The following is a 55,343-nucleotide window of genomic DNA, read 5'->3' as shown; positions in this document are numbered from 1 at the left end:
CCGAAAGCCCGGCGGCCCCAGCCGCTGGCAACAGCGCGATCAGAGCGATTGGCAGAAGGACGCCGAACGCGTAGAGTGCGGTCGCGGGCGCACGGATCTGCGAGGCGAACGCGTTCATCTGTTCGCGAGTGCCTTCGAGTACGACATCGAGCGCGCAGTCGAGTAATCGCTCACGGTCGTCCGCCGACGCAGACCCTGCGGCGTGTATCAGGGCAAACGACCGGCGGACCGACGGAAACAGGTCGCCCCACTCCTCGCCGAACGTCGAAAGCCCGGAGTTCGCGGTGTGGCGGGCCTGCCTGACGTGCCGGGAGAGATTTTGTGCGAGCGCACTCTCGCCCGTCGACGCGGTGAACGTCGCGGCACGCTCCGGGGCTGGCGACAGACGCATTCGAAGGACCGTTCGCGCGACCAGATCCGGTGCGGCCCCGAGCGCGTTCGTCCGGCGAGCGGTCGCCCAGAGCTTCGGAAGGGCGCTGACGCCGTATGCGACACCCGATCCGAGTGCGAGTGCGGCCAACGCTCCCGCGAGCCGAAACTGGCGCAAAAAAAGTAGCGCGATACAGAGACCGAGTACCCCGACCAGCAACCCGGCACCGTATCCCGCTCTGCGGACACGCGATGGCGTCAGATTCCAGCCGAGTACGGACAGCGCAGTCCCCAGGCCCTCGTCAGACTCGACGGGGCGGGGATAGAGATGCGCGAGCGCGAGATAGACTCGTTCGACCGCGTTCCGGTCATTTTCCTCGCGGTTGGATGGCACGCGATCGATTCGGTCGGACCATCCCCCTGCTGGATCAGTTCGGTCAGTCTCGTTCATCGTCGCTCGTGGGCATCCGTCACATCTCTGCCGCTGGTTCTGTCCTGTGCTGCGAGGTTGGAGAGCAACCGCTCACGTCGGTCGAGTCTGTCGCGGACATCTGCGTACGTCTCTGCCGGATCGGCGAGGCTATTGACCAACGCACTCTCGCCTCGCTCGATCTGTCCAGTCGGAACCAGTCCGTCCGCTGTCCGCTCGAACAGCGCCTCGAAGGCCGCAGGTTCGCCGCCCCGAACCGATTCGAGGCAGCGAACCTGTCGCCGTCCGTCCTTTCCTTGTTCGAGCGTGACGAGCAGATCGGTCACGCCAAAGGAAGACGGAGCGACGCCGAGGTCGTTCACGACGCGCTCGTAGACGTCCTCGCCCCCGTCACCGTGGATCGTTCCGAGTACGGCCTCGCTGTGTGCCCCGACCCGCATCGCTTCGTACAGCACGCTTGCTTCCTCGCCGCGGACTTCCCCGACCACGAGCGCGCCGTCACCGAGTCGAAGCGCCGTCCTGAGCGTCTCTGCGGGTGAGAGTTCCTCGCTGTCAGTACTTGCTTGGAGCGACTGCACGTCGCGTCCAGTTGTCTGAAGCGCGGCGACGGGCAACTCCGGCGTGTCCTCGATGACGACTGTTCTGACGGCGGGTGGCAACTCCCAGAGCAACGCCGAGAGCATCGTCGTCTTGCCCGCCCCGCGCGGACCGGCAAGCAGCACGGAACGGCCGCGCTCGACTGCGACCGACAGCACTGCTGCCGCTCGTGCCGAAATCGTGTCGTTTTCCACGAGCGCTGGCACCGTCCAGACGGTTCGGTCGTGTGCGCGAAACGCGAAGGCAGTGCCGTCGCTTGTCGGGTCAGTCACTGCCGCGACGCGGACGCGCCTGTCAGAAATCTGGGTCTGTGAATCTAACGTCGGATCCGCCCGCGAGAGTGCCCGTCCGCTCTCACGGCGAAAGCGAGAGGAAAGCGCCGCGACGCCCCGGTCGGTCAGCCTGACGTTCGTCGCGAGCGACTGGCCATCGACTGTCACTCTGAGCGGGTTCGCGGCCGCAGGCGCAGTCACGAACGCGTCCGACAGGTTCGGGTCGGCGAACAGATCCGCGAGTAACCCGTAGCCGTGTGCGTGTTTTTCGAGAACGGTGCTGACGCGCTCGACGCGCAACTCGTTCTCGTCTGGGATCTGGCCACCGTCACGTCGGTCGCTGACGACATCCCGAACCGCCCGAGCGGGCGCACGCGAACCGCCCTCGTAGGTGCCTCGTGCCAGCCGTTCGTAAGCATCCCCCAGTACGTCGAGTTCGACGGCTGAGAGGTCACTCTCCAGTGGGGTGAGATGATACTGCTCCCGCCCCGAGGAACGTTCGTATCGGCGGACCGTCGCTCCCGTATCGAGGTCACGAACGGACGCGAGCGTGGCATCCGGGGGCGGTGCCCGTTCGACGCGCCAGCGACTGACAATCGGGCCGACAAACGGCGCAAGAAGCGTCTCGACTTCGGACGCTTCCGCAGTACTCTCTGCGAGACCCGTCTCTGCGGCAATCTCTGACACTGCGTCCGCTCGTCCCGTCGCCTCCCGCGCCGCGGCGATCGGATTTCGTTTCGTTCGCTCACACAGGCGCGCGTCGTGAAACGACACCGCCTCGGCGAATCGACCGGCCGCGAGGAGTTTCGCGGCGGCCGCATCTTCGTATGCGCGAACGAGTCCGTCAGTCTTCGTTCGAATCGCCTGAGCGTCCCGGCCCATGAGTGCAGTGATGACCGTCTCACGACACTCCGGAACCGATTCGATGCGGCCATCTCCGGGACACTCCCGGGCGTCGACGACCAGCGTGTCGTCCTCGAACTCGGGCGTGCAGGCACAGCCGTTCGACTCGCGCTCGTCGAAGACTGATCCGACAACAGTCCGAACGCGCTCAGGTAGTTCGACCATGGGGCGTCTGGTCGCGGTATCTGACTTAAACGTCAGCACGCTTGACCCTGATCGAGCCGTCTGGCTGCATCTGCAAGACGAGGCGATGACGGCCCCCATCGTGCAGTTGTAGGGAACCGGCGACTGGCCGCAGGTCGACGGCCGACAGGTGTCGCGTCTGTTCACTGCCGCCGCTGACTCGCCACCGAACGGTCCCGGTATCGACAACTGTGAGTCGGTCGATGTCCGCGCTCGCCCAGCCTTTCGTGGGAAGTCTGAGTATCATCGTCGTCCGAGCGCCGCTCGTTCCCGCTGGCGGCGGGTCGTTTCGCTCCTGCAGCGTCTTCGCTACCGTTTCGAGCGTCTCGAACTCGCTCGCGATGCGCTGATCGCTGTACTGAACGCGTGCAGTCTCGACGGCCGGGACGGCGATTGCAAACAGCGCGACGGCGAGCGACACTGCGAGGACCACCCGAAGCATTACAGCAACTGTCGGATGCGTTCGAGCGGTCCGGACCCCCCGTTCGTGGCGCTCGGTTCCGGCTGGAGGGGGTCGTCCGACTCGGAAGTGGCTCCGAACGGATCGTGCCCGCCCGTGTTACCGGTGTCTGTGCTGTTCGCCCCGGTACTGGTCGCTCCGGCGTGGACTCTCTCACTGTTTGTTCGTGGCCGACCACATTCTCCACATCGTCGTTCGTGCGTGTCACGTGCCCCGTTGCTCGCGAGATGTATCGACGCTTGCTCTCGTCGCCCGCTGTTGGGTTGCAATCGTTCATCAGAGCTGTCATCCCTGTCGGTCGATGCGTCCCGCGTCTCCGCTGACCGATTGCGGCTGCAGTCGGTTTCTCGCCGGTCGCGTTCGTCTGGATCTCGGTCATTCAGGCGCTCTTCGAGCGATTCGACCTTCGAGAGTGCCGCATCCGCCCTGTCTTCGACATCGCAGTTGACCGAGCGGATGTTGCCAACGTAGCCCCGTAGCGCCTGCGTTGCCCCGTCGAGTTCGTCGACGCGGCGTTCGATTTCTGCGATCTGTGTCTCGATAGCGTCGAGTCGCGCCGTGACCTCTCCGGCCTCGGCGAGTGCAGAGAGATCGCCGTCGCCGTCAGTCACCGCCCGCTCCAGTGCGTCGACACGGTCTTCGAGCGCGTCGTCCATAGCGCGGGATGGTCGCGCCTTCACACTTGAACCCTCGCCGACGAGAGACAGACTGTGGCGTCCGGCGAGACGTAGTGCTTATCTGCCGGGTCGGCAAAGAGTACGCCGATGAGAGTTATCGGTCTCGTCGGCCTTCCCGGGAGCGGAAAGAGCGAGGCGGCCGCCGTCGCGCGCGAACTCGACATTCCCGTCGTCACGATGGGCGATGTGATCCGCGCGGAGTGTCGCGACCGCGGTCTGGATCCGGCGAGCGAACACGGAGCGGTCGCGAAAGCGCTTCGCGAGGAGAACGGCCCCGCCGCAATCGCCGAGCGGTCGCTTCCAGTCATCGAGCAACAGCTTGAGGATAGCGAGACAGTCGTCGTCGACGGCATCCGCTCGGAGGTCGAAGTGACGCAGTTCGAGGCGGCGTTTGGCGATGACTTTCGACTGGTGAGCATCGAAGCGCCCTTCGAGACGCGGGCGGAGCGACTCGACCTGCGCGGCCGTGATGTAGACGCGTCCGAGGGGGGCGAATCGCTCGAAGACCGAGACGAACGCGAACTCGACTTCGGGATGGGAAAGGCGATCGAACAGGCGGACCTGACGGTCGAAAATACCGATTCGCTCGAGTCCTTTCGAGAGCAGATCCGCGAGATACTGCTCGAATCTGAGGCCGAAAACGCATGATCTACAGCATCGACGTCGAGATTACGACCCCAGTTCGAGACACGGAAGTCACCGACAGAGTCGAAGATGCAGTTCACAACATCTTCCCTGACGCTGACCTCGAGTTGCGCCACGGGGAGTTGCGTGGGACAGTTCACGACCTCGAACAGTTCTCGGAACTGCTCCACCGTCGCGAAATTCTCGACACTGCCCGCGGCGTGTTTTTCGACAACAGGCGCGGGAACGGCTTTTCGTTTCAGCTGAAAAAGCAGGCTGCCTTCCAGGGCGTCGTCAACTTCGTCGCTGACGAACCGGGTGAACTCGGTGCGATCAGCGTCCGCGTTCGCGTCGAAGAGCCAGACGTCGAGGCGTTCATCGATCACATCGCGCCGCCGACCGAAGACGGGAAGCCCGTCGACCCAGACTCCCGCTAATCGGTGTCAGTCAATCGCCCGTACCCCAACGTACTTGCCCAATCACGTGATCGATCCCACCGATGAGTGAGTCCGTTCCGGACGATTCAGACCGGATTTCCGAACGGGTCCGGGCGATCGAACCACAGGGGATCCGCGAGATGTTCGAACTCGCGACCGAGCAGGACGGCGACCTCGTCCACCTGGAGTTTGGTGAACCCGACTTCGACACGCCGGACCACATCGTCGACGCCGCACACGCTGCCGCGAGTGAGGGCATGACGAACTACACCTCGAACGCTGGGGTTCTGGAACTCAGGCGAGCTATCGCGGACCATCTCGCTCGTGATGGTGGCCCCAGACCAGATCCCGAGTCCGAAGTCGTCGTCACGAACGGGGGCGTCGAGGCGATCCATCTCGCGATCCACTCGGTTGCAGATCCCGGTGACGAGGTGGTCGTTCCCACACCGACGTGGCCCAATCCAATCTCACAGGCGCGACTCGCCAGCGCCGTCCCCGTCGAGGTGCCGATGCCCGCCGAGGATGGGTTCGTTCCCGATGCCGACCGGATCATCGATGCGATTGGTCCGAACACCGCAGCCGTGCTGCTGACCTCCCCCTCGAATCCGACCGGGCGCGTCGTTCCACCTGCGGTCGTCGAGCGAGTCGCCGAAACCGCGGCCGACTACGATGCTTTTGTCATCGCTGACGAGGTGTATCGGAGTCTCACCTACGAGGAGACGCCGCCGCGAGCGGCGGCCGTGACCGACCGCGAGGAGTGGGTACTCACAGTTGGATCCGTCTCGAAAGCCTACGCAATGACGGGCTGGCGCGTCGGCTGGCTCGCCGGACCGCCGGACGTGCTCGCGCAGGTGACGAAAATCCACGAGAGTACGACGTCCTGTGTGAATACACCCGCCCAGTACGCTGCCATCGCCGCGCTCACTGGACCGCAGGATCCACACGAGGAGATGCTCGACGCCTTCAGCGCGCGCCGTGCATTCGTCTTCGACCGTCTCGGTTCGTTGCCAGTCGTCTCTGCGACCCGACCGGAGGGGGCGTTCTACGCGTTCGTCGACGTGAGCGACCTCCCCGGGTCGAGCGCCGATATCGCCAAGCGTCTGCTCACCGAGTACGGCGTCGTGACTGCTCCCGGATCGGCCTTCGGTGCTGGCGGCGAGGGGTTCCTTCGGCTCAGTTTCGCAAACAGCATGGATCGACTCGAACTCGGGCTGGACCGACTCGAATCGATGGTCAGAACCGAATCAGTGTGAAAATTAGTCACCGAACGGGTTGCCGCCGCCACCCATCCCGCCGGGGCCACCCGGCCCGCCGCCCTGTTGCATCTGCTTCATCATCCGCTCCATGTCGCCCTCGCCCATGCCCTGGAACTGCTTGAGCGTCTGGGCCATCATCTTGTGCTGTTCGAGAAGTTCGCGGATGCGCTCCTCGGGTTTGCCGGACCCGCGCGCGATACGTTTCGTTCGGCTCGCACCGACGACACGTGGGTTTTCGAGTTCCTCCTCAGTCATCGAGTCCATGATCACCTCGAAGTCGCGCATGCGCTCCTCGGTCATGTCCATCGCGTCGTCCGGGAGTTGGTCCATCATGCCACCGCCCATCCCGGGAATCATGTCCATCACCTGATCGAGTGGGCCCATCCGGTTCATCGCCTCCATCTGCTTGCGCAGGTCGTGGAGGGTGAACTGCCCCTCCATGATGTCTTCAGGCTCCCAGTCGTCGTCGTCCTCCTCGCGGGCCTCCGCCATCGCCCGCTCGACGCGCTCGGCGAGTTGCTCGATGTCACCCATGCCGAGCAGTCGGGAGACGAAACTCGACGGCTCGAAGCGCTCGATGTCCTTGACTGTCTCACCGGTGCCGAGGAAGGCGATAGTCGAGTTCGTCTCGTTGACCGCAGCGAGCGCGCCGCCACCTTTCGCCGTCCCGTCGAGTTTCGTGATGGCGACGCCGTCGATACCGATCGCTTCCTCGAACTCCTGGGCCTGGTCTTTCGCGCTCTGGCCCATCGCCGCGTCGAGCACCAGGAGGTTGCGGTCGGGATTCACCGCGCTTGCAATCCGTTCGATCTGCTCGATGAGTTCCTCGTTGAGACCGTCCCGTCCCGCGGTGTCCACGATGCGGACGTCTGCGTCCGCCGTCGCTTCGAGGCCATCGGTCGCTATCTGTACCGGGTCGTCTTCGTCGGGGTCGCCGTAGAAGTCGACCTCGGCGTTCTCGGCCATCTGCTTGGACTGGTCGTACGCACCGGGTCGGTCGGTGTCAGTCTGGATGATCGCAGGGCGGAGCCCCTTCTTCGAGAACCACCACGCCATCTTTGCCGCGGTGGTGGTCTTCCCCGACCCGTAGAGACCGGCGAGCATGATCGTCTGCTCTTCGAGGGGCAACTCGGTCGACTCGCCGACCAGATCGACCAGCTCCTCGTAGACGATGCGCAGCACCCAGTCTCGCGGGGACGTGCCAGCGGGCGGTTCCTCGTCCAGCGCGCGGGATTTGATGCTGTCTGAGAGGTCCTGAACGAGCGCAATATCGACGTCGGCTTGGATGAGCGACCGCTGAATCTCCTTGACGACGTCGTCGACGTCCTCCTCGGAGATGCGGGACTTCCCGCGGAGGTTGTCGAGCGTACTCCGGAGGGAGCTACCGAGATCGTCGAGTACCATTTGCCGCTAGTACGAGACCGGAGGGGGTAAAGCCTTGTTCTCGACAGCGGAGAAAGTGAAGCGCAATCGTGCGACGAGCGGTCAGTAAAACGCAACCGCGGGCGAGCAGTCAGTGGTCCGCGTCGTGTGGGTTCTTGACCGTGCCGTAGTTCTCGGCGTGGTCGGCGTAGTCGATGAATCGCGGTGCATCGGGGTCGAATGGGCGCTCGAGTGACTCGAAGGCCTTCTTTTTGTCCCAGCCCTGAAGCTTGCCGACCGCAGATTTGTCCTCCAGGTCGTGGTAGTCGAGATGTTCCTTCGTGAGGTCCCACATCTCAAGCCCCGTCTCGCTCCGGATGATGACCGACGAGTACTCGTCGGAGGATCCGACAGAGCCGACCGTGATGTCCGCACACATCCCGGTGAAGTCTGCACACTCGTCACAGCCTTTGAGCGCCGCGTCGTGGAAGTTCTCGATGTCCTCGGTGAGGATGCGGTTCCCCTCGAGGTCGTCGACCATCAGTTTGCCGTGGAGCACGTCCATCTTGCCGACGTTGTCGATGTCGATGTCGCGCTCTTCGGTGAGTTTCTCACCGACGAGGGACTTGTAGTTGAAGTTCTTCGTACACATCAGGGCGATGGTGTAGTCGATGGCGCGGACGCCTTCCTCCTGGGAGCCGTACTCCCACTCGAAGTCCTGTAGTGCGCGAATACCCTCTATCTCACAGGGCGTGCCGACGAGGGCGAGCGAGATGTCCTCCCAGGGCTTGTCCGGGAGTTTGTCCTCCCACTTGCTAAAGTCGAGATGACCGAGCGACATCGTCTGGTTGTAGATGGTGCCGGTGTTCTCGACGAGTTCCTCCTCCGTAGTTGCGAGAAAGCCCTCCGCCTTCCAAGCGTCCTCGTCGCTTTCGGTCGCGATGAGCGCACCGTCGATCTCGCCCGCTTCGAGAAGCGTGGTGAGGACGGCAGTCACTGCACCGCCGTCCTGAGAGTTTTCGCGCCAGTCCTCGGTGACGCGGGCAGAGTACTCGGTGATCGGGTCGCCCGCGCCCTTGGCGTTGTCCTCGCCGCCCGTGATCTTCCACTGGCGCTCGTAGCGCAGGCCACCGCGGGGGCAGAAGTCCCAGCACAGCGAACAGCCAGTACACATCTTGACCAGTTCGGGCAGGTCGTCGTCGCCGATACCGATCGAATCGGAGGGACACGCGGCCACACAGGTGCCACACTGGATACACCGGCCCTCGTCGATGACGGCCTCGTCGAGTTCCATGAACCACGTCTTGTCCTCGGGCGTCTCGATGTCGTTCATCTCAGAGCGGATGCTGTATCCGGGCGTATCCAGTTTCGCGTCGCCGGGCAGATTGACCCGGTTGTCCGGTCGGTCGGGGCTGCCGTGGTCCTCGCCGGGGAGCGTCTGACTGACGCCCTCTGCCGGTTTGGTGAACTCGATGTCGCCGAGTTCGCCGTCTTCGGTGACGTTCGTCGGCGTTCCACCCGCACTCGACGCGCCTGCGCCGTCCGCCATCGCGCGCGGTTCGCTCTCGTCACGTCGGTCAGACTCACAGCCACACGATCCGGACTGACAGCGTTCGCCGGACGCTTCGGTATCCGTGGGGATCGTCTCGTGCTGGCTCTGGGTTCGGTTCGTCCCCGAAACCGGCGGCACGCTCGGTTTCGAGTCGCCGCCGTCGGGGACGCCCGGGAGCGTCTTTGTCGCTTTGCCCCCTGATTGAGTGGCTTCCGACTCCGAGCGAACCGGCTGCTCACCGACGCCCGGATCTGCGAGCGCATCGAGCGCGCCGTCCTCGACCAGATCTGGCTCCTCAGTCGCCATGGGCAACACCTCCGGAGACGTTTGCGTCTGCTCGCTGCATCACGGTTCGCAGGCGGTCGTTGCCGACGCGGCGACACCACTCGTAGAATCGCTCGCCTTCGTGGCGTTCGTCGGTGTAGGCGTCGAATAGCTGTTCGAGCGCCGGAATGACGGCGTCTGCCGGAACGGCGTTTTCGACCCAGTCGATGAACTCGTTGTCGGTGCCGAGGCTTCCGCCGAGGCCGAAGTCCATCCCTTCGACGATGTTGTCGCCCTCCTCGTTGGTCGTCCCCTCGGGGTCGTCGACCTGAACGGTCTCGCCGCGGAAGCCGATGTCGGCAATCTGTGGCTGGGCACAGGAGGCCGAACAGCCAGACATGTGCATCCGGACGACGCCGAGGTCCTCGGGCGTCTCGATGCGCTTGTCGAGGGCCTTCGCCCAGCGTCGAACGCGGTTTTTCGTCTCGATGATGCCGTAGTTGCAGAACTCGGAGCCTGTACAGCCGACTGCACCGCGCGAGAACGGCCCGGGATCCGGACGGTACTTCCGGGCGAATGGCTCGTCGAGCAGGTCTCCAATATTCTCCTCGGGGATGTGCGTCACGACGAAGTTCTGGTCGGTCGCCAGACGGACGCTCGCGTCCTCGGTGCCGTACTCTTTCGCCGCGCGGGCGGCCTTCGCGAACTCGTCGCCGCCCATTCGGCCCGTGATGACGTTGAACCCGACGTACTTCAGCCCGTCCTGCTTCTGGTCGTGAACGCCGACGTGGTCGCCGGTGTAGCCTTCTGTGAGGTCGACGCCGCGTGTCGGGAACTCCAGTTCCGTCCGGTCGCGGATGGCTTCCTCGAATGCTTCGGCTCCCATCTGCTGGACGAGATAGCGCATCCGGCAGACGCCGCGGTTGTTCCGGTCGCCCAACTCCTTGAACGTCTGGGCGACGGCGCGGGTAAACTCGACGGCGTCTTCCGGCGGGACGAACACGTCGAGCGGGGAAGCCATCCGGGGACCGTCCGAGAGACCGCCGCCAACCTTGACGTGGAAGCCGTACTGCCACTCCCCGTCGAGTTCCTTCTTCGCCGGGGTCATGCCGACGTCGTTGATCTGGGACTGACCGCAGTCGTGTTTACAGCCCGTGATCGTCATCTTGAACTTCCGGGGGAGGTTCGCGTACTCGCGGTTCTCCGTGAAGAAGTCAGAGACGGCATCGACGACCGGTTGCGCGTTGAACGCCTCGTGGTCGGAGACGCCAGCGACCGGGCAGCCGAGCACGTTCCGCGCCGAGTCGCCACAGCCCTGAATCGTCGTCAGACCGACGTCGCCGTAGGTCTCCCAGATCTCTGGAACGTCTTCGACTTCGATCCAGTGTTTCTGGATGTCCTGTCGGGTCGTGATGTCGAGATAGGCATCCCCCCAGATGTCGTTCTGTTCCTCGCCACCGTACTCCTCGGGAGCGGTCGCGTACTCGTCTGCGACCTCGCCGATGACTTCGGCCTGTTCGGGCGTCAGATAGCCGCCGGGGACCTTGGTCCGCATCATGAAATAGCCCCGCTGGACGCCGTGACTGTACATGCCCGCCCACTTGAGTCGCTCCCATTCGCCGTCACCCGCGTACTCCTCAATTTCGTCGAATGTCATCCCCTCTTCCGCGTAGGTTTTGACGTCTTCGATTACATCGAGCGGGTGTTTCTCTTCCTTGTATTGTTCGACCGTATTCATATCTGGTCACCGACAGCCGTGTTCGAAAACTGCCGTCGTTGTCCACCCTCAATATCCCGGGACACTTTAGCCACGCTCTTACGGAGAATACCGCCACCCTTCGCCTTTTCCGGAATATATTTCCGGTATCCGGACACGGACATACGCCTGCGAACCCGTACCATCGCACCTCTTTCCAGTGGTTTCCCCACCTCAGTAACTGTGCGTTTCCGAATGAACCGGTGAATGTTTCTGGTAGATGTGTGATGGCAGTTCCGGTGGAGCGTATGGGTGGCTGTTTCGGTCGCCTTACCGGCCGAGAACGGGCGGTTTTCGGGTCGCTCGCGGAGGGAACCTGTCGGTCCGGAACGGTCAAATCACCACACGTGAACATTCCGGTGATATTTTACGAGAGAACTGCGAAGGTGTTGTATGACACATACGTGCCGGGACTGCAAGCGCACATTCGACTCGGAACTCGAACTCGCACTTCATCAGGACACCTGCGAGTCGGGACAGCTATTCTGTGATTCCTGTGGCGAGCGCTTCGCGGAGCAAGAAGCAACTGAGGACGGGTGGCACTATCGCTGTCCGACTGACGGCTGTGCCGGGTCCGGTATCGGCGAGGACATCAAGAACGTCGCGGACATTCGGCTGGAAGCGCCATAGGCTGGTCCTGTTTTGCGGGCGTCGAAAAGTTGGGGCCCCTGTGCGAGGAGCGACCGCAGTGACAACCGAGAGACAGAGGCCCCAGACGAATCTGGGGGTCACGGGCAAAGTACCGATTCACGGCGACAGTACTTGCCAGCGCACTCGCCCGAATCGGTCATCCGTCAAGTAGCGCCACGGCGTTCTCCGACACAATTGAACAGATCACTCGAACCAGTGTACGCGAAGTGGAATGTGACAATTCTTGTCTCGATACACATAGTCATATTCACACGCGGTGTAGTCACCACTATGACGGACGCATACGTCCACGTCGTCGCAGAGCCGTCAGCCGTATCACGAACAGCAACCGAAATTGCAGACGGTGAAAACGTCGACACAGTGCATCTCGTAACTGGCGAACACGACATCGTCGCGCAGATCGACGCAGAGAGCAAAGACGACATCGCCGATATCGTCACCGAACAGGTTCACTCGGTATCTGGTGTGGTCGACACGATCACGAGCGTCGCCTTCGAGCCCTGAACCGGGCGTTTTCCGACTCGTCCCTTCGTAACACTACTCCGAGAGCGTTCACTCTTCGACGTGTACGACGCCGCGCATGTCACTTGCCAGATGGGGGATGCAGACGTAATCGTACCGTCCTGGGATCTCGAAGGTGTGTTCGTGGGACTGGCCCTGCGTGAGGATCCCCCCGTTGTTCGACTCGTAGGCCTCTGTCGCGGCCTCGTAGTCGTCGAATTCGCCGGTCGCGAAGTACGTCGCGTCCTCGGGAATGTCGACTGCGGTGACCGTGTGGCCGTGTGAACTCGTGTTGCGGAACTCGACGGTCGTTCCGACGTCGACGGTCAGTTCCTCGGGTCGGAAATCGACCTGCGTCATTCCGACGTCGTGGTCACCGGCCGCACGCCCCTCCTCGAATCCCAGACAGCCAGCCACGCCGATGGAGAGCGCTCCGGTTGCCGTCGCAAGGAAACTCCGGCGGTCCATACCGGAGGTCAGGAGTGAACAAGTAAATGCGTCTCGATCGTTCCCGGAGAAAGGGAAACGCTCTTGGCCCGACCTGTCACATATGGCTGTATGAGCAACGGGGACGAGGACGCCGAATCCGCGGCGGAACCGGAGTCCGAAGCGGAGACAGAACCCGCGGAGGAAGACACAGAGACTCAGCCAGACCCCGAGGAGTTCGACGACCCGGCGGCCTTCGAGACGCGCCTCGACGAGGCAGAGAGCGCGCTCGAAGCGGCCGAAACCGAACCCGATCTGGACGACGTCGAAGCGACGCTCGACGAAATCGAGGACGACCTCGCGGACGCCGAGTTTTTCGTGCCCGAACCGGAAGACGAAGACGACGACCCCGAGGACCCACGTGACGACCTCGACGACCGACTCTCGGACCTGCGTGACGACCTCGAAGACCAGCGCGGCCCCTACGTGTCCGACATCGTCGACGTGCTCGAAGACGCACAGACGACGATCACCTCCAGCAAGTGGACAGAGAAAGGCGAAGGCGAGGTGAGCGAGGCCGTCGAGCGCTTCTTCGGGACGACAAGCGAGACGCTCGACTGGGAGGCGACGCTCGAAGCAAGCGACCCAGAGGACGTCAACGACGCCCTCGCAGAACTGACCGAATCGATCGGTGACACCGAACTCGATCCCGACGACGACGCCGATGCCATCGCGACGCTACTCGACGCCGCGAACGACCTCACTGGAGACCTGGAGGACGCACAGGTCTGGAGCGATCTGGAAGTTCGCGAGCAACTCCGCAGACAGGGCTTTTACGACGTGCTGACACCGGAGACACGGCGGGATTTCCCGCCGGAGTGGAACGCGATCAAAATCTACGAGAAGGAAGGCGAGGTCGAGCCAATCCTGACTGCGATGGAGTCGCTCGGCTCTGACTTCATGGAGGAGAACATCCTCGATGCGCTCGAACATCTCGCGCCCGAGGAAGCATTCGAGCAGGTCCACGCGCTCGCACAGCGGCGCAACAAACAGCCAGTCCGGATCCTCGGACGCATCGGCGACGAGCGGGCCTGCGAGACCCTGCACGACTTTCTGGGCGGTGGCGACGTGAAACTCGAACTCGTCTCGCTGCGGGCACTCGGAACGATCGGAAGCGAGGACTCGACTGAACCCGTCGCACAGCGTCTTGCCGCCGATAACCCCGACATTCGCTCGACGGCCGCACGGGCGCTCGGTCTCATCGGTGACACCCGTGCTATCGACCCGCTCGCGGAGGTGCTGGAGACTGACGACGCAGACGCCGTCCGCGCGAGTGCCGCGTGGGCGCTCAACCAGATCGGAACGGAGCGGGCGCTCGCGGCCGCCGCCGACTACGACGACGACCGATCGTATCTGGTGCAAGTCGAGGCCGAAAACGCCGCTCGCAGTTAAACAGCGAAACGCTAGAGGTCGCTTACAGATCGCCCAGTTTCTGGAGCAACTGTCCCCGGTACTCCTCGTCAGCCTGAACGCCTTTCATCTCGAGGACGCGCCGTTCGAGTTTGTCGAGCGCGACACCGAAGGCCGTGCGCGCGCCGTATCCCTCGCCGCTGCCTGCGACCTGTCCGCGGTTGGTTCGCAGTCGGATCTGACACTGGATGAGCGGCGTTCCACGGAGCGTCTCCTTGTGCTTGTGGAATCGGACGTGCGCGTGCATGACCTGCATCTTCTGGTACTTGTCGGCCACCTCCTCGATGCGTTCGCGGATGTCCTCGCGGCCGATCGTATCCAGCAGTTTGACGTTCGTGATCTGTACGTCCATGTGTTCGCGCTCGGTGTAGGTCAGCGCCCGAAGCACGTCGGTTTTCGTGATGATCCCGGTCACGTACCGGTCGTCGTCACTCGGCGTGACAACGAGTCCCTCGAAGTCGTTGTCGAGCATTCGCTTGACCGCCGACCGGACAGACTCGTCGACGCTCGTCGTCGAGACTGGGCTGTTCATGATATCGTAGACAGGAATGTCGAGAATCCGGTCGATATCGCCCGAGCGGTCGCCTTTCTGCTGTCGCTCGACGTTTCTGACCGCGATGTCCGCGATGTCGTGTGTCGTCACGACGCCCGTCAGGTGTCCGTCGTCGTCGAGAACTGGCAACCGGGAGATGCCGTGTTCGCGGAGCAGTCCGATAGCCTTTCCGACCGTCTCCTTGTCGTTCATCGTGACGACGTCGTCGGTATAGATTTCCTCGACGTCGAGCGCATCGAGGTTGTCCAGCACAGCTTCGAGAATGTGGTCTTCCGTGATGATCCCCCACAGTTCGTCGTTCTCGACGACCGGTGCAATCTTCGAGCCGCTCTCGACGAGCACTCTGGCGACTTCGCGAACGTCGTCAGTCCGTTCGACCTTCGGGGCCGAACGGATCAGTCCTCGCACCTTCGCACTCTCCTCGACGTGAGATTGCACCAGCTGTTTCTGTGTGATTACGCCTTCGTACTCGCCGTCGTCGGTGACGAGTATCCCCTTCGGGTTCGAGCGCTCGAAGAGTGATTTTACCTTTCCGAGGCGCTCGTCGGCGTCTATCTCGTTGTAGTCGCTGGTGGCAATGTCGGCAATATCCATCGTCGTTCCCAATCTGGGGGTTCGACGCCTGGCATAATCAAAGTTGGTTCTGCTCCCGCGCGGCTGGATGAACCGAAATCCACAGATTACGATGTCCAGAAGGATTTCGTGAACAGCACCAGTACGGGGATAATCTCGATGCGGCCGATCCACATCAACACGAACATGACTGCCTTCGTGCTCGGCTGAAAGCCCTCGTAGGTGCCGTAGGGGCCAGCATCACCAAAGGCCGGACCGATGTTGAGAAAGGTCGATGAGGCGGCACCCAGCGCATCGAACTCCGGAACTGAATCGCCGCCCCGCTCTGCGTTGATGACGATGAAGACGGTCAGTAACACGACGATGAGGACGCTCAAGAGGACGAAACTGTAGATGTCCTTGACCGTCTGCTCGTCGATGGGCTTTCCCGAGACGCGAACTGGTCGAATCGCATTCGGGTGGATACTCGTGAACAGATCGCGGCGAAGCGACTTGAGCGTGACCAGCCAGCGAAGCGACTTGACTGAACACGTCGTCGAACCGACCATCCCGCCGATGAACATCCCCAGCCAGAGCATGTGCTTTGCGGCCGGGGACCAGGTCGCGAAATCGGCGCTTGCGTATCCGGTGGTCGTGATGATCGAGACCACGTTGAACAGCGCGTGACGGACCGTCCCCGTGCCCCCGAACGTCGTGTTCGGGTCGTACACGAGTGCGGTCCCGACGACGAGCGTGAAGGCTGCGATGGCCCCCAGATAGAAGTGAAACTCCTCGTTGCGCAGCAGGCGACCCGGCTCGCCGTGGATGGCGTAGTACAGTAAGGTGAAGCTTGTCGACCCGACGATCATGAAGGGGATGGCAGCCCACTGCACGACGGGGTCGAACGCGCCGAGACTCAGCGGTTCCGACGAGAATCCGGCAGTCGAAACCGAGGTAAAGGCGTGGGCGACGGCGTTGTAGAGGTCCATGTTCGGGGCCAGCCCAGATAGCCCAAGTCCCCAGTACACTGCAATCGCAAGCCCCGTGAGCCCGAGATACAGCCCCCAGATGAGCCGCGCGGTGTGGGATATCTTCGGTGTGAGCCGGTTGACGTTCTCCGTCTGCGTTTCGGTCTCCATGAGTTGCGCACCGGCGACGCCCAGCGAGGAGAGGACTGCCGTCGCGAGAATGAGAATCCCGAGTCCACCCAGCCACTGCAGCAGTTGCCGCCACATCAGAATCGATTGTGCGTGGATCTCGAAGTCGCGCAACACCGTCGCGCCGGTCGTCGTCAGCCCGCTCATCGACTCGAACAGGGCGTTGACTGGCGATCCGATGGTTCCGGTCCCGGCGACGAGAAACGGAATCGCGCCGATAACAGCCACGAGCAGCCAGATGAGCGCAACTGCGAGAAATCCCTCACGCGGCCCGATGTCCAGGTCCGGGTCGGTGATATACCGCATCCCACTGCCGACCGAGAGCGTCACCGCGATCGTCACCAGAAACGGAAGCAGCGATTCCCCGGCGTATGCCGCGATCAGAAGCGGAAAGGAGAGCGGAACTGCGAGATACAGCAGTATCCGTCCCGTCAGATCGACGCTCGCTCGCCACCTGACCCGGAGTCGAAGCATGTTATTGCATCGCTGTGAGGTCGCTGACGAAGGACGATTCAGCGAAAATAACGACGTGGTCTCCCGGTTCCAGTGTCGTTTCGCCGCGCGGGATAACGAGCGAGAAGTCCCGCGAGATTGCGCCGATGACAAAGGAGCCGTCGAGTTCGGTCGCCAGTTCCTGAATCGACCGCCCGACGAGTTCGCTGTCGGCGGTCAACTCCAGTTCGACGACTTCCGCCCGGTCGTTTTCGAGGACTGCGAGGTTTTCCGCGACGCTCTCGAAGCTAAACCGGATAATCTCCTCTGCGGTCACCTGACGGGGGTTGATCGCGACGTCGACGCCAATCTCCTCGAACAGTTCGACGTACTCGGCATTTTCGACGACCGAGACGACGCGGCGACAGCCGAGTCGCTTCGCGAGCATCGACGTCAGGAGATTCTGCTCGTCGGAGCGAAGCGCGGAGACGAGATAATCTGCCTCGTCGACGTGCTCGCGTGCGAGAAAGTCGGTGTCTGTGGCGTCGTGTTCCATCACGAGCGTGTCGGGCAACTCCTCTGCGAGCGTTCGCGCTCGGTCGCTGTCCTTCTCGATGAGAACGGACCGGAGACCCCGGTCTTCGAGGAGTTTCGCGACGTGATAGCCGATTTCGGAGCCGCCGATGATCACGATTTCGTCGGTGGTGTCCGGCGTCGTTCCGGGTTCGGAGTCCATCGCGAACCCCTGCACGCTCTCCGGGCTTCCGATGACGACAGTCCGGTCTCCCGGCTGTATCCGCGTCGACCCCTTCGCGATGATCATCTCGCCGTCGCGAAACAACCCGGCGAAGGTGAGTGACTCGAAGTGGTCTGCTTCCGCGACGGTCTTTCCGGCGATTGGACTGTTTTCGTCGATTTCGAACTCCGCCATCTGGACGAGGCCGCCAGCGAAGGGATCGACATCGACCGCCGAGGGAAGACCGATCACGCGAACGATGTTCTCGGCCGTCAGCAGTTCCGTACAGACGAGAAAATCGACGCCGAACGCGCCGCGCTTTTGCTCCCACGTGTTGAAGTACTTGTCACTCCGCGTTCGGGCGATCGTAAACGGGTCACCGAGCGTCTTCGCAGTCCCACACGAGATGATGTTCGTCTGGTCGTCGTCGGTGCAGGCCAGAAAGAGGTCAGCATCGCCAGCATCGACCGAGTCAAGAACGGTGTGAGAGGTTCCGTCACCGGCGAGTGTCATCACGTCGGCTTGGTATTTGAGCTCCTCGACGCGAGTCTCGTCGACATCGATGACGACGACGTTGTGCTCCGATGCGAAGTTCTCGGCTATCGTCGTCCCGACTTCGCCAGCGCCAACGATAACTACGTCCATACACGCGTTGTGTCCACGCGGCCTCAAATCTGTTTCTACACCGTCATCGGCGGTGTTCAGATACACACCAGTCGAACAACCAGGTTCTCCTGGCTAAATAGACAAATCCTGGCAGACTGAACGGGCGAGACCGTCTCGGGGAACCCGGACGACCTGACCAGGGCGAGACACCCTGTTTCGGTTCAAACTTCGATCTGTTGCATCAACTCGACGAGTTCGTCGAGTTCGGGGAAGGTGTACACCTTCACGTCGATGTCGGATTCGAGCGCCTGCACCCGCGAGTCGAACATCAGCGCCATCTCCTCGTTCCGGTCGCCGACGAGTTCGTCGACCATCCCGCTTCCGGGACCGTAGGTAAAGGTCGGCGTCGACATGTCGATGGTCGTGTGGAGGACGTTCGCCCACCCGTCGATAAAGCCCGAAGTCATGATGTTGCCGATTTCCTCGATTGCGGAGCGCTCCATGTCCGTGAAGCCGTCGGTGGCACTTCCGGGATCGTCCATCCCGCCCATCATCCCTTGCGCGAGCTTCTTCCCGTCCTCGGCGTTGAACAGAAAAAGCACGTATCCGTGGGGTGGTTCGAGCATCTCGATGCTGATCCCGATCTGTTTTTTGTCACCGACGTGTGCCTTGATGTCCGGGATGTCGATGAAGTTGATCTTGGTTATCTCCATCTCCGTTTCCATCCCTGTCATCTGACTCAGGTGGTCAGCAACCGTATTCCCGCCCTGCTTTGCCATCTTGTTGAACAACCCGAGCTTCCGGATATCGATCATCAAGCTCATGAGTGCGGTTGGCGGTGGTTTCGGCCCGACCCACATAAGCGAACCCCCCGAATTTTCGCAAGCGAGAACAGGAGCGGAGTTACGAGTCCTCACTCGGTGACGACGCTCACCGCGACCCCTTCGCCCTGAGGCAACAGCGCCGTCTCGATGTCCGGCTGGTCACGGACGTAGTCGAGGTAGTCCGCAATCCCACGGCTGCTTTCGCTGGCGTCGGGAACCTCTTCGCCGTCCAGCAGCGCAACCACCGTGTCCCGGTCGACCGAGGACGACGTGATCGCGTTGTCTGCCAGCACGACACTGCCGGGTTCGAGTTTCCCGCGGACGGCCTCGAATGCCTCTCTGTATCGCTCCTTCTCGTTGTCGATGAGGACAATATCGAACGGGCCGTCGTACTCGGTCACGATGTCGATTGCGTCGCCGTACTCGAAGCGCGCCCGATCAGCGAGACCGCCCTGCTCGAAGTACTCCCGTGCGAGGTCGAGTTCGTCCGCGTCAATCTCGGTCAGGACGACCTCCCCATCGGAGCCGAGCGCCCGCGCGAACCAGTACGCGGAGTAGCCAAAGCCCGACCCGAACTCAAACACGCGCCGCGCGTCGGTCAGTCGAGCGAGCGTCGAGAGCCATACTCCCACCGTCTGCCCCACAATCGGGAACCCCTCCGCGCTGGCGCGCTCGTCCATCGCCTGGATGACCTCGTCGGGTTCTGGCCCGATCAGCTCTGCCAGTTGCGTCACTTCCGCGGGACAGGTTTGCTCAGTCATCGTTTCCCTGTTCAGTCATCGTTCCAGTAGTCGGGTTCGTTTCCGGCCGTCCACTTGATCGAACAGCCTCGGGAGGGGTTCTCCTCCTGGTCGATCGATTCCCCGGCAAGCATCGTTTCGATGTGGGCTTTCATCTCTCGCACCTCGGCCTCGTCGTCGGGGTTCGGGGCGTCGTCGAGACGGCCGTGATAGGCGAGTTCGAAGTCGCCGTCGACCCGCTCGAACAGCAAGGGGTCCGGTGTGCACATCGCGCCGTAGGCGGCCGCGACCTGCTGTGACTCGTCGCGCAGGTAGGCGTCCCACTGGATGGTCCCGTCCTGGACGCGTTCGACCATCGTCTCGAAGTCGTCCTCGGGGTACTCCTCAGCGTCGTTCGGGTTGATCCCGACGACTGCGACCTCGTCGTACTCCGTGGCGAGACGGTTCATCTCTGCGAACTTCGCCTTCGCGTACGGGCAGTGGTTGCAGGTGAAGACGACGAGCAACCCCTCGTAGCCCTCGAAATCTGCGAGCGTGTACGTCTCGCCGTCTGTTCCGGGCAACTCGAATCCCGGGGCGCTGTCACCACGTACCAGTACGTCCTGCGATTCTTTCGCGACCATACCCGACCTTTGGCTGCCGCGCCCTTACTCGTATCGCTGCCCGATCCGCTCGCGCACGACGAGCAGACAGGGTAGCACCGTGACCGAGGCAATCAGCGCGAGTACGATTGCCGACCCGGTTACGAGACCGAACCGCTGGAGCGGTGGCGACAGCGAGAGTGCGAGTACGCCAAAGCCAGCGGCGGTCGTCCCCGCGCTCGCGAGCAGCGCGCCGCCGGTGCCAGTGATCGACGCCTCAAGCGCGTCGTCGAGCGAATCCGTCCGCTCGCGCTCGACCATGAAGCGCTCGCCAGCGTGGATGCTGTAGTCCACCCCGAGTCCGATCGCCAGACTCGTGATCACTGCTGTTTCGCTGTTGAACGAGATTCCCAACAGCGCCATCGCCCCGAGCAACCACGCCAGTGCGGCCACCACTGGGGCGAGTACGACCGGCCCCAGCGACGGCGACCCGTATTGTCGCCAGAACAGCAGCACTAAAAAGACGAGGATGACGACGAGGGTGATGGTGAACGCCTGCACTAGATTTTCCAGCAGGGCGTCCTGGAACACGGCCTCGGTGACTGGCCCGCCAGTCGCGACGGCAGAGACCATCGGCGCATCGGACTCAATAGCGTCTGCGAGCGCTTCAGTGTCTGCTGCGATCTGCTGGGCCGACTCGCCGCCCCGCACGCTCACGAGCAGTCGGGCTGACGTGATCCGTCCGTCCTCGCGGCTCAGAACGTTCTCAGCGGCCGATTCGTCGACCTCGAACAGGAGGTCGTAGACCGCCGTCACGTTCTCGTCTGGCAGTCCATTCCCGGACGTGTCACGCTCGTCGATCGCTGCCGCGAGTGTCTCGTTGTCAGCAGCGACCGACCGAAGCACCGTGTGTGGTCCCTCGATGGCCGCTCTCCCGTCCGCCCGGACGACGACCGAACGGCCCGCCGGACTCTGACTCACGCTGTCGATGGCTGCGAGCACCTGCCCGTCAGTGACGGACTCTCGTATCAGTATCTGCGCTCGCCTGTCCGGCCCCTGCGTGCCGAAGTTGTCGCTCAGATATGCAAAATCATCGGCGATGGTGTACGTTCCGGGTTCGAGCGGCCCCGGCAGATATTCCGTCCACTCGGGTGCGTCCTGCGGGAGGAAATCGGCCTGATTGAACTCGGTGTCGATGGTCGTCGCCCCGTATGCGCCACCGGCGGTCAGCAGGAGCGCGACCACAATGACGGCAAGCGGCGACCGTGAGGCGAGGCGAGCGACACCCGAGAGCAGACTGTTCACGACCCCACGACCCACACCGAAGGCTGGCTTCGCCCGACTCCGCCCGAGACGACGTTCGATGACGCTGTCGAGTTCGACCTTGAGCGCGGGAAGCAGTACGGCAAAGACCAGAAAGGTCGCGAGGATGCCGCCCGAACTGAGCAGAGCGAAATCGCGAATCGCCGGGAGCGGACTCACGGTGTTCGAGAAAAAGCCCACGCCCGTCGAGAACGTTGCCGCGCCGAGCGCGAGCACGACGCTGCCGAGTCCGAGTGCCATCGCCCGCCTGATCGCGCGGTCCGGATCTGGTGGTCGGTCCGACGTCGCAGCGCTCGCCCCGTCACCTCCCTCCGGATCGTCCCCCTTGTCGGGGGCGACGTCGAGACGACCCGCTCGCGCTTCCCGGTAGCGCATCACGACGTGGAGTGCGTAGTCGATGCTCAGCCCGATGAGCAGGAACGGGACGGCGATGAGGATGACGTTCATCGGGATCGAGAGCCAGCCCATGATCCCGCCGAGCCACACCAGCACGACGGCGATGCCGACGAAGGCGAGCAGAATGTCGAGGACGTCCCGATAGGCGACGCCGAGGACGAACAGCACGAACGCGAGCGCAACCGGGGTGATGATGGCGAAGCTATCGCCAGTCGCTCGGCTGGAGGCATCCTCGTTGACTCCCTGTCCGAACACGAAGGCGTCTGCGAACCGCTCGTCAACCATGTCGTCGAGCGCGACCTGCGCGGCGTAGGCGCGTTCAGGAACCGCATCTTCACCGCCGTCGTCGACCTGGAACAGAAGCGCCAGGCGCGCCTCGGCCGTCGTTGATCCGGGTTCGTATCCTGCTGGCAGGAAGTCGTATGGGTCGGCGTTCGCCACCACGTTCGAGTCAGGGTCGAGCGCCCGTTCGAGTACCCCCTCGTAGGTGAGACTCTCGTACTCGTCGAGCGCGTCGAGCGCCTCGATCTGTTCTGTGAGCGTCGGCCGTTCGTCAGTCGGTTCCCCCGCGGCGGCGCTGACCTCGTAGTAGGCGACCGTCCCGATGATGTTCTCGATGCCAGCGAATCCCGGCGGTGCGAGCGTCGACCCGATCGCACCGTCTGACCGCGCCGCCTGCTGTAGTTCGAGCCCCGCACGTATCGACTCGCGCGTGAGGACGTTCCCGCCCTCCGATCGGACGACGACCTGTGAGACGATCCGCTCCTCACTTGGGTAGTTCGCCTCGACGTAATCGCCTGCTCGGGTCTGCTCGGTGTCGACGTCGAACTCCCCGAGGTCGGTCTCTCCCGTCTCGCCGACGGCGATGCCAGCTCCGACCAGCACGGTCACCACCAGCATGAGGGCGATGACGCTCTTCGAGCGGGACGTGACAATCTCTGCGTATCGGTCAGTGAGTGAACCTTTCATCGGTGACTGGTGATCGGTGGGTGCTTGCTCCCGAGTCGCATCACGTCGAGACGACTAGCCGTACGGGAATACTGTGCTATTGCTCACTACTGCACCCGCACACATATGTGATTGGGTGACGTGTCTGATCCCGATGGGAAATCGGGACATCGCGCTGTTCGAACGGTTCGCGCCCGCCTACGACTATCTGCTCCCGGCGGCCGACGGTGCCACTCTGCAACGCGCCCTCGACAGGGCGACCCGTCCTGTCGAGCGAGTACTCGATGTCGGCGGCGGAACGGGGCGGGGCGTCCGGGCGCTATCGACACCACAGCGGGTCGTCGTCGACCCGGCACGGGGGATGCTCAGCGAGGCACGGAGCCACGGAATCGAGACGGTTCAGGGGGACGGGTCGAGGCTTCCGGTCAGGACTGATTCGGTCGACGCCGTCCTCGTCGTCGACGCGCTCCACCACATCGCCGACCAGCGCGGCGTCATCGAGGAGGCCAAACGAGCGATTATGCCCGGTGGCGTCCTCGTCGTCTCGGACTTCGACCCGACGACTCTCCTCGGTCGCCTGCTCGTCCGGAGCGAGCATCTGGTCGGCTTCGAGTCGACGTTTCACCAACCTGACCGACTCAGGGAGACGTTCGCCAGCGTCGGCTTCGAGGCTGGCGTCGTCGAGCGCGGGTTCGGATACACTGTCGTCGGGCGCGTTCCGGCGTGAGACGAACGGCATCCGTCTGTGCTGAATTGCCGTCACTTACTTCCCGCGCTGTCAACAACGTTTACATATGGGAACGAAACAGGTTCGGCTCGAAGAGGATGTCTACGCCCGTATTAAGGACGAAAAGCGTGACGAGGAGTCCTTCAGCGATGCAATTGACCGACTCACCTCCGACTGGAGTCTCGCTCAGTGGGCACAGAAATACGAGACAGACCCCGAACAAAGTGCCTCGCACCGAAAACTGTTGGATGAGCTTGACGAGATCGACAAAGAGGCGGCAAACGAGATCGTCGAACAGGTCGAATGATTCTGGATACGAGTTACGTCATCGCTCTCAACCAGCAAGACTCGAACGCGATCGAACTCTCTCGGGAGCATGATGCAGCGAATCTTCCCCAGCGACTGCCAGCAACCGTCCTCTCCGAACTCTACGTCTCAGCTGGCGCGGGACAACTCGCCCACGAGAATGTGCGAGCCTACGAGGAACTCGTCGGGAATTTACCTATCATCGATATCGATGCGAACATCGCCAGACGTGCAGGAGCTATCCAGGGAGACTATCTTGCCAGCGAGACCAAGCCAGATCTCGGTCTTGCTGACGCGACAATCGCTGCGACCGCGCTTGTCTATAACGAGCCAGTCGTGACCGATGATACGGACGATTTTGGTAGTGTCGAAGGACTGGATGTCGTTTCCTGGAACTAAAGGCTGTCCCCGTGCGATCGACCTCGATCAGAACACCGCTAGACGTGCAGATTACGCTCTCGTGGGAACGACCGAGAGACCCAAGACGGCGGAGCCAAAGACTGGGGCATGGACGTTGCAACGTTTGCGCGAACGCGATTCGGTTCACCGGGACGAACCGCTCTGCTCGTTGTTGGTGACGTGCTCGCCATCCTCGTGTTCTTCGTCATCGGAAACATCGAACACGGCTTCGACCCCACGAACGTCGACCGGATCCTCCGGTCGGCGGCACCCTTCGTCTTCGGTTGGCTGGTCGTCGCCATCCCCGCAGGGCTGTACGGCCGAAGCGCCGTCCCCGCACCGATTCGCGTGCCGCTCTTTATCGTGCCTGCCTGGGTCCCCGCCGCGCTCATCGGCTCTGCGCTCCGGTCGACATCGCACTTTCCCGGCTACGCGCCACAGAATTTCGTCATGGCCGCGATGGGCTTTGGCGCGCTCTTCTTGCTCCTGTGGCGACTGACCGTCTCGATTGGGTATCTGATTCGCGCTCGATAGCAGTCCAGTCAGTAGGGGAAGGCGACTCCAGTCCGCGCCGGTCTGTGTTCAGTCCGCGCCGGTCTGCGCTCTCGTGCCGACCTCTCCGGCTTCGAGCGTCGCGCTGTTTGGCAGATTCGCGCGAACGTCGTCTTCCGGCCGTTTCTCGATGACCTCGGCGTAGGCGTCCGGCATCACGCGCGTGAAGTTCTCGATCTCCGCGTCCCACTCGTCGAGCAGTTCCATCGCACGCTCTGAGTCGGTGTAGGCGGCGTGGTTCTCGACGAGTCGGGTAAGCATCTCGCGGTCGCTCTCTTCGAGGTCACCAGAGAGCGTGACCATCCCCGTGTTCGCGTACTCCTCGAACTCGCCGTCCGGGTCGTAGACGTACGCGACGCCGCCGCTCATCCCTGCGGCGAAGTTCTTTCCGGTCTCACCGAGGACGGCGATTGCGCCGCCGGTCATGTACTCACAGCCGTGGTCCCCGAGCGACTCGACGACACCCTTGACCCCGGAGTTGCGAACTGCAAAGCGCTCGCCAGCCGCGCCGTTGACGTAACACTCGCCCTGCGTCGCGCCGTAGAGTGCGACGTTCCCGGCGATGATGTTCTCCTCGGCCTCGTAGCTCGCGGACTCTGGCGTTCGGACGACGAGTTTCCCGCCAGAGAGCCCCTTGCCGACGTAGTCGTTCGCGCTCCCAACCAGATCCATCGTGACACCGTCCTGCAGGAAGGCACCGAAGCTCTGTCCTGCCGTCCCGTCGAAGCGGATCGTGACGGTGTCCTCCGGTAGTCCTGCGACGCCGTATTCCTGCGAGATGCGATTCGACAGCGTCGCACCGACCGTTCGGTGGCTGTTCGATATCTCGCTGTCGATCGTCACCGGTTCGCCGGTTTCGATTGCCGACCCGATCGATTCGAGCAGTTCCCAGTCGAGTTGCTCGTCGATTTCGTGGGTCTGGTCTTGGGTCTTGTACCGGTCGACGCCCTCCGGAGCGTCGGGGTCTGCGAGTATCGAGGAGAGGTCGATTTTCTTCGCTTTCTCCTGTGTGACGTCCGTGCGCTGTCTGAGCACGCCGACGCGGCCGACCATCTCGTCGACGGTGCGGAAGCCGAGTTCGGCCATGATCTCCCGCAGTTCCTGTGCGATGAATGTCATGTAGTTGATGACGTGCTGGGGTTGGCCGGGGAAGCGCTCGCGGAGCTTCTCGTTTTGGGTCGCGACGCCGACCGGACAGGTGTTCTCGTGGCACTGCCGGGCCATCACACACCCGGAGGTGACCATCGACGCCGTCCCGAAGGTGTATCCCTCGGCACCGAGCAGCGCGGCGACTGCGACGTCTCGCCCGGTCTTGAGTCCACCGTCGGTCGTGACGCGAATCCGGTCGCGCAGTCCAGTCGACCGGAGCATCTGATTGGCTTCTGCGACACCGAGTTCCCACGGGACGCCCGCGTTTTTGATGCTCGTCTTCGGGGACGCTCCTGTTCCGCCGTTGTCGCCGGAGATGTGAACCACGTCGGCGTTCGCCTTCGCGACGCCAGCGGCGATGATTCCGACTCCTGCCTCCGCGACCAGTTTGACGTTGACGTCCGCTTCTGGGTTGGCCGCTTTCAGGTCGTAGATCAACTGTTTCAGGTCCTCGATGGAGTAGATGTCGTGCAGCGGCGGCGGGGAGATGAGTCCGACGCCGGGGACTGCGTATCGGACGTGTGCGATCATCTCGTTGACCTTCTTGCCGGGCAGGTGGCCGCCCTCGCCGGGCTTTGACCCCTGTGCCATCTTGATCTGGAGTTCCTCGGCCGAGGAGAGATACGTCGAGGTGACACCGAACCGACCGGATGCGACCTGCTTGGTCTTGCACTCCTTCTCGGTGTCGAATCGCTCGGGCGGTTCGCCACCTTCGCCGGTGTTTGCCGTCGCGCCGATGCGGTTCATCGCGATGGCGTTGTTCTCGTGCATCTCCGGCGAGAGCGACCCGAGTGACATCGCGGCCGTCTCGAAGCGCGTGACGATGTCCGCGACGGGTTCGACCTCTTCGATCGGAACGGACTCTCGGCTCTCGCCGTCGAATTCGAGCAGTCCCCGCAGCGTCTGCAGGTTCTCGTTCTGGTCGTTGATCATCTCGGCGAACTCGAGGTACTTCTCGTAGTCGCCCATCCGCACGGCCTGCTGTACCGTGCCGACCGTGTCGGGGTTCCACTGGTGATGGATGCCGCCGGTTCGGTTTTCGTACTCGCCGACGCGCTCCATCTGCGGGTCGTCACCCCACGCGACGTCGTGGCGCGTATCCAGGTCTGATTCGATCTCCTCGATTCCGATCCCCTCGGTGCGGTTCTCCGTCCCCTCGAAGTACTCCGCGACGAAATCAGAGGAGAGACCCACGGCCTCGAAGATCTGTGCGCCCTGGTAGCTCTCGACCGTCGAGATGCCCATCTTCGCCATCGTCTTCAGCAGGCCGTCCTCGACGGCGTTGATGTAGGCGTCGATTGCCTTCGACGGGTCTGCGCCGTCCGGTCCAGCGACGAGATCTGTGATTGTCTGGTAGGCGAGGTACGGGTTGACCGCGCCAGCACCGTATCCGATGAGCGTCGCGAAGTGATGGACTGCGCGCGGGTCGCCCGATTCGAGGACGAGGCCGATGTGATTTCGCAGGCCGTTCCTGACCAGATGGTGGTGAACCCCACCGACCGCGAGCAGCGAGGGGATCGGTACCGCGTTCGGCCCGGCCGAGCGGTCAGAGAGGACGATGATGTCGTGTTCGGTCGCTAACTCGGCCGCCTCGGCCCGAACGTCCTCCACGGCCGATTCGAGGTCGGTCGTCTCCGGGTCGTAGGTGATGTCGACGACTGCCGTCGAGAGGCCGTTCTCGACCTCCTTGATATCGGCCAGTTCCTGGTCGGTGAGGATAGGTGAATCGACGACGAGTTGGCGGGCGTGCTCGGGCGTCTCGTCGAGCAGGTTGCGCTGGAAGCCGAGTCGCGTCTCCAGACTCGTCACCAGTTCCTCGCGGATGTAATCAAGCGGCGGGTTCGACACCTGTGCGAACAGCTGTTTGAAGTAGGTAAACAGCGGGCGGTTGTACTGCGAGAGCACAGACAGCGGCGTGTCGTCGCCCATCGACCCGATGGGGTCTTTGCCCTTCTCGGCCATCGGTTCGAGCAGGTGGTCCACCTCGTCGTAGGTGTAGCCGTACATCGCCTGATGTGCCCGTAGCGTCTCCACCTCGTCGGTTGGCGTGTTGTCGCTGCTCGTGCGAATGTCGTCCATGCCGACCTGCTCCTGATCGACCCACTCGCCGTACTTGTCGTCGACGAGTCCCTCGAACACTTCTTCGTCGGGGATAACTCGTCCTTCCTCCGGGTCTGCAAGGAAACACTGACCGGGCTGGAGCCGTCCGCGCGTTTCGATCTCCGCCTCGTCGTAGCCCAGCGCGCCGACTTCCGAGGACATCACGAGCGTGTTGTCCTCCAGGACGTCGTAGCGGCAGGGTCGCAGCCCGTTTCTGTCGAGGACTGCACCGATGCGCTCGCCGTCGGTGGCGGCGACGAGCGCTGGGCCGTCCCAGGGTTCGACCAGCGAGGCGTGGTAATCGTAGAAGTCCCGCCGGTCGCCCTCGACGTGGTTTGCGTCGCCGCGCCACGCCTCGGGGATGAGCGTCCGGAGCGCGTGTGGCAGCGACCGGCCGCCCTGCATCAGCAGTTCGAGCGCGTTGTCGACGCTCGCGGTGTCTGACTGGTCGGGGTCGTCGATGATCGGCGTGATCTTCTCGATGTCGTCGCCGAAGTCCTGGTGTTCGATGTCGGTCTCCCGGGCCCGCATCCAGTTGATGTTGCCCTGAATGGTGTTGAACTCGCCGTTGTGGATGATGTTCCGGTAGGGGTGGGCGAGATGCCAGGCCCCGAGCGTGTTCGTCGAGAAGCGGGCGTGGACGAGCACGAACGTCGAGCGCATCCGCTCGTCGGCGATGTCGGGAAAGTACGCTGCGAGCTGGTCGGCCTTGAGCAGGCCCTTGTAGACGACCGTCTTCCGGTCGAGCGAGACGATGTAGAACCGCTCTGCACCCTGACTGTCCATCTCCTCGACCGTGTTTTCGACGACGCGTCGGCCGACGTACAGATTCCGCTCGAACCCCTCCTCGGAGGCGTCTCCGGTCGGTTCGACGAACACCTGTTCGATGTGCGGCTCCGAATCGAGTGCGGTCTGTCCGAGCGAACTGTTGTCGGTCGGAACCTCACGCCACGTGATGACGTCGAGTCCCTCGCTCGCGAACGTCTGCTCGACTGTGTCCTTCAATTCCACCCGTGCAGTCTCGTCCTGCGGGAAAAATATCGATCCGACGGCGTACTCGCCGGGCGCTGGCAGGTCAGCAGAGAGCGTCTCGTCGAAAAACTCGTGTGGGATCTGGAGCAATATCCCCGCACCGTCGCCGGTTTCTTTCTCGGCCCCCGTCGTTCCCCGGTGTTCCAGACATTCGAGTAGGTCGATGCCGTCGGTGACGATTTCGCGGGAACTCCCCCCGTCGAGATCCATAATCGCCCCGACGCCGCAGTTCGAGCGTACATCCGCCGGGTCGGCGAGCATAGCCTCCCCATCCGACGTGTGTGTGTCTCTCATAGTACTTCAACTACAGCACTGGAGGCATTTCAGCGTATTCCTGATATTCCTCGGATGTGTTATGGATACTCTTATGCATTCCTATGCCCTTATACAAACTTATATTCCCGGACAAATCCATCGACATAATCCGTTATAGACTCTCTCTCCCGGGATTCTTCTCTTGATCTGTTCTCCCAGAAAAGATCTACACTCGATCACTTTCCGCGCAAACTGCTGTCTTTCCCGGCGGATATTGCAAATATTGCCCATACCGGAGGTGCTCGTTTCACAGTAAATATTGCCCCATTCAAAAACTCTCTGTCACGGTCGGCACCTCCTCGTTCAACGCCATCGATTGCAGTACTGCGACGCGTGTCTCGGAACCGGTCTTCGCGCTCAGTACGTTTTCGCGAAGTACGCCGTCTCTTCGGCCGGTTCGCCACAGATGGCACACTCGTCGTGGATCGGTTCCTCGTCGCGGTCGAGTGGCACCAGCGCGATCTCGGCGGCGATGGCGTCCTTGATCGGTTCCTCACACGCCTCGTCACCGCACCACCCACACTTGACGTAGCCGCCGTGTTGCCCGATGGTTCCGAGGATTTCCTCGCGACTCGTGGCTTCCCGCACCTCGCCTTCGAGGGTCTCCTCGGCACGTGCGTACAGTTTTGCAAACACGGTGTCGAGATGCTCCTCGACGGTGTCACCGAGTCCGTCCCTGTCGACGGTTTCTGTTTCGCCGTCCGGACGGTGGACGAGCGTCGCAGCCTCCTCCTCCAGTTCGTTCGGCCCGAGTTCGATCCGCACCGGGACGCCCTTGAGTTCCCACTCGTTGTACTTGAAGCCGGGATTGCGGTTCTCGCGGTCGTCGAGGTGGACACGGATTCCAGCCTCGTCGAGCGTCTCCTCGATTTCCTCTGCGTACTGGAGAACCTCCGTCTGGGTGTCCTCGTCCCAGATGGGGACGATGACGACCTGTTCAGGCGCGAGCGTCGGCGGCAACACGAGACCCTGGTCGTCGCTGTGGGTCATGATGAGCGCACCCATCGCTCGCCACGAGAGGCCCCACGAGGTGGTGTGTGCGGTCTGTTCGTCCTCGTCCTCGTCGATGTAGGTGATGTCGAAGGCCTCCCCGAAGGAGGTGCCCAGATAGTGTGAGGTTGCGCCCTGAACGCTCTTGCCGTCGGGCATCAGCGCTTCGACTGTCGTCGTCGTGTGCGCGCCGGGGAACTTGTCGTGTGGGGGCTTGCGCCCGGTCAGCGGCGGAATAGCGAGCACGTCCTCGTAGAGACGCTCGTACTGCTCTAGCCGAGTCATCGTCTCGTCCCACGCGCCCTCCTCGTCGCGATGGGCGGTGTGGCCCTCCTGCCAGAGGAACTCCTTCGTCCGGAAGAAGGGCTTGGTCTCCGTTGCCTCCCACCGGACGACCGAACACCACTGGTTCAATCGGAGGGGTAGATCCCTGTGCGAGCGCGTCCACTCGGCCATGAACGGGGCGATGATCGACTCGCTGGTCGGCCGAACTGCGAGGCGTTCTTCCAGTTCGTCGTAGCCGCCGTGGGTGACCCACGCGACTTCGGGGTCGAATCCCTCGACGATGTCCTTCTCGCGTTCGAGAAAGCTCTCGGGGATAAAGAGCGGAAAGTAGGCGTTCTGGACGCCGGTGTCCTTGAACCACCCGTCGAGTGCGTTCTGGATGCGCTCCCAGATGGCGTACCCGCGCGGGCGGGTGACGATGAACCCGCCCATCGACGTGTAACTCGCGAGTTCCGCCTTCTGAACGACTTCGGCGTACCAGTCGCCCGTCTCGTACTCCTTCGATTTCGTGATGCCGAGTTCCTGTTCGCTATCCTCGCTCATTGGACGAATTTGTGATACCGAACTATAAACAGGCTACGCTTGTGTGCTGGAACCGTTTCGACTCGCAACTACCTCCACCACCTGGAAAATGGTTATATAGGTGGACTCGGTCGGAGACGGAACACAGCCGATCTTCGGGCACGTTTTCGAGATAGGACAGGCAGGTATCAGGCGAAGGTAATCTCAGCGAACGACGCCGGACTGTGAAATTCGGGTTCGACCGTGTCGATGTCCGACCAGACGGCGAGTTCGCTGTCGCCCCCGAGTCGCTGAAAGTTGCCCGTCCAGACGGTTCCGGCAGTCGGGGCGATGTCTCGGCCGCTGAAGGTCGCGAGCGTCTCGTAGGGGAGCGAAACGGCGACCCACCATTGCTCGTCCTCGAGCGCGGGTGACTTGTGGGTTCCCTGGATGAACGTTTCGACACAGATTGGGTCGGCCAGCGACCGCGGAACGCGCGTTCGCCGGTTCCGGTCTTTCCCCCAGCCAAGGATGTACGCGCCGATGCAGTTCACCTCGAAGTTGAAGTACGGCGAGTGGTCACGACCCGGCGAGAAGAACCACTCGACGCAACTGTCCCGGTAGACGGGGCCGTTGAGCCACGACACCGCCGCGCTACTGTGGCTGTCTTCGACCTGAAACTGCAGATACAGCGCCTCGTCGTCGTAGAGCACCCGGACTGTGGCCGCCTGCTCGTCGCCCCCGGTGTCCCACGGATAGCTGTCGATGGTCGCCGACTCCGCCTCACTCCAGACCGTCCCCGAAACGTCGCCGACGAGCGGAACCGACTCCGGCGCCCGCTCTATCGTATAGCCCGTCATCTCCTGCGCGTTGCTATGTCACCCCCCTAATTAATAGCCTGGTATTGCCGCCTGCTGATCGCCATCTCGTGTTCACTCGACCCCAAACGGGCTCTCCGTCTCTGTCCAGTCCCAGCCCGGAAGTCGCGTCTGGAACCCCGCCGCGAGTGCGGCGTCCAGATCGTCGATACCGGCCCGTTCGCCCTCGTGGACGGTGATATCCGCGTAGTGAAAGGTCGCCTCACCGAGTAGCCGGAGGGGTTGCTGACCGGCGATCAGTCCTGCGAGTTCCCGTCCGAGCACTTCGTCGACGATGAAGCCGGGATAGTCGCCGTCCACGTCGAGTTGTCGCAACAGACCTACGAGCGCGGCCGCGTTGACCGCCACGTCGCCGTTCTCGAAGACGTCTCTGACAGCCTGTCGGTACTGGTCAGTCGTGACCGAATCGACCGACGTTTCGAAGGCGTCACTGAGGTCGTTGCGAACGCGGTTGATCACCGCGACGATGCGCTCGTCTCGATCCCGAACCCACTCGTACTGTTCGGTCACTGCCGCCGCCGTGAGATGCATATCGCTCACACGGATCTGACGAGTCTTAGGTTTACTGCAAACCGCGTGTGCTTCGTGCACGCCGTAACTACTTCACCAGCGGAAGAAAGACACCGAAAATCCAGATCGAGAAAAACCCAACGAGGATGCCGATCCCCTCGGAGTACAGAAACAGGGTATTCTCCCAGTCCGGGATCGGGGAAAGGATCGTGTGACCGAGAATCCCACCGACAGCACCGATCACAAACAGCGCGAGGCCGAGAGCGAACCCGGACTTTGTCATCTTGGCATAATCGACGGTTCCGTGATGGTTCATATGCGACGAACTTCCCTGCGTTTGATTAACTCTTTTGCTTGCCGCTGTCAACACCGAGCGCGTTCCCGGTGAACATGCTACCCGCTGCGGGTCACCGTGTCTCGCATCGGTCTGCACGATACCTCGTGACTGCTCTCTCTTCGACAGCGGGTAAACGGGTCAACGCGGCAGAAACTTGCGAAGGCTTTTATAATCACTGGCGTCAAGCAGAGGTATAGTCGGTTTTCCGGGTAGTCTACTCGGAGACTCCTGGCATCGCCGATCACACATGAGTGGTCTTACTGATACGTTCATCACCGAACGGAACCGAGCGGAGCGGGGTTCCCCCGCGAGCACTACACTGGAGCTATGAGTACGGTAGAAAATCAGCTAGCGGACATCGAAGAAGAGATAGAACGCGAGGTACCGAGCGACATCACCATCACGGAGGTCCGATACGAGGGGCCGGAACTGGTCATCTACACCCGGGACCCAAAGCGGTTCGCGCGCGACGGCGACCTGGTTCGGAAACTGGCCTCGAAACTCAGAAAGCGGATCACTGTCCGACCCGACCCCGCATCGCTCTCCCGCCCCGAGGAGGCCCGGGAGACAGTACTCAACGTAATCCCCGACGAGGCGGGCGTCACCGACCTGGACTTCCATACTGACACCGGTGAGGTCGTCATCGAAGCAGAAAAACCCGGGATGGTCATCGGCCGCCACGGGTCGACGCTTCGCGAGATAACGCAGGAAGTCGGCTGGACGCCCGAAGTCGTCCGGACCCCACCCATCGAGTCCTCGACGGTCAAGAACGTCCGGAACTTCCTCAAACAGGAGCGCAACGAGCGCCGGGACATCCTCGAACGGATCGGTCGGCAGATCCACCGCGAGGAGATGTCCGACGACCAGTGGGTTCGCATCACGACGCTCGGATGCTGTCGCGAGGTCGGTCGCGCCGCGTTCATCCTCTCGACGCCCGAAACGCGAATCCTCATCGACTGCGGGGACAAGCCCGGTGCGGACGACGAGGTGCCGTACCTGCAGGTGCCCGAAGCGCTTGGGTCGGGCGCGAGTTCACTCGACGCCGTCGTCCTGACCCACGCCCACCTCGACCACTCCGCGCTCATTCCCCTCCTGTTCAAGTACGGCTACGACGGGCCGATATACACGACCGAACCGACGCGGGACCTGATGGGACTGCTGACGCTCGACTATCTCGACGTCGCGGCGAAGGAGGGCCGTGCGCCCCCCTACGAGTCCGAGATGGTGCGCGAGGCGATCAAACACACCATCCCGATCGAGTACGGCAACGTGACCGATATCGCGCCCGACATCAAACTCACGCTGCACAACGCCGGTCACATCCTCGGCTCCTCGATTGCCCACTTCCACGTTGGCGATGGCCTGTACAACGTCGCCTTCTCGGGGGACATTCACTACGACGACACGCGCCTGTTCAACGGCGCAGTCAACGAGTTCCCCCGCGTGGAGACGCTCGTGCTCGAATCGACCTACGGCGGGCGAAACGACTACCAGACCGACCAGGAAGATTCCGAGCGAAAACTCCTCCATACCCTGAACAATACACTCGAACGCGACGGGAAGGTGCTCATCCCAGCGTTCGCGGTCGGTCGCTCACAGGAGATCATGCTCGTGCTGGAGGAGGCGATGCGAAACGGCGACATTCCGGAAGTGCCAGTACATCTCGATGGCATGATCTGGGAAGCGACGGCCATCCACACGACCTATCCTGAGTACCTGCGTGACGACCTGCGCGAGCGCATCTTCCACGACGACTCGAACCCGTTCCTCGCTGAGCAGTTCAACCACATCGACGCTGGCGAGGAGGAGCGGCAGGAAGTCGCGGACGGCGGCCCCTGCATCATCCTCTCGACGTCGGGGATGATGGAGGGCGGCCCCATTCTCTCGTGGATCGAGCATCTCGGGACCGATCCCGATTCGACGCTCGTGTTCGTCGGCTACCAGGCACAGGGAACGCTCGGACGACGGATCCAGAACGGCTGGGACGAGATCCCGGTTGGTAACGGAAACGGTCGCGGCCGGGGGAACACACTCACCCTGAAGATGGATGTCGAGACGGTCGACGGCTTCTCCGGCCACGCCGACAGACAGGGGCTCGAAAACTTCGTCCGGACGATGAATCCACGCCCCGAGAAGGTGCTCTGTGTCCACGGCGACGAGTCCTCGACGCAAGATCTCTCCTCGGCGCTGTATCACGAGTACAATATGCGCACGTTCGCCCCGAAGAACCTCGAAACGTTTCGCTTCATCTGATACTGCTGGCTGTACCATTTTGAAGAATTCGCCACCGCGGGGTGGCGAATATCTTTGCGAACGTACAGCCAGCAGTATGAGTGTCGTCCTCTCCGTGACCGCTTGATATCCCGCACAACATCCATACATGTCCGCGGACAACTAGACCACGAGATGCCCAGAGAGACATCCACCCGCCGGGAGTTCCTCAAACTCGGGAGTGTCAGCCTCGTGACAGCACTTGCAGGTTGTAGCGCGCCGTTCTCGGACGATGACTCGCCACCCGCCGAGCAAACTGACACCCCCCAGACAGAGCCACTCGCCAAAGCGGACGGAAGTGAGTACACGCGAGTCTACCGTGATACCATCCCCTCGGTCGTTCTGGTGCAGACAGGCCAGGGACAGGGAACTGGGTTCATGTACGACGACGAACACGTCATTACGAACGCCCACGTCGTCGGGACCGCTTCGACCACACAACTCCGGTATCACGACGGCACGTGGGGGGACGGCGAGGTTCGCGGAACGGACCCCCACAGTGATCTCGCGGTCATCAGCGCGGAGTCTGTTCCCGATACCGCTCAGCCACTCCCGTTCATTAAAAAGGCCCCGGTCATCGGCCAGAAAGTCGTCGCAATCGGGAACCCCTACGACCTCGATGGTACTGTCACGTCAGGCATCGTCAGCGGCACCGACCGGCTGATCCCGTCGCCAGCCGGGTATCGGATCCCCGATGCGATCCAGACTGACGCCGCAGTCAACCCGGGCAACAGCGGCGGGCCGCTGATGTCTCTGGACGGGACTGTCGTCGGCGTCGTCAACTCGAAGCGCGGAGACAACATCGCCTTTGGGATCTCGGCTGCGCTCACCCAGCGCGTCGTCCCGCGACTCATCGACACTGGCGATTACGAACACGCCTACATGGGCATCTCACTCGATACGGTGACCCCGACCGTTGCCGACGCGAACGGGCTGACGGAACCTCGGGGATTGCTCGTCGTCCAGACCGTCCGCGGCGGGCCAGCGGACGGCGTGCTCCAACAGAGCACCCTCGAATCCGCCGACGGGACGCGACTCCCGGTCGGCGGGGACGTCCTCCTTGCAGTGGAGGGAACACAGATGCGTTCGTTCGAGGACCTGGCGAGCTATCTCGCGCTCCGGACACAACCGGGGGATACGATTCAGCTGACGATCCTCCGGGACGGCACCGAGCAAACCGTCGATCTGACGCTCAGTTCCCGCCCCGACCGCTCGCAGTCGCCGCTCCGGTGATGACTGGTCTGCTCACCGCGAGACAAACACTCATGGGCGTGCTGACAGTAGAGACGGTATGCACGTCCGCGTCAACGCGGCGATGAGCGTCGACGGGAAGCTCTCCTCGCGGGAGCGAACGCAGGTGGAGATAAGCGGAGCAGACGACTTCGACCGGGTCGACGCGCTGCGAGCCGACAGCGATGCGGTCGTGGTCGGCGTCGGAACTGTGCTCGCGGACGACCCCTCGCTCACCGTCGATAGCGAGCGTCGTCAGAGCGAACGCACAGCGGCGGGCGACCCGCCGAATCCCGCACGCGTTGCGGTCGACTCGCAGATCCGAACGCCGCCGGACGCCACGATACTCGACGACCGCGCGGAGACGTATCTGCTCGTCAGCGACCGGGCACCTGACGCTCGTATCTCTCGAATGGAGGACCTCGGCGCGACGGTCATCCGGGCCGGAACGGACCGCGTCGACCTCGAAGCAGGGCTCTCGGAACTCGACGCTCACGGGATCGACCAGTTGCTCGTCGAGGGCGGCGGGGAACTCATCTTCTCGCTGTTCGCGGCGGAACTGGTCGACGAACTCTCGGTGTTCGTCGGGTCGATGCTCGTCGGCGGGCAGGGCGCGCCGACACTCGCAGACGGGGAGGGGTTCGCCGACGACTTCCCGCGACTCTCCCTCGATACTGTCGAACGACTCGACGACGGCGTGTTGGTATCCTACGACGTCCCCTGACTGCCGTCCGACCGTTGGGTCATTATCCGCCCCACTCCCCGCCGATGTCGTCTCGAATCTGCGCTCGCCAGGCCTCGAATCGCTCTCGGCACGTCGCTTCGTCTTCGATGTGGTCGATAAAGCCCATCCCGCCATCCGAGAGTGACGTGCCACAGAACGGACAGCAGTCCGGATTGTCCCACCCCGGAGAGTCGCGTGGCGGATGGTCTTCTGTCATGACGCTATCCCTCTCCCTCTGACTGATACGGCTCGCCGACCGCCTCGCGCGGGAGCACGTTGTGGAGTTCCGCCTCGAGCGCCTCCGAAGACTCGAACGTCTCCGTGGTGCTGTCAGCGATCAACCCGCCGAGATTCGCCTCGCCGTCAGCCAACTGTAACGTGACGTCTGCGAGCTGTTCTGCTGCCACGTCCCGGTCGATTGGGTAGTCGAGTTCCTCGAACACTGCCGAACTGGCGTTGAGTGTTACTTCGCGTGTCATCGTTCGAACTACGTCAGAATCGGTAATAAGTGCATATTCCGCGCCGAGCATAGCCTGACGCTACGAAGCGATCGATCGGCGATGCGAGGTGAACGGTTGCGAGCGGACGGCAAAAGGACAATTCGCTCAGTGCGAGTGGCCGGTCATCTCACCGTAGCTCTGTCCGAATCGCTCTTCGAACAGGTCCATCGTCAGCTCTTCGGCCGCCTCGATGTCCTCGTCGACGTCGCCGTGTTGGTGATGGACGATGCCGTGGGCCTGCTGTGCGATTCCGAGCATCGCGAGGTCCCCCACGACGGTGGTGATGTCCTCGTCGCCCTCGCTGAGCATCTCGAGGATGGCAACGGGAACCGTCAGTTCGTCGCTCGCGTCGTCGGTTTCGATTCGGACGGTAGCAGTTTCTTCTGCCATACCTCTACAAGAGAGCGCTGTCCTAAAGTCTCTGTGTCTTTGTGCGATGACTCGGACAGACCGCCGGACCGAGTCCTCAGTCGTCGCGTTCCGCAGCGGCCGTCTCGCCGGATTCCACGGCGACGGGAACGTCTTCGAGATACTCGTCGGCGTCCATCGCGGCCTTACAGCCCATACCGCCAGCGGTGATCGCCTGCTGATAGTGGTGGTCGACGACGTCGCCCGCGCCAAAGAGTCCCTCGACGGCAGTTCCGGTCTGCCCGCCCCCGTCGCCGCCGACCGTCTCGATGTAGCCCGCCTCGTCCATCTCGACGCCGGTGTCTTCGAGATACTCGGTGTTCGGCGTGTGCCCGATTGCGAGAAAGACCGCGCCGACGTCCATCTCGAACTGTTCGGTCTCGGGGTCGTCGAGGTGTTCCTTGGGATGGCCCGACTTGTTGCGAGCGAGGGTGACGTGGTCGACGCCCTCCTCGGGCGAGCCGTGGACTTCCAGCAACTCGGTGTTTTTCATGATCTCGATGTCGCCTGCCTCGGCCTTCTTTCGCACGCGCTCGACCCAGTGGGCCTCCGCGCGGAAGTTCTCTCGGCGGTGTGCGAGATAGACGGTGTCAGCGAACTTCGTCAGGAAGGTAGCCTCCTCCATGGCTGCGTCGCCACCGCCGACGACAAGCATGTCCTCACCGCGGAAGAACGCGCCATCGCAGGTCGCACACGTCGAGACGCCATACCCCATGAGTTCGTCCTCGCCGGGGACGTCGAGCGTTCGCGCGCTCGCTCCCGAGGCCGCGATGAACGCGTCACAGGAGTAGGTATCACCGTTCGAGACTGTAACGAGAAAGTGCCCGTCGTCTCGCTTTTCGACGCGCTCGATGACGCCGTGCTGTGTCTCCGAGCCGAACTGCTCGGCCTGCTCTTTCATCCGGTTTACGAGTTCCGTCCCGCCGATGCCCTCGGGAAAGCCGGGATAGTTTGCCACGTCGGTCGTGAGCGTCAACTGCCCGCCCGGTTCGTCGCCCTCCAGCACGAGCGGGTCGTTGTTCGCACGACCGGCGTAGATTGCGGCCGTCAGTCCGGCGATCCCTGTCCCGGCGATTATCATCCGCCGGTGTTCGCGCACCTCAGAGTCCATACGCGAAGTTGGGCAAGAACCGGTTTGTAGGTTGCGCTGTAGCCTCGACTCGTTAGCTATGGGAAAAGAGCCAAGCGCGACGGGACCCGACCACCGCGTATGGCCGAACTCAGCGAAAAGACGGACCGATACGAGCGGTTGCTCTCCGAGGCTGTCGCGGAGGCGACAGTCGCCGGACCAGCCGAGACGCCACTCGCAGACGCCGGAGCTGACTGCATGGAGATGGCCGAGTCGTATCTCGAAGACGGGCGTCACTTCCGAGACGACGATGATCTAGTGAACGCCCTCGCAGCGTTTTCCTACGGCCACGCCTTCCTCGATGCTGGCGCCCGAATCGGCTTGCTCGACGTTCCCCGGGAGGGACACCTATTCACCGTGTGACCTGAGCAGCTTCCGGCCGTCCGGTCCCCCTACCACGAAGTTTATGTTGTGGGGTGTGTTGTACACTCACATGAACGAGGCGACTGTTCGGCTCGTGTGTCCGGAGTGTGGGAAAGACTGGCAAACGGATCCTGTCGACTTGCCCGAGAGCGGACGAACGTTTCACTGCCCCAACTGTCACGCGAGTCGTCGGCTTTCCGAATATCTGCATACAGAGCGGGACCTGCAGGTGCTCCAGAAGCTCGGTTGACTGACGGTCGCAGGGCAACACTCGGTCTCTGATCGCCAACGCCGTAGGATCTTTCTAACGACTTTTCCGACCTCTCTGTCGTCGATATACACTCTATAACAATCACACACTGTCGGGTAAGCCGGTATTACACGCCGACGAAAGTGGGTTGATCCCACTCGTTCGGCAGCACGGAGGAGAACATGAACCAAGCCGAACTGACCCCGACACGTGGTCGCAGTATCGAGCACAGGACGACGAGACAAGCGGAGACGGAGGTAAGTCATGGCTAAGTCAGAACAGCCAGACACTGTCAGTCACACGTGCGAAACCGGACCGGTGACTGTCGAGAAGGATCCGGAACGGCGGGAAGATGGCCTTCTCCTCAGATACACGATACTATCCACGGCCGACGAGCCGCTGGAGGTGGTGCTGGAGGACAGTCTGCCCGTGGAGGACTACTCGAAGATAGGCTTTCACCGCGCCCATCAGCCGAATACGTGGGAGGAAACCGACGACGATACGATCCGCATCGAACAGTCAGTGGATCCCAACGAGGAGTGTTCGCTCACGCTCGGTATCGTCTTCGCGAGTGAGCCGTCCGGGGCTGTCTCACTGTCCGAGCAGCCACAGATCACGCACAGCCGAGTGACGACGGAGCGACAGGACGACGGAGAGAACAGTGCGGGACTCCTCGGACGGGCCCGAGAGACGATTTTTCAGGACAGTGACGAGGCGCCTGACGACGACGAAACGGAGCGACTCTCGCTTACCGCACCGGCCGACGATTCTGCCGAGACGACTCCGGCCCGTGACGGTTCGACGGATGGTGAGAATGTGACGGAGGGCGACAGCTCGGCGGCGAACGCGGGGAGCGACGAGCAGGAGGAGAAGACCCCGGAGAGCGACGAGGGGACGCTGAACCTGACAGACCCGACGGACAGCGATGTGACCGACAGGTCAGATGAAGACACTGAGACCCGACCGACTGAGGCAGACGACAGCACACACTCAACCGAACACGACAGCGACCGAACAGCGATGAAAGACACATCCACAGACACCGATGCGGGAACGAACTGGCACAAAAACTCGCCAGCGAACCTCTCACTGAGCGATACCAAGATGGCAGAGGCCGGTGGCGACACGGACGGACGTTCCTCGGAAGTCAGTGAAGATTCAGGTGAAGCGACTGACGAACGGAACCGCTCCGTGCCCAAGCGAAGTCTCGTGTCCGAACTGACCGAAGAGCTAACGGAACTCGACGGGTCGTCCGACGAAGCCGCGTCCCTTCGGGAGGCACTTGAGCGTACGGATATGATGCACACCGCAGAGGCCCACTCTCGAACGGACCAGATCAGACTGCACCACGTTCAGGCACGGATGGACGACTTCGCCGCCTACGTGGACCTGCTAGAGGAGTTTATCGACGAACGTGGGACGCCAACCGAGTACGCCGACGAGACCGACGAGACGCTCGACAGCATCGCAGGCGATATCGGTGAGATGGAAGACCGACTCTCGGAGCTAGAAGCGGGCCAGTCGTCGATTCGATCGAACGTACAGGAAATCGAGACGGCCGTCGAGGAACTCACAGCCGAACTCGAACGGGCACAGGAGTCAGTCGAGGAACTGACTGAAGACTATGGCCGCGAACTCGAGGACCTCTCCAGCCAGCAGGCTGATACCGAGGCTGCCGTCGAGGCGATGGAAGAGCGAATCGAGACGGAACTCGCCGACATACAGGTGCGCGTCGAGACGGTCGAGGCGTTCAGTTCGCGACTGGAGGAGGCATTTGGGGCGACCCCCGAGGAGGAAGGATGACTATCAGCACGAACCGGCAACCCTTCCCAGGAATGTCCGTGGAGAACGCGGTGGCAGCACTCACGGATACGATCGACGGAGAGATCCACCTGTTTGCAGGGTACGACCGTGAGACGTTCACACCGTATCATCTCGGTGATTCCTTCGTCGATACGCACTCGGTCGACGATCTGCAGTATTACTTTGGTGTCGACTTCCTTGAAAACGATCTGTTCACCGATAGCCTCTTCGAGCACGCCTCTCGTGTGGAAGGGGACGTGCGGATCCTCGACGACCGCTGTATCGTGACGAGATATCACGACGACGGCGCACTCATGGCGATTGTCGGCGGCGACCAGTCCATCGACCGGATACAGACAGCACTGTCCAACATCGCGACCGGAGGTGACCCATGACTGACCGAAAACTGGTGTCAGAACTGATAGACGAATCGCCCGCGACAGAAGAAGACGAGGACGACGGCGTCTCCCGGCGTCGGTTCGGAGCGCTGGCAAGCGGACTCGTCACGCTCGGGGCACTGGGCGGTGGATACACGCTGTTACAGATCGGAACGGAACCAGCCCTCGCGTTGGACAGCACCAACCAGTTCATCGCAAACGGGGCGAGTGTCACCGCACACGACGGGAGTGTCTCGACGGTCGAGTTCGGTGATCCAGGCGGTACCACCGACCCCGGGGCAGACGACAACAGGATCGCACTTGCCTGGGAGGGCATCGACGACCCGACACACGATGACCCGAATGTCTCACTTGCGGTGCGGGGCCATCCGAGTGACTTCAGTGGCGGCGCGAAGCAGTGGGAGGAAGTGCTCTCACAGGCAGACGCGGTGTCGATAACCGCGACGAACGGGACAGCGACATACTCCTGGAGCGACGTGTTCGGCCAGCAGACGGCAGACGTACTCTCTCACAGCGGACTCAGCGCGTCGGATTTCGAAGCGACAGCCGATGGCGAGTCGCGTGTCCGAGAGCTTCAGGCGAAGTTCCGTGTCGAGTGGACGATCGACGACGAACCCACAACGCTCACAGCAGAAAGCGCAGGGAAAGCGACGATCACGGTTACCAACGCCACGGCAAGCGCCACGAGCACCACACAGGGAAGTTTCAGCGTCGATTCGGACGAAGAGGTCGGGGGCTGAACACGACTGTCATCCGCGCTTGACTCCTTCTTTCACGCAGTTTACGTCGGCGACCGCGCGCCGCAGGCGTCACACTGGAGGATCTCTGCACCCTGTTCGCGCTCGATGTTCGTATCGGGAAGCCCACACTCCGAACAGAGGACGTACCGGTCTGCGTACGCCGAGAGCCCATCCTGAATCCGGTCCGCGTCGAACTCGCCGGTGAGTCGCGCACGACCGCTTTCGTCGATGTGTGCGCTCGTCCCGAGTTCGTCCTGGAGGAACTTCAGCACGTGATCTCCCTCGCGGCCCAGGTCGTCACACACCCCTTTGAAGTTCTCGAACACGGTGGCGTGGCCTTCCTGACGAACGTCGGGGTCGGGGACGGTGAACCGGTGTGAGTCCCCCTCGATATCCGGTGTCTCCTCGATACCGCGGTCGAGCATGTCGTCGTAGTCCATACCAGATTATACGGGGTCTCGATTAAAATGTGCCGTGATTTCGACCGAAGTGCGGCGCTTTCACGACGATAGTTCCCGGATCGGTCAGAGGGCCTCCTCGTCCTCGACTGGTGTCGCGGGGACGCCGGCCACTGTCGTATCCGGCGGCACGTCCTCTGTGACGAGCGAGTTCGCCGCAACCTTCGCGTTCTCCCCGACGACGACGCCTGGAAGAACCACCGCGCCAGCACCGATCATCGCGCGCTGTTCGATCACCACCGGTCCGGTGCGGTACTCGCCAGCGAGAAACTCGTGACAGAGGATAGTCGCGTCGTAGCCGATGACCGCGTCCGCCTCGACTGTGATCTTGTCCGGCCAGAACACGTCGGGCGTCGACTCCAACCCCCATGCCGCGCCCGACTCGACGTCCATCCCGATGAGTCGAAAGAGGGCGCGCTTGAGTCGGAGACTCGGTGAGATACGACAGAGCAGAATGACAGCGTAGTTGATCACGACGCGTATCGGATTTCGCTTGCGATACCACCTGTGGAGCGAATTGTGTCCCTGTTCGGTCGGATGGCGCGTCACGCGCTCGCGACGGCTGGGTCCGCTCGTCGTGGAATCCGGTTCGGGCGAATCGTGTGCCGCGTCCGAGCGCTCGTCGTCAGTCATGCGGAGCGCCGTCAGTTCCCGCGGAGTTCTATCATGTGGTCGATGCGTTCGTTCACCAGGTCCGGCTTGCCGATGTCGTGACGCACGCGCATCCCGTCTCCGACGGCCGAGAGCGCGTCGTCTGCGATTTCCTCGGCCTCCGTGATGGACTCTGCGACGCCGACGACGGCGAAGGACCGCGACGTCGTCGTGTAGATACCGTCCTCACGCTCGTCGACACTCGCATAGAACAGCAGCGCATCGCCGATGCTCTCCTCGTCGACGGTGACTTTGGTGCCGCCCTCGGGGTCTGTGGGGTAGCCGGCGGGAACGGCGTACTTGCAGACCGTCGCCTGTCGGCTGAAGGTGAGTTGCGGGAGTGCGACCCCGTCGTGGGCCGCCTGCAACACGTCGAGAAAGTCCGTCTCCAGGACTGGGAGCGTGTTCATCGCTTCGGGGTCGCCAAAGCGGGCGTTGAACTCGACGACTTTGATCCCGTCTGCCGTCAGCATGAACTGCCCGTACAGGACGCCCTTGTACCCGTCGAGAGCGTCGACGACTTCTTGCAGGATGTCGACTGCCTCCATGTACTCCTCGTTGGTCATGAAGGGCAGTTCGAGCGACCCGTCGCTGTAGGAGCCCATCCCGCCGGTGTTTGGCCCCTCGTCGCCCTCGTAGGCGCGCTTGTGGTCCTGCACTGCTGGCGTCACGCGCAGGTCGCCGTTCGCGACGAACGCCTGCACCGTGAACTCCTCGCCGACAAGTCGCTCTTCGAGCACCACCTGGTCGTAGTCCGAGGCTCTGAGGTACTCCTTTGCCTCCTCGGCGGTCACCTGGTCGCCGATGACGCGGACGCCCTTGCCCCCGGTCAGTCCGGCGGGCTTGACCGCCAGATCGCCGTCGTACTCGTCGATGTACTCGCAGGCCCGCTCCATGTCGTCGAACGTCTCGAAGTCCGGACAGCCAGAGATCCCCTTCTGCTTCATGAAGCGGCGCTGAAAGGCCTTGTCCGTCTCGATGCGGGCCTCGGACTGCTGGGGGCCAAAGGCGTAGACACCAGCGTCGTCGAGCGCGTCAGCGACGCCCGCTTCGAGGGGCGCTTCCGGCCCGATCACCGCGAGCGTTGCGTCGATGTCTCGCGCATATTCGGTCACCGCCGAGGGGTTCGTGGTGTCGAGTGACTCGAACCCGTCGGCGATACGCGCAATCCCGGGATTGCGGTTGCCCGCGCAGGCGTACAGTGCGGCGTCGCTGTCTGCAAGCGCACGTGCCACTGCGTGTTCCCGACCGCCGCCGCCGACCAGCAGTACTGTCTCGTCCATACCCGTATGCGGGTCCGAACTGCGTGTAAATGTTGTGTTCTGCACGGCGATGGGAGCAATCTGCGAGGCGATGTTCCCCTGACGGAGCGCGATCAGTCGGCTGTATTCGAGTGCGGATGAGTGCGCTTACCTGTCACGAGTGTCAACCAGTCCCTATGAGTTCCCCCGTGGAGGAAAACCGGCTCGACGAGGAGGAGAGCCCGTATCTCCGTGCCCACGCCGACAATCCCGTCAACTGGCAGCCCTGGGACGAGCAGGCGCTGGCGGCGGCACGCGAGTTGGACCGACCGATCTTTCTCTCTATCGGCTACGCGGCCTGTCACTGGTGTCACGTGATGGCCGACGAGAGCTTCGAGGACGAGGAAATCGCCGAAATTCTGAACGAACAGTTCGTGCCGATCAAAGTCGACCGTGAGGAACGTCCCGACGTCGACAGCATCTATCAGACGATCTGTCAGCGCGTGAGCGGAACTGGCGGGTGGCCGCTCTCGGTCTGGCTGACGCCCGACCAGAAGCCGTTCCACGTCGGGACCTACTTCCCGAAGGAACCCAAGCGCGGCCAACCCGGATTCCGCCAGTTGCTCGAAGACATCAGCGCATCCTGGAGCTCCGATGACCGCTCGGAACTCGAAGACCGGGCCGAGCAGTGGACGGGAGCTGTCGCGGACGAACTGGAATCGACGCCCACTGACGCCGAACAGCCGGACGACGACGCCGTCGAAGATGCGGCGAGGGCGGCCGTGCGAGGTGCTGACCGCGAGCACGGCGGCTGGGGGAGCGGCCCGAAGTTCCCCCATCCCGGCCGACTCCATTTGCTCATGCGTGCCTACGACAGAACCGACCGCGACGTCTACCGGGACGTGCTCACCGAGACGCTGTTTGCGATGTGCGACGGCGGCATGTACGACCAACTCGGTGGGGGCTTCCACCGGTACGCCACCGACCGCACCTGGACCGTCCCGCACTTCGAGAAGATGCTGTACGACAACGCGGAGATTCCGCGGGCGCTGATCCACGCCTATCAACTCACCGACGAACAGCGTTTTGCGACCGTTGCCGAGGAGAGCCTGGATTTCGTCGAATCGGAACTCACACACGAGGACGGGGGCTTCTACAGCACACTCGACGCACAGAGCGTCGGTGAGAGCGGCGAGCGCGAGGAGGGGGCGTACTACGTCTGGACGCGTGAGGAGATTGAGGGACTTATCGACGACTCCGAGGAAGCGAACCTCTTCGCTGACCGTTTCGGGGTCGACCAGACCGGCAATTTCGAGGGGGCGTCGGTACTGACACTCGGTTCGTCGGTCGAACAACTCGCCCGGACGTATCAGCTCGAGGAATCTGAAGTCGAGGAGTCACTCGCGCGGACACGCGAGACGGTGCTGGCAGAGCGCGAGACACGCTCACGGCCGCCGCGTGACGAGAAGATTCTCGCAAGCTGGAACGGCCTCGCCATCTCTGCGTTCGCAGACGCCGCAATCGTCCTCGACGACTCGTACGCGGAGACAGCAATCGACGCCCTGCAGTTCCTGCGAGAGCATCTCTGGGACGACGACGAACAGCGTCTCCTGCGCCGATACAAGGATGGCGTGACGAAAATCGACGGCTACCTCGAAGACTACGCCTTCCTCGGACGGGGTGCCCTCGACTTCTATCAGGCGACCGGCAACGTCGACCAGCTTCGATTCGCGCTCGACCTGGGTCGCGCCATCGTCGACGAGTTCTGGGACGACGACGCGGAGACGCTGTACTTCACCCCCGAGCACGGCGAGTCGCTGATCGCTCGGCCCCAAGAGTTGCACGACCAGTCGACGCCGTCGAGTCTCGGCGTCGCGGTAGAGTTGCTCTGGGCGCTCGACCACTTCGTCGACGACGACGCGTTCGGAGACGTTGCCGCGAGCGTCGTCGACACTCACGGATCGCGCGTTCGGACGAATCCGCTGCAACACGCTTCGCTCACGCTCGCGGCCGATACTGTCACAAACGGGGTGCTCGAACTGACACTCGCCACGGACACGATGCCCGAGGAGTGGGCTGAGATTCTGGCAGAACGGTATCTCTCGCCGCGGTTGATAGCACGCCGCCCGGGCGACGAGGAGACGTTCCAGAACTGGCTCGACTCGCTCGGCCTCGAATCGGCCCCGTCGCTGTGGAACAACCGTGACCAACTCGACGACAAACCGACAGCCTACGTCTGTCGTTCCTTCACCTGTTCGCCGCCGCGGACCGAACTCGAAGCGGCCCTCAACTGGGCAGAGAGAATGCTCAACTACTGATCGAGAGAACGCTTTCAGTCACTGCTGTTCTACGTCACCGAGCACCTCTTCGAGGCGGTCAGCGATCCAGACCGCAATCGGCTCCGGTTCCTCCTCGACGAAGCGAACGATTTCCTCGCCGTTGCGTTCCACGACGACCGTCGGGATGTACTCGATGTCGTACTCCTCGACGCCGGGGCCCTGCTTGTCTTCGTCGACCGGGTAGTGTTCGATGTGGCTCTCTGGCACGCTGGCTGCTTCGAGCGCTGCCCCGAAGTCGGGAAGCTGTGCTCGGCAGTCCTTGCACCAGTCCCCACCCCACACCTTGTAGACGACCGCCGTGTTGTACGCTTCGAGCGTCGCTACCGTGTCGGCGTAGGCGTCCGCCATCCAGACGGGGTTGGGTTCGAGCGTTTCAAGTGTCATACGTACCCTTGCGTGTCCAGACGAATTAAGGTTTTCAGCCGTGAGACACCTCCGGCGGTTCTGTCGAGCAAGGCGGCCCGCTGGGTCTGTCGGGCTGCATGCGGAGTGATTGGATCGGTTGACAGCAGACGTTCTGCCCGCTCGTCGTCTCCCGTTCTTTTAAGCGACGGGGGAGTGTATCCCCGCTATCGACATGTCGGGTCTGGTCGACAGAAGTGATCTGCAACTCCTCCGAGTTGCGGCGTTTCTCGCTGTCGTGGTGTTGCTACTCGCGCTCGTCCCATTCGCGCTCGGACTGGGGGGTGTCGACATCCGGGGGACGGCAGATGCACCCGACGGTGGAACGCTAGTCGTGCTGTCGGCCACCGGCGACGCGCCCGCCGACGAGGGAACCTCGCTCGGAACCGTCGAACTCGACGTTGCGGCGGGAACGCACACTGAGCCAGTCGATCTCGACCGCGTGACCGTCTTCTGGGTCGCCAATCGGACCTATCGGGTGACGGCCCCGGATGCCACGGGCGGCAACGGCACATTCGCCATCGACGGCGACAGCGTCCTCGAAAACGGCGAACGCGCACACCTGCAGTTCGACCTCGGAAGCGACGACATCGACGGCGCGGAGGAGTTCGGAGAGCGACTTGCGGCCGGGGAATCGGTGCGAATCGTCGTGCTGACCGGGACCGAATCGATCGAACGGGAACTCACGGTTCCGGACCCAATCGGGGATGCACCGGTTTCGCTCTGACTGTGGCTGTCAGCGACCGGTGGATCAGGCTTCTTCGCTAAGACGCTCGTACTGGTCGACAAATGCACTCTTGCAGGACGCACAGCAGAAGTGATAGACCTCTCCGTCGATTCGCTCGCGTTCGCCTTCCTCGGTGACCGTGTTTCCACACTCGACACACTCCGGCGCGAATGTCGCATCACCGACCTGTGGCTGCCAGTCTCGGCCATCGAGCAGTCGGATCTCGTACTCGCGCACCGCGTCGAGGTCGAGTCGGTCCCGAACGGTCTCCCCGGCGCTGGTCGCCCGAACCGTCATCGTCGCAACGACGGTGTCGTCGACCGTCCGGAAGACGTGTTCTGTCTCTTCAGCGGCCGCGAGTGACGCTTCGATATCGGGGCCTGCGCCCGACACGCCGGTCACGGTCACCAGCACAGGCACGCCCTGTGCGAGCACACTCCGGTCGATGTCGACAGTGAACCTGCGGATGACGCCCATCTCCTGAAGCCGCTCGATCCGGTCCGAGACAGCGGGCGGTGACAGGCCGACGGCGTCGGCAATCGCGCTGTACGATCGCCGGGAATCCGACAACAGAATGTCGAGAATCTCCCGGTCGGTTTCGTCGAGTTCGTCCATACGCGACAGACGAGTCCGAGCGTGAAAAACCCGTGCGAGGCCACGCTGGTCGCGACCACGAGAGTCGGCGTAGGCAGTCAGGCGAGACGCTCGATATCGGCCGCCCCGTCGACGGTGCGGACGTATATCGTGGAGGCGATTTCGTCCGGGACCGAAACTGTATCGCCGTCGGGCAGTTCGACGGTGAGCATCCCGATGGGGGCGACTTCCTCGACGACTAGTTCGGTACCCGGGCTGATCCCGTGGGCTTCGAGATAGTCGAGTTCCTCCGGGTCCCGGTCACGGACGCGGTGGACGACGACCGTGTCGCCCTCGCCGTGTTCGATGAGCGTCGAGTCGGGCGCTTCCTCGACCGGTTCGAGCGTGTCTGCGGGGATTGGGTCGCCGTGGGGGTCGACTGTCGGGTCGTCGAGCGTCTCCGCGACGCGGCGCTCGAACTCCTCGCTGATGTGGTGTTCCAGCCTGTCGGCTTCCTCGTGGACCTCCGACCAGCTGTAGTCGAGTTGCTCCGCGAGATACGTCTCCAGCAGCCGGTGATGGCGGATGACTTCGAGCGCGACGGCTTCCCCCTCCTCGGTCAGTTCCGCGCCGCTGTACTTCTCGCGCTCGACGAACCCTCGCTCGGCCAACTTCTCCATCATACTCGTGGCCGTCGGCGGCGTCACGTCGAGCAGTTCGGCGATCGCCGAAGTCGATGCCGGTTCCCCCGTCCGCTGTTGCACCTCGTAGACCGCCTTCAAATAGTCCTCCATCTTGGCACTGAGCATGGTCGGATTAGACGCGTCAAAACCATAAGGATACCGTCGCCGTGCGGTCGCGTTCGGGAAAGCGAACTTCAGCGTGTCAGTCCCTCCGCTCGGCCGTCTCGGTGGTTATGAAATGAACTCGTTGCTGCGCCAGTCGACGCTGTCGTCGGACTCAGAATCAGTGGGGTCCTCAGCCACAGTCACGGATGCTGGCCGCCGGTCACCGTCGACGATGCGGACAGCCTCGATGTCCTCCTCGTCAGCGGCGACGGCTGTAAGTGTCCCTCGTTCTGCGCGTTCGGCGATCTGACACAGCACCTCGAACATCTGGTACTGCAAGGCCGTGTTCTGCAGAACAGTCTCCCGGTCGCCCTTGAAACACGCGTATTCGACGAGTTCAGATTCGATCTCTTCTTCCTCTTCGAGTGCGCCCCACTGCGGGCCGCCGCCGCCTCGCGGTGGCTTTCCGTGTTCGTCCTCGGGTTCGTCCTCGTACACTCGATTTTCGGTAACGCTCGCCTTCAACTGGGCGGTCGGGGTGTACTTGCTGATGCTGTCGTCGCCGGGAACGGCGCTGATGATGAGCGTGTTGTTTCGTCGGGTGATGTCGACGTCTTCGACGTTTTCGGGGAGGTCCGGATCGTCGAAGTAGTCGTACACGTCTTCGAGCGGCAGTTCCAACGTCGAATGAAGTCTGTATACACGGCTGGTCATGGTTTGAATTGGTTGGGGTGGGTCCACGGGCCTGCGCTGGTGACGGGATGTCACCTGCATCTACGCACCCCATCCATATATGGGCTATCCTTCGAGCGCCGAGAAATACATCGGGCGAGTGGCTGGTCGTCGCCGTCACCATCCCTTTCTGTCGTTACAGCAACTGGTTAGTCTGCGCCAGCAGCCAGTGACGACGGACGCTCGGTCACCAGGTCCCCAAACGAGACCTGCACGCCGCTGTCGGAGTCGATGGAGACAGTGATGTCCTCGACCTGCACCGTGTACTCGCTCGTATGTTTCCCGGTGGTAGACAGGCGGATTTGTTCCTTGAGAAATCCGGCTTCGTTCAACTCCTCCAGCTTTCGATAGGTCGTCGAAAGCGCAATATCACAGCGGTCTGCGATCTCCTGTGCGGAGAGGGTGTCCGTACTCGTCGCTTCGAGAATCGCCCGGCAGTTCTCGTCTTCGAGGACCGACAGCACGGAGTCGATGTCCCCTGATTCCTCGTCGGCCGCCGTCCCATTCCGCTGTCGCGCGCGTGGTGCTGGGGTTTGTGTCATGCTTGCTTCTTACTCCCGGGAAACAACCAGTCTGTCACACGCATATACGGGGTGTTTTTTATACGGGGTGGCTGGTGCTGGCGTCGAACGCGGTCGTGTCCGCTAGACGCGTCTGCACCGAGGCTGTGACGATGTGACCGACAGAGTGAACGATCACCTTCATGGCGGGCGGGGACGAAAGCCTCGGCATGAGTCATATCCACACCGCTGACGGGGGGACGATACGGCGGGCGAAGATCGTCTGTACGCTCGGCCCCGCATCGTCGGACGCCGAGACGATCAGGCGACTCGCACACGCCGGGATGTCCGTCACCCGATTCAACGCCAGCCACGGGAGCACGGACGAGCGCGGTGACCTGATCGAGACCGTACGGGCGGTAAGCGACGATCTCGACAGACCGATCGCGACGGTTCTGGACCTGCCTGGCCCGGAGATCCGAACGGCGGCTATCGACGAACCGATCCACCTCGAATCTGGGTCGGAGGTCGAACTGTTCGAGGGGGAGACGGCGACAGTCGACCGGATCGGCCTGTCCACGTCACTCGAACGGGCGAGTGCAGGCGACGAAATCCTCATCGACGACGGGCGGATCGAGGCGGAGATAACGAGCGTCTCCGGGGGGATCAGAGCCAACATCGTCTCGGGCGGAAAGCTGACGAGCAGGAGCGGCGTGAACGTGCCCGGTGTGGATCTGGGGCTGCCATCGGTCACCGACGCAGACAGACGCGAACTCGACCTGGCGGCGGAGAAGTCGGTCGATTTCGTGGCTGCAAGCTTCATTCGGGGGGCAGACGACCTGTTCGACATCAGCGCGGAACTCGAAACGCGCGGGGCGGATATCCCGCTGATCGCGAAAATCGAGCGCGCGGATGCTGTGGAGAATCTGTCCGAGATCATCGAGGTAGCGGACGCTGTCATGGTCGCACGCGGTGACCTCGGGGTTGAGTGCCCGCTCGAAGACGTCCCCATGATCCAGAAGCGAATCGTCCGGCAGTGTCACCGCGCTGGCGTCCCAGTGATCACCGCGACGGAGATGCTCGATTCGATGATCCACGAGCGCCGCCCCACCCGCGCGGAGGCCTCAGACGTGGCAAACGCGGTGCTCGATGGCACCGACGCGGTGATGCTCTCCGGGGAGACGGCCATCGGCGACCATCCGGTTCGTGTCGTCGAGACGATGGACCGCATCATCCGCGACGTCGAGAACAGCGAGGAGTACGACGACGTACTCGAACAGCGGGTCCCACCTGCGAGTGACACCCGGACGGACGCGCTCGCCCGGTCGGCCCGCTATCTGGCGCGGGACGTCGATGCCGACGTGATCGTCGCGGCGAGTGAATCGGGCTACACGGCGCTCAAGGCCGCGAAGTATCGCCCTCACATCCCCATCGTCGCGGCGAGTCCAAACGAGTCCGTTTGCAGAGAGTTGACGCTGTCGTGGGGAACGATCCCAAAGCTGACGAAACACATCGAAGACAGCGCCGAGATGGTCATCCAGCAGGCGATTCACGCCGCACTCGATACCGGCGCCGCCGAAAGCGGCGACACCGTGGTCGTGCTCTCGGGGATGATGACCGAGTTGAGCGGGTTCGACACCGCGAACACGCTGAAGGTCCACGTCGCCTCGGAGACGCTCGTCTCCGGGCGCTCTGTCGTTTCGGGCTTTGCCAGCGGGCCACTGTACCGTGTCGACGATGGCGACCTTGCTGCGATCCCGGAGGGAGCGATCATCGCAGTGCCAGCCTCATTCGACGGCGAGTTCGAGGGCGACGTGTCGAAGCTGTCGGGGATCATCAGCGCACGCGAGGGGATGACCGGCTACTCGGCTATCGTCGCCAGAGAACTGGAGATTCCGATGGTCGGACACGCACAGATCCCGGACGACGTCGCGGATGGGGCCGAGGTGACACTCGACGCCGAACGCGGCGTCGTCTACTCGGCAGCGGACCAGACCGAGCGGCCCTGACCGCGTGTCGGTGCCGAACCCGCGCAGTATAAGTACGGGGAAACCACACACACGACCGATTGGATGGGCTATACGCCACACGTCCTCGTCATCGGCGGCGGGGTCACGGGGATTACGACTGCCAGGGATCTCGCGATCCGCGGGCTGGATGTGACGCTCGTCGAGCGTGGCACGCTCGCATCGGGCGCTACTGGCTGGACAGAGACGCTGCTCGAAAGCGGCGCGAGGCACGCAGCCACGGATCCGGAACTCGCCCGTCGGTGTCTCCGCGAAGGGCAGGTCTTGCGCGAGATTGCGGGGCACTGCATCGACGACTCGGGTGGATTGCTCGTCGACCACGGCGACCAGTCGGCGCAGTACGACCGCACCATAGAGGCGTGCCGCGAATTAGACATCTCGGTCAGAGAACTCGGAGCGGACGAGATTCGCGCGGTCGAACCGTCGCTCTCGCCCGAGATCGACCGGGCAGCCCGGATTCCGGATGCGACGGTCGATCCGTTTCGGCTCGCACTCGATACGGCAAGCGACGCAGCAGCGCACGGGGCCACGATCAGAACGCACACCGAGGTGACCGACGTACTCGTCGAGGACGGGTCGGTCGTCGGTGTGCGGGTCGACGGCACTCGGCAGGCGGTGACCGACGGCGGTGCTGTCAGCCCCGCCGCCGCGCCGGGCCGAAGTTTCGGTGCGCCGGATACCAGCAAACAGCGGCCGGGCGAGAGTGGATCACAGCGCTCCGGTGATGGCAATCGGGCGGGACAGTCCGAGCGGGGCGATACGCTCGACCACACATCGATCGAGAACACCGTCGCGAGCAACGAGGAGGAGATCCGTGCGGATTACGTCGTCAACGCGGCCGGGGCGCACGCGGGAGAGATTGCGTCGATGGCCGGATTCGACCTGCCACTCGAATTCACCCGATCGGCCGTCGTCCTCTCTGCGTCTGCGTCGACCGAAACGATTGTCCGACAGATTCAGGAATCCGGCGAACAGCACGTCGTTCCGGCCGGTTCGATGAGCGTGCTGGGAACCGCGACCGAGACGGTCGAGAATCCGGACGACGAGACGGGTCTGAGTGAGGCCGTCGACGGCATCCTCGCGGGTCTCTCCGAGACTGTTCCGGGTATCGAGACCACTCGACTCCCTCGCACCGAGTGGAGTGTCCGAACCGACCTCGAAACCGCAGACATCTCCGGGGGTGTACACATCGACCACACGAAGTATCACGACACGTGGGGGATGGTCACCGTCGTCGGCGCGCGACTCACAACACACCGCCATCTCGCGGAACGCGTGACCGACCACATCTGCGGCGAGTTCGGCATCCAGCGCGAGTGTCAGACGGACGAACTCTCCTTGCGGAACTGGGGTGGGACACAGAATGCATTCGGGCGACTCACCGACGACACCGACCAGTTCGAGCGCGGACAACCGGACCCACAGGGGGCTGTGATCTGCCCGTGTCTGGGCGTCACGAAAGATGCAGTCCACGAGGCAATCGACGACGCCGGGCCGTCCGCGGATCTGAACGACGTTCGGATCCGAACAGGGGCAGGGTCAGGCGTCTGTCAGGGCGGTCGCTGTGCGCATCGGATGGCGACACAGCTCCATCCCGGCAAGGATCGCTACGCGGTCGAGTCAGCCCTCAACTCTCTGCTGAACGAGCGGTGGCGGGGCCAGCGATACACGCTCTGGGGGGACCAGCTTACGAGTGCGATGGAGACCTACTTACTGCACACGGAGACGACCGACAGGATGGCACCGGACGCGTCTTCGCTGGACCTGAGCAGGTTCAGCGACGGATCGGAGACGACCGACGAACGACCGACACAGTGCCTCCGGGAGCCGCCATGAACGACCTCGTCGTCGTCGGTGGTGGTCTCGGCGGATACGTCGCGGCGCTTTCTGCCGCCCGCGAGCGACCGGACAGCGCGGTGACCGTGCTTACTCGGGGGGACGAATTTGCCCATCTCACGGGAACGATCGAC

General features: G+C 62.8%; 55 protein-coding genes (2 of these 55 running past the window's edge). 23 read left to right on the top strand and 32 right to left on the bottom strand.

Going from position 1 to position 55,343, the window contains the following annotated elements; translation table 11 throughout:
* The 4 genes in view from ACMGFL_RS07315 to ACMGFL_RS07300 are tightly spaced (at most 25 nt apart) and all read right to left on the bottom strand, a layout consistent with a single transcriptional unit that may run on beyond the window.
* On the bottom strand, positions 1-820 hold the start of the coding sequence (locus ACMGFL_RS07315) for a type II secretion system protein (RefSeq protein WP_436934879.1). 965 nt of this gene lie to the left of the window's left edge; 820 of the gene's 1,785 nt are visible here — the first part of the coding sequence; its start codon is at positions 818-820; its stop codon lies beyond the left edge, outside the window.
* Positions 817-2,736, bottom strand: coding sequence for an ATPase, T2SS/T4P/T4SS family (locus ACMGFL_RS07310; protein WP_436934878.1), 1,920 nt, complete (start codon positions 2,734-2,736; stop codon positions 817-819). Before ACMGFL_RS07310 ends, ACMGFL_RS07315 begins: the two co-directional genes overlap by 4 nt.
* 25 nt (positions 2,737-2,761) lie before the next feature.
* A complete protein-coding gene (locus tag ACMGFL_RS07305; protein WP_436934877.1) occupies positions 2,762-3,196 on the bottom strand; it encodes a DUF7311 family protein in 435 nt (144 codons plus the stop codon).
* Complete coding sequence (locus ACMGFL_RS07300; RefSeq protein WP_436934876.1) at positions 3,196-3,870, bottom strand: DUF7310 family coiled-coil domain-containing protein; 675 nt, start codon at positions 3,868-3,870, stop codon at positions 3,196-3,198. Before ACMGFL_RS07300 ends, ACMGFL_RS07305 begins: the two co-directional genes overlap by 1 nt.
* Before the next feature lie 108 nt (positions 3,871-3,978).
* Between ACMGFL_RS07300 and ACMGFL_RS07295 the strand changes: the two genes are divergently transcribed.
* The 3 genes from ACMGFL_RS07295 (at position 3,979) to ACMGFL_RS07285 (ending at position 6,205) form a co-directional block, all read left to right on the top strand.
* The gene (locus ACMGFL_RS07295) at positions 3,979-4,539 is read left to right on the top strand and encodes an AAA family ATPase (protein ID WP_436934875.1); all 561 of its coding nucleotides are present in this window, start codon (positions 3,979-3,981) and stop codon (positions 4,537-4,539) included.
* Complete coding sequence (locus ACMGFL_RS07290; RefSeq protein WP_436934874.1) at positions 4,536-4,952, top strand: RNA-binding domain-containing protein; 417 nt, start codon at positions 4,536-4,538, stop codon at positions 4,950-4,952. Before ACMGFL_RS07295 ends, ACMGFL_RS07290 begins: the two co-directional genes overlap by 4 nt.
* A gap of 62 nt (positions 4,953-5,014) precedes the next feature.
* Positions 5,015-6,205 (top strand): pyridoxal phosphate-dependent aminotransferase, encoded by a 1,191-nt coding sequence (locus ACMGFL_RS07285; RefSeq protein ID WP_436934873.1) that lies wholly within the window; start codon positions 5,015-5,017, stop codon positions 6,203-6,205.
* A 3-nt stretch (positions 6,206-6,208) separates the two neighbouring features.
* Here the strand turns inward: ACMGFL_RS07285 and ACMGFL_RS07280 are convergent, their stop codons facing one another.
* From ACMGFL_RS07280 to ACMGFL_RS07270, 3 genes are all read right to left on the bottom strand, one after another.
* Positions 6,209-7,612 carry a signal recognition particle protein Srp54 gene (locus tag ACMGFL_RS07280; RefSeq protein ID WP_436934872.1) on the bottom strand — a complete coding sequence of 468 codons (1,404 nt, stop codon included), beginning with the start codon at positions 7,610-7,612 and terminating at the stop codon, positions 6,209-6,211.
* A gap of 109 nt (positions 7,613-7,721) precedes the next feature.
* Entirely contained in the window at positions 7,722-9,428 is a 1,707-nt protein-coding gene (locus tag ACMGFL_RS07275; RefSeq protein WP_436934871.1) for a Coenzyme F420 hydrogenase/dehydrogenase, beta subunit C-terminal domain, read from the bottom strand.
* On the bottom strand, positions 9,418-11,124 hold the full coding sequence (locus ACMGFL_RS07270) for a nitrite/sulfite reductase (RefSeq protein WP_436934870.1): 1,707 nt from the start codon (positions 11,122-11,124) through the stop codon (positions 9,418-9,420). The genes ACMGFL_RS07275 and ACMGFL_RS07270 overlap by 11 nt, the downstream gene beginning before the upstream one ends.
* A gap of 411 nt (positions 11,125-11,535) precedes the next feature.
* On the opposite strand from ACMGFL_RS07270, the gene ACMGFL_RS07265 reads away from it, so the two are divergent.
* Positions 11,536-11,772 carry a transcriptional regulator gene (locus tag ACMGFL_RS07265; protein ID WP_436934869.1) on the top strand — a complete coding sequence of 79 codons (237 nt, stop codon included), beginning with the start codon at positions 11,536-11,538 and terminating at the stop codon, positions 11,770-11,772.
* Positions 11,773-12,063: 291 nt separating this feature from the next.
* Positions 12,064-12,297 (top strand): Lrp/AsnC ligand binding domain-containing protein, encoded by a 234-nt coding sequence (locus tag ACMGFL_RS07260; RefSeq protein ID WP_436934868.1) that lies wholly within the window; start codon positions 12,064-12,066, stop codon positions 12,295-12,297.
* A 48-nt stretch (positions 12,298-12,345) separates the two neighbouring features.
* On the opposite strand, the gene ACMGFL_RS07255 is transcribed toward ACMGFL_RS07260, so the two are convergent.
* A complete protein-coding gene (locus tag ACMGFL_RS07255) occupies positions 12,346-12,762 on the bottom strand; it encodes a cupredoxin domain-containing protein (RefSeq protein WP_436934867.1) in 417 nt (138 codons plus the stop codon).
* Positions 12,763-12,852: 90 nt separating this feature from the next.
* Between ACMGFL_RS07255 and ACMGFL_RS07250 the strand changes: the two genes are divergently transcribed.
* Positions 12,853-14,172: a HEAT repeat domain-containing protein gene (locus ACMGFL_RS07250; protein WP_436934866.1), complete on the top strand. Its 1,320-nt coding sequence runs from the start codon at positions 12,853-12,855 to the stop codon at positions 14,170-14,172.
* Between the two features lie 22 nt (positions 14,173-14,194).
* Here the strand turns inward: ACMGFL_RS07250 and ACMGFL_RS07245 are convergent, their stop codons facing one another.
* From ACMGFL_RS07245 to ACMGFL_RS07215, 7 genes are all read right to left on the bottom strand, one after another.
* On the bottom strand, positions 14,195-15,337 hold the full coding sequence (locus tag ACMGFL_RS07245) for a CBS domain-containing protein (RefSeq protein ID WP_436934865.1): 1,143 nt from the start codon (positions 15,335-15,337) through the stop codon (positions 14,195-14,197).
* A gap of 86 nt (positions 15,338-15,423) precedes the next feature.
* A complete protein-coding gene (locus ACMGFL_RS07240; RefSeq protein ID WP_436934864.1) occupies positions 15,424-16,926 on the bottom strand; it encodes a TrkH family potassium uptake protein in 1,503 nt (500 codons plus the stop codon).
* 1 nt (position 16,927) lies between these two features.
* On the bottom strand, positions 16,928-18,265 hold the full coding sequence (gene trkA / locus ACMGFL_RS07235) for a Trk system potassium transporter TrkA (RefSeq protein ID WP_436934863.1): 1,338 nt from the start codon (positions 18,263-18,265) through the stop codon (positions 16,928-16,930).
* A gap of 182 nt (positions 18,266-18,447) precedes the next feature.
* Positions 18,448-19,050: a chemotaxis protein CheC gene (locus ACMGFL_RS07230; RefSeq protein WP_436936427.1), complete on the bottom strand. Its 603-nt coding sequence runs from the start codon at positions 19,048-19,050 to the stop codon at positions 18,448-18,450.
* Positions 19,051-19,139: 89 nt separating this feature from the next.
* Positions 19,140-19,811, bottom strand: a complete 672-nt coding sequence (locus tag ACMGFL_RS07225) for an O-methyltransferase (RefSeq protein WP_436934862.1) — start codon at positions 19,809-19,811, stop codon at positions 19,140-19,142.
* A gap of 11 nt (positions 19,812-19,822) precedes the next feature.
* Complete coding sequence (locus tag ACMGFL_RS07220) at positions 19,823-20,413, bottom strand: thioredoxin family protein (RefSeq protein ID WP_436934861.1); 591 nt, start codon at positions 20,411-20,413, stop codon at positions 19,823-19,825.
* Between the two features lie 24 nt (positions 20,414-20,437).
* Positions 20,438-23,059 (bottom strand): efflux RND transporter permease subunit, encoded by a 2,622-nt coding sequence (locus tag ACMGFL_RS07215; RefSeq protein WP_436934860.1) that lies wholly within the window; start codon positions 23,057-23,059, stop codon positions 20,438-20,440.
* A 133-nt stretch (positions 23,060-23,192) separates the two neighbouring features.
* Between ACMGFL_RS07215 and ACMGFL_RS07210 the strand changes: the two genes are divergently transcribed.
* The 4 genes from ACMGFL_RS07210 to ACMGFL_RS07195 all read left to right on the top strand — a co-directional run bounded on the left by ACMGFL_RS07210 (position 23,193) and on the right by ACMGFL_RS07195 (position 25,004).
* Positions 23,193-23,765: a class I SAM-dependent methyltransferase gene (locus ACMGFL_RS07210; RefSeq protein ID WP_436934859.1), complete on the top strand. Its 573-nt coding sequence runs from the start codon at positions 23,193-23,195 to the stop codon at positions 23,763-23,765.
* A 67-nt stretch (positions 23,766-23,832) separates the two neighbouring features.
* Positions 23,833-24,072, top strand: a complete 240-nt coding sequence (locus ACMGFL_RS07205) for an antitoxin VapB family protein (RefSeq protein ID WP_436934858.1) — start codon at positions 23,833-23,835, stop codon at positions 24,070-24,072.
* Positions 24,069-24,470, top strand: coding sequence for a PIN domain-containing protein (locus ACMGFL_RS07200; RefSeq protein ID WP_436934857.1), 402 nt, complete (start codon positions 24,069-24,071; stop codon positions 24,468-24,470). Before ACMGFL_RS07205 ends, ACMGFL_RS07200 begins: the two co-directional genes overlap by 4 nt.
* Before the next feature lie 108 nt (positions 24,471-24,578).
* Positions 24,579-25,004 (top strand): DUF3054 domain-containing protein, encoded by a 426-nt coding sequence (locus ACMGFL_RS07195; protein ID WP_436934856.1) that lies wholly within the window; start codon positions 24,579-24,581, stop codon positions 25,002-25,004.
* 48 nt (positions 25,005-25,052) lie between these two features.
* On the opposite strand, the gene gltB is transcribed toward ACMGFL_RS07195, so the two are convergent.
* The 5 genes from gltB to ACMGFL_RS07170 form a co-directional block, all read right to left on the bottom strand.
* Entirely contained in the window at positions 25,053-29,597 is a 4,545-nt protein-coding gene (gene gltB, locus ACMGFL_RS07190; protein WP_436934855.1) for a glutamate synthase large subunit, read from the bottom strand.
* A gap of 378 nt (positions 29,598-29,975) precedes the next feature.
* Positions 29,976-31,436 (bottom strand): proline--tRNA ligase, encoded by a 1,461-nt coding sequence (gene proS, locus ACMGFL_RS07185; protein WP_436934854.1) that lies wholly within the window; start codon positions 31,434-31,436, stop codon positions 29,976-29,978.
* A 167-nt stretch (positions 31,437-31,603) separates the two neighbouring features.
* Positions 31,604-32,254 (bottom strand): carbohydrate-binding family 9-like protein, encoded by a 651-nt coding sequence (locus ACMGFL_RS07180; RefSeq protein WP_436934853.1) that lies wholly within the window; start codon positions 32,252-32,254, stop codon positions 31,604-31,606.
* 72 nt (positions 32,255-32,326) lie between these two features.
* A complete protein-coding gene (locus ACMGFL_RS07175) occupies positions 32,327-32,803 on the bottom strand; it encodes a DUF7984 family protein (RefSeq protein ID WP_436934852.1) in 477 nt (158 codons plus the stop codon).
* Between the two features lie 67 nt (positions 32,804-32,870).
* Positions 32,871-33,098: a DUF7860 family protein gene (locus ACMGFL_RS07170; RefSeq protein ID WP_436934851.1), complete on the bottom strand. Its 228-nt coding sequence runs from the start codon at positions 33,096-33,098 to the stop codon at positions 32,871-32,873.
* A 348-nt stretch (positions 33,099-33,446) separates the two neighbouring features.
* Here ACMGFL_RS07170 and ACMGFL_RS07165 point away from each other — a divergent pair, with 348 nt between their 5' ends.
* The 3 genes from ACMGFL_RS07165 (at position 33,447) to ACMGFL_RS07155 (ending at position 37,344) form a co-directional block, all read left to right on the top strand.
* Positions 33,447-35,372, top strand: a complete 1,926-nt coding sequence (locus tag ACMGFL_RS07165) for a beta-CASP ribonuclease aCPSF1 (protein WP_436934850.1) — start codon at positions 33,447-33,449, stop codon at positions 35,370-35,372.
* A 153-nt stretch (positions 35,373-35,525) separates the two neighbouring features.
* Positions 35,526-36,623: a S1C family serine protease gene (locus tag ACMGFL_RS07160; RefSeq protein WP_436934849.1), complete on the top strand. Its 1,098-nt coding sequence runs from the start codon at positions 35,526-35,528 to the stop codon at positions 36,621-36,623.
* Between the two features lie 58 nt (positions 36,624-36,681).
* Positions 36,682-37,344: a 2,5-diamino-6-(ribosylamino)-4(3H)-pyrimidinone 5'-phosphate reductase gene (locus ACMGFL_RS07155; protein WP_436934848.1), complete on the top strand. Its 663-nt coding sequence runs from the start codon at positions 36,682-36,684 to the stop codon at positions 37,342-37,344.
* Between the two features lie 22 nt (positions 37,345-37,366).
* Here the strand turns inward: ACMGFL_RS07155 and ACMGFL_RS07150 are convergent, their stop codons facing one another.
* From ACMGFL_RS07150 to ACMGFL_RS07135, 4 genes are all read right to left on the bottom strand, one after another.
* Positions 37,367-37,561, bottom strand: a complete 195-nt coding sequence (locus tag ACMGFL_RS07150; RefSeq protein WP_436934847.1) for a DUF7501 family protein — start codon at positions 37,559-37,561, stop codon at positions 37,367-37,369.
* Positions 37,562-37,565: 4 nt separating this feature from the next.
* The gene (locus ACMGFL_RS07145; protein WP_436934846.1) at positions 37,566-37,823 is read right to left on the bottom strand and encodes a DUF5789 family protein; all 258 of its coding nucleotides are present in this window, start codon (positions 37,821-37,823) and stop codon (positions 37,566-37,568) included.
* Between the two features lie 126 nt (positions 37,824-37,949).
* The gene (locus ACMGFL_RS07140) at positions 37,950-38,234 is read right to left on the bottom strand and encodes a DUF7545 family protein (RefSeq protein ID WP_436934845.1); all 285 of its coding nucleotides are present in this window, start codon (positions 38,232-38,234) and stop codon (positions 37,950-37,952) included.
* A gap of 76 nt (positions 38,235-38,310) precedes the next feature.
* Positions 38,311-39,363 (bottom strand): NAD(P)/FAD-dependent oxidoreductase, encoded by a 1,053-nt coding sequence (locus ACMGFL_RS07135; RefSeq protein WP_436934844.1) that lies wholly within the window; start codon positions 39,361-39,363, stop codon positions 38,311-38,313.
* 99 nt (positions 39,364-39,462) lie between these two features.
* Here ACMGFL_RS07135 and ACMGFL_RS07130 point away from each other — a divergent pair, with 99 nt between their 5' ends.
* The 5 genes from ACMGFL_RS07130 (at position 39,463) to ACMGFL_RS07110 (ending at position 42,935) form a co-directional block, all read left to right on the top strand.
* Positions 39,463-39,744 (top strand): DUF357 domain-containing protein, encoded by a 282-nt coding sequence (locus tag ACMGFL_RS07130; protein ID WP_436934843.1) that lies wholly within the window; start codon positions 39,463-39,465, stop codon positions 39,742-39,744.
* Positions 39,745-39,814: 70 nt separating this feature from the next.
* Positions 39,815-39,994: a DUF7836 family putative zinc-binding protein gene (locus ACMGFL_RS07125; protein ID WP_436934842.1), complete on the top strand. Its 180-nt coding sequence runs from the start codon at positions 39,815-39,817 to the stop codon at positions 39,992-39,994.
* A gap of 264 nt (positions 39,995-40,258) precedes the next feature.
* A complete protein-coding gene (locus ACMGFL_RS07120; protein WP_436934841.1) occupies positions 40,259-41,797 on the top strand; it encodes a hypothetical protein in 1,539 nt (512 codons plus the stop codon).
* A complete protein-coding gene (locus ACMGFL_RS07115) occupies positions 41,794-42,192 on the top strand; it encodes a hypothetical protein (protein WP_436934840.1) in 399 nt (132 codons plus the stop codon). The genes ACMGFL_RS07120 and ACMGFL_RS07115 overlap by 4 nt, the downstream gene beginning before the upstream one ends.
* Positions 42,189-42,935 carry a hypothetical protein gene (locus tag ACMGFL_RS07110; RefSeq protein ID WP_436934839.1) on the top strand — a complete coding sequence of 249 codons (747 nt, stop codon included), beginning with the start codon at positions 42,189-42,191 and terminating at the stop codon, positions 42,933-42,935. Before ACMGFL_RS07115 ends, ACMGFL_RS07110 begins: the two co-directional genes overlap by 4 nt.
* Before the next feature lie 41 nt (positions 42,936-42,976).
* Here ACMGFL_RS07110 and ACMGFL_RS07105 read toward each other — a convergent pair whose 3' ends face one another.
* From ACMGFL_RS07105 to purD, 3 genes are all read right to left on the bottom strand, one after another.
* Positions 42,977-43,375: a translation initiation factor IF-2 subunit beta gene (locus ACMGFL_RS07105; protein ID WP_436934838.1), complete on the bottom strand. Its 399-nt coding sequence runs from the start codon at positions 43,373-43,375 to the stop codon at positions 42,977-42,979.
* Positions 43,376-43,459: 84 nt separating this feature from the next.
* A complete protein-coding gene (locus tag ACMGFL_RS07100; protein ID WP_436934837.1) occupies positions 43,460-44,026 on the bottom strand; it encodes an acyltransferase in 567 nt (188 codons plus the stop codon).
* An 11-nt stretch (positions 44,027-44,037) separates the two neighbouring features.
* Positions 44,038-45,327 carry a phosphoribosylamine--glycine ligase gene (gene purD / locus ACMGFL_RS07095; RefSeq protein ID WP_436934836.1) on the bottom strand — a complete coding sequence of 430 codons (1,290 nt, stop codon included), beginning with the start codon at positions 45,325-45,327 and terminating at the stop codon, positions 44,038-44,040.
* A gap of 155 nt (positions 45,328-45,482) precedes the next feature.
* Between purD and ACMGFL_RS07090 the strand changes: the two genes are divergently transcribed.
* The gene (locus ACMGFL_RS07090; protein ID WP_436934835.1) at positions 45,483-47,603 is read left to right on the top strand and encodes a thioredoxin domain-containing protein; all 2,121 of its coding nucleotides are present in this window, start codon (positions 45,483-45,485) and stop codon (positions 47,601-47,603) included.
* 18 nt (positions 47,604-47,621) lie between these two features.
* On the opposite strand, the gene ACMGFL_RS07085 is transcribed toward ACMGFL_RS07090, so the two are convergent.
* The gene (locus ACMGFL_RS07085) at positions 47,622-48,008 is read right to left on the bottom strand and encodes a thioredoxin family protein (RefSeq protein WP_436934834.1); all 387 of its coding nucleotides are present in this window, start codon (positions 48,006-48,008) and stop codon (positions 47,622-47,624) included.
* 193 nt (positions 48,009-48,201) lie between these two features.
* On the opposite strand from ACMGFL_RS07085, the gene ACMGFL_RS07080 reads away from it, so the two are divergent.
* Entirely contained in the window at positions 48,202-48,753 is a 552-nt protein-coding gene (locus tag ACMGFL_RS07080) for a hypothetical protein (RefSeq protein ID WP_436934833.1), read from the top strand.
* Positions 48,754-48,777: 24 nt separating this feature from the next.
* Here ACMGFL_RS07080 and ACMGFL_RS07075 read toward each other — a convergent pair whose 3' ends face one another.
* From ACMGFL_RS07075 to ACMGFL_RS07060, 4 genes are all read right to left on the bottom strand, one after another.
* On the bottom strand, positions 48,778-49,368 hold the full coding sequence (locus ACMGFL_RS07075) for a winged helix-turn-helix transcriptional regulator (protein ID WP_436934832.1): 591 nt from the start codon (positions 49,366-49,368) through the stop codon (positions 48,778-48,780).
* A 77-nt stretch (positions 49,369-49,445) separates the two neighbouring features.
* Positions 49,446-50,135 (bottom strand): metal-dependent transcriptional regulator, encoded by a 690-nt coding sequence (locus ACMGFL_RS07070; protein ID WP_436934831.1) that lies wholly within the window; start codon positions 50,133-50,135, stop codon positions 49,446-49,448.
* Between the two features lie 105 nt (positions 50,136-50,240).
* Positions 50,241-50,828 carry a DUF7110 family protein gene (locus tag ACMGFL_RS07065; RefSeq protein ID WP_436934830.1) on the bottom strand — a complete coding sequence of 196 codons (588 nt, stop codon included), beginning with the start codon at positions 50,826-50,828 and terminating at the stop codon, positions 50,241-50,243.
* Between the two features lie 167 nt (positions 50,829-50,995).
* Positions 50,996-51,388 (bottom strand): helix-turn-helix domain-containing protein, encoded by a 393-nt coding sequence (locus ACMGFL_RS07060; RefSeq protein ID WP_436934829.1) that lies wholly within the window; start codon positions 51,386-51,388, stop codon positions 50,996-50,998.
* A 221-nt stretch (positions 51,389-51,609) separates the two neighbouring features.
* Between ACMGFL_RS07060 and pyk the strand changes: the two genes are divergently transcribed.
* The 3 genes from pyk to glpB all read left to right on the top strand — a co-directional run.
* A complete protein-coding gene (pyk, locus tag ACMGFL_RS07055) occupies positions 51,610-53,355 on the top strand; it encodes a pyruvate kinase (RefSeq protein ID WP_436936426.1) in 1,746 nt (581 codons plus the stop codon).
* Positions 53,356-53,418: 63 nt separating this feature from the next.
* Positions 53,419-55,209 carry an FAD-dependent oxidoreductase gene (locus ACMGFL_RS07050; RefSeq protein ID WP_436934828.1) on the top strand — a complete coding sequence of 597 codons (1,791 nt, stop codon included), beginning with the start codon at positions 53,419-53,421 and terminating at the stop codon, positions 55,207-55,209.
* A protein-coding gene (glpB, locus tag ACMGFL_RS07045) for a glycerol-3-phosphate dehydrogenase subunit GlpB (RefSeq protein ID WP_436934827.1) crosses the window boundary here: on the top strand, positions 55,206-55,343 show its 5' portion. Its footprint extends 1,158 nt past the window's final position; 138 of the gene's 1,296 nt are visible here — the first part of the coding sequence; the start codon lies at positions 55,206-55,208; its stop codon lies off the right edge, out of view. The genes ACMGFL_RS07050 and glpB overlap by 4 nt, the downstream gene beginning before the upstream one ends.

The organism is Halovenus marina, assembly GCF_051414115.1.
Taxonomy (GTDB): Archaea; Halobacteriota; Halobacteria; order Halobacteriales; family Haloarculaceae; genus Halovenus; species Halovenus marina.
This window is presented reverse-complemented; position numbering and strand designations above follow the sequence as displayed.

Excerpts from the sequence above, each read along its gene's own strand:
- ACMGFL_RS07230 (WP_436936427.1), bottom strand. The coding sequence starts at position 19,050 with ATGAGCTTGATGATCGATATCCGGAAGCTCGGGTTGTTCAACAAGATG.
- ACMGFL_RS07280 (WP_436934872.1), bottom strand. The coding sequence starts at position 7,612 with ATGGTACTCGACGATCTCGGTAGCTCCCTCCGGAGTACGCTCGACAAC.
- ACMGFL_RS07210 (WP_436934859.1), top strand. The coding sequence starts at position 23,193 with ATGGGAAATCGGGACATCGCGCTGTTCGAACGGTTCGCGCCCGCCTAC.
- ACMGFL_RS07160 (WP_436934849.1), top strand. The coding sequence starts at position 35,526 with ATGCCCAGAGAGACATCCACCCGCCGGGAGTTCCTCAAACTCGGGAGT.
- ACMGFL_RS07265 (WP_436934869.1), top strand. The coding sequence starts at position 11,536 with ATGACACATACGTGCCGGGACTGCAAGCGCACATTCGACTCGGAACTC.
- purD (WP_436934836.1), bottom strand. The coding sequence starts at position 45,327 with ATGGACGAGACAGTACTGCTGGTCGGCGGCGGCGGTCGGGAACACGCA.
- ACMGFL_RS07165 (WP_436934850.1), top strand. The coding sequence starts at position 33,447 with ATGAGTACGGTAGAAAATCAGCTAGCGGACATCGAAGAAGAGATAGAA.
- ACMGFL_RS07105 (WP_436934838.1), bottom strand. The coding sequence starts at position 43,375 with ATGGACTACGACGACATGCTCGACCGCGGTATCGAGGAGACACCGGAT.
- ACMGFL_RS07100 (WP_436934837.1), bottom strand. The coding sequence starts at position 44,026 with ATGACTGACGACGAGCGCTCGGACGCGGCACACGATTCGCCCGAACCG.
- ACMGFL_RS07115 (WP_436934840.1), top strand. The coding sequence starts at position 41,794 with ATGACTATCAGCACGAACCGGCAACCCTTCCCAGGAATGTCCGTGGAG.
- ACMGFL_RS07050 (WP_436934828.1), top strand. The coding sequence starts at position 53,419 with ATGGGCTATACGCCACACGTCCTCGTCATCGGCGGCGGGGTCACGGGG.
- ACMGFL_RS07085 (WP_436934834.1), bottom strand. The coding sequence starts at position 48,008 with ATGACACTTGAAACGCTCGAACCCAACCCCGTCTGGATGGCGGACGCC.
- ACMGFL_RS07080 (WP_436934833.1), top strand. The coding sequence starts at position 48,202 with ATGTCGGGTCTGGTCGACAGAAGTGATCTGCAACTCCTCCGAGTTGCG.
- ACMGFL_RS07245 (WP_436934865.1), bottom strand. The coding sequence starts at position 15,337 with ATGGATATTGCCGACATTGCCACCAGCGACTACAACGAGATAGACGCC.
- ACMGFL_RS07295 (WP_436934875.1), top strand. The coding sequence starts at position 3,979 with ATGAGAGTTATCGGTCTCGTCGGCCTTCCCGGGAGCGGAAAGAGCGAG.
- ACMGFL_RS07140 (WP_436934845.1), bottom strand. The coding sequence starts at position 38,234 with ATGGCAGAAGAAACTGCTACCGTCCGAATCGAAACCGACGACGCGAGC.
- ACMGFL_RS07250 (WP_436934866.1), top strand. The coding sequence starts at position 12,853 with ATGAGCAACGGGGACGAGGACGCCGAATCCGCGGCGGAACCGGAGTCC.
- ACMGFL_RS07135 (WP_436934844.1), bottom strand. The coding sequence starts at position 39,363 with ATGGACTCTGAGGTGCGCGAACACCGGCGGATGATAATCGCCGGGACA.
- ACMGFL_RS07155 (WP_436934848.1), top strand. The coding sequence starts at position 36,682 with ATGCACGTCCGCGTCAACGCGGCGATGAGCGTCGACGGGAAGCTCTCC.
- ACMGFL_RS07215 (WP_436934860.1), bottom strand. The coding sequence starts at position 23,059 with ATGAAAGGTTCACTCACTGACCGATACGCAGAGATTGTCACGTCCCGC.
- ACMGFL_RS07310 (WP_436934878.1), bottom strand. The coding sequence starts at position 2,736 with ATGGTCGAACTACCTGAGCGCGTTCGGACTGTTGTCGGATCAGTCTTC.
- ACMGFL_RS07270 (WP_436934870.1), bottom strand. The coding sequence starts at position 11,124 with ATGAATACGGTCGAACAATACAAGGAAGAGAAACACCCGCTCGATGTA.
- ACMGFL_RS07170 (WP_436934851.1), bottom strand. The coding sequence starts at position 33,098 with ATGAACCATCACGGAACCGTCGATTATGCCAAGATGACAAAGTCCGGG.
- ACMGFL_RS07225 (WP_436934862.1), bottom strand. The coding sequence starts at position 19,811 with ATGACTGAGCAAACCTGTCCCGCGGAAGTGACGCAACTGGCAGAGCTG.
- ACMGFL_RS07240 (WP_436934864.1), bottom strand. The coding sequence starts at position 16,926 with ATGCTTCGACTCCGGGTCAGGTGGCGAGCGAGCGTCGATCTGACGGGA.
- ACMGFL_RS07260 (WP_436934868.1), top strand. The coding sequence starts at position 12,064 with ATGACGGACGCATACGTCCACGTCGTCGCAGAGCCGTCAGCCGTATCA.
- ACMGFL_RS07285 (WP_436934873.1), top strand. The coding sequence starts at position 5,015 with ATGAGTGAGTCCGTTCCGGACGATTCAGACCGGATTTCCGAACGGGTC.
- ACMGFL_RS07110 (WP_436934839.1), top strand. The coding sequence starts at position 42,189 with ATGACTGACCGAAAACTGGTGTCAGAACTGATAGACGAATCGCCCGCG.
- ACMGFL_RS07300 (WP_436934876.1), bottom strand. The coding sequence starts at position 3,870 with ATGGACGACGCGCTCGAAGACCGTGTCGACGCACTGGAGCGGGCGGTG.
- ACMGFL_RS07065 (WP_436934830.1), bottom strand. The coding sequence starts at position 50,828 with ATGACCAGCCGTGTATACAGACTTCATTCGACGTTGGAACTGCCGCTC.
- ACMGFL_RS07075 (WP_436934832.1), bottom strand. The coding sequence starts at position 49,368 with ATGGACGAACTCGACGAAACCGACCGGGAGATTCTCGACATTCTGTTG.
- ACMGFL_RS07180 (WP_436934853.1), bottom strand. The coding sequence starts at position 32,254 with ATGACGGGCTATACGATAGAGCGGGCGCCGGAGTCGGTTCCGCTCGTC.
- proS (WP_436934854.1), bottom strand. The coding sequence starts at position 31,436 with ATGAGCGAGGATAGCGAACAGGAACTCGGCATCACGAAATCGAAGGAG.
- ACMGFL_RS07200 (WP_436934857.1), top strand. The coding sequence starts at position 24,069 with ATGATTCTGGATACGAGTTACGTCATCGCTCTCAACCAGCAAGACTCG.
- ACMGFL_RS07205 (WP_436934858.1), top strand. The coding sequence starts at position 23,833 with ATGGGAACGAAACAGGTTCGGCTCGAAGAGGATGTCTACGCCCGTATT.
- trkA (WP_436934863.1), bottom strand. The coding sequence starts at position 18,265 with ATGGACGTAGTTATCGTTGGCGCTGGCGAAGTCGGGACGACGATAGCC.
- ACMGFL_RS07060 (WP_436934829.1), bottom strand. The coding sequence starts at position 51,388 with ATGACACAAACCCCAGCACCACGCGCGCGACAGCGGAATGGGACGGCG.
- gltB (WP_436934855.1), bottom strand. The coding sequence starts at position 29,597 with ATGAGAGACACACACACGTCGGATGGGGAGGCTATGCTCGCCGACCCG.
- ACMGFL_RS07290 (WP_436934874.1), top strand. The coding sequence starts at position 4,536 with ATGATCTACAGCATCGACGTCGAGATTACGACCCCAGTTCGAGACACG.
- ACMGFL_RS07195 (WP_436934856.1), top strand. The coding sequence starts at position 24,579 with ATGGACGTTGCAACGTTTGCGCGAACGCGATTCGGTTCACCGGGACGA.
- ACMGFL_RS07130 (WP_436934843.1), top strand. The coding sequence starts at position 39,463 with ATGGCCGAACTCAGCGAAAAGACGGACCGATACGAGCGGTTGCTCTCC.
- ACMGFL_RS07150 (WP_436934847.1), bottom strand. The coding sequence starts at position 37,561 with ATGACAGAAGACCATCCGCCACGCGACTCTCCGGGGTGGGACAATCCG.
- ACMGFL_RS07090 (WP_436934835.1), top strand. The coding sequence starts at position 45,483 with ATGAGTTCCCCCGTGGAGGAAAACCGGCTCGACGAGGAGGAGAGCCCG.
- ACMGFL_RS07220 (WP_436934861.1), bottom strand. The coding sequence starts at position 20,413 with ATGGTCGCGAAAGAATCGCAGGACGTACTGGTACGTGGTGACAGCGCC.
- ACMGFL_RS07255 (WP_436934867.1), bottom strand. The coding sequence starts at position 12,762 with ATGGACCGCCGGAGTTTCCTTGCGACGGCAACCGGAGCGCTCTCCATC.
- ACMGFL_RS07070 (WP_436934831.1), bottom strand. The coding sequence starts at position 50,135 with ATGCTCAGTGCCAAGATGGAGGACTATTTGAAGGCGGTCTACGAGGTG.
- ACMGFL_RS07175 (WP_436934852.1), bottom strand. The coding sequence starts at position 32,803 with ATGCATCTCACGGCGGCGGCAGTGACCGAACAGTACGAGTGGGTTCGG.
- ACMGFL_RS07305 (WP_436934877.1), bottom strand. The coding sequence starts at position 3,196 with ATGCTTCGGGTGGTCCTCGCAGTGTCGCTCGCCGTCGCGCTGTTTGCA.
- ACMGFL_RS07125 (WP_436934842.1), top strand. The coding sequence starts at position 39,815 with ATGAACGAGGCGACTGTTCGGCTCGTGTGTCCGGAGTGTGGGAAAGAC.
- ACMGFL_RS07145 (WP_436934846.1), bottom strand. The coding sequence starts at position 37,823 with ATGACACGCGAAGTAACACTCAACGCCAGTTCGGCAGTGTTCGAGGAA.
- ACMGFL_RS07120 (WP_436934841.1), top strand. The coding sequence starts at position 40,259 with ATGGCTAAGTCAGAACAGCCAGACACTGTCAGTCACACGTGCGAAACC.
- ACMGFL_RS07275 (WP_436934871.1), bottom strand. The coding sequence starts at position 9,428 with ATGGCGACTGAGGAGCCAGATCTGGTCGAGGACGGCGCGCTCGATGCG.